The 57,671-nt window shown below is 46.4% G+C and carries 44 protein-coding genes (1 of these 44 running past the window's edge); 13 read left to right on the forward strand and 31 right to left on the reverse strand.

Features of this window, described 5'->3' with window-relative positions:
- From AC1DP6_RS29210 to AC1DP6_RS29230, 5 genes are all read right to left on the reverse strand, one after another.
- Positions 1–635, reverse strand: a 635-nt coding sequence (locus tag AC1DP6_RS29210; protein WP_477058045.1) for a glycoside hydrolase N-terminal domain-containing protein, incomplete at its 3' end; no start/stop codon positions are given.
- A 10-nt stretch (positions 636–645) separates the two neighbouring features.
- Positions 646–2,280 (reverse strand): sodium:solute symporter, encoded by a 1,635-nt coding sequence (locus AC1DP6_RS29215; RefSeq protein ID WP_477058046.1) that lies wholly within the window; start codon positions 2,278–2,280, stop codon positions 646–648.
- Complete coding sequence (locus AC1DP6_RS29220) at positions 2,277–3,518, reverse strand: enolase C-terminal domain-like protein (protein ID WP_477058047.1); 1,242 nt, start codon at positions 3,516–3,518, stop codon at positions 2,277–2,279. The genes AC1DP6_RS29215 and AC1DP6_RS29220 overlap by 4 nt, the downstream gene beginning before the upstream one ends.
- Positions 3,515–4,849: an alpha-L-fucosidase gene (locus tag AC1DP6_RS29225; protein WP_477058048.1), complete on the reverse strand. Its 1,335-nt coding sequence runs from the start codon at positions 4,847–4,849 to the stop codon at positions 3,515–3,517. The genes AC1DP6_RS29220 and AC1DP6_RS29225 overlap by 4 nt, the downstream gene beginning before the upstream one ends.
- 12 nt (positions 4,850–4,861) lie before the next feature.
- Positions 4,862–5,629 (reverse strand): SDR family NAD(P)-dependent oxidoreductase, encoded by a 768-nt coding sequence (locus AC1DP6_RS29230; RefSeq protein ID WP_477058049.1) that lies wholly within the window; start codon positions 5,627–5,629, stop codon positions 4,862–4,864.
- 158 nt (positions 5,630–5,787) lie between these two features.
- On the opposite strand from AC1DP6_RS29230, the gene AC1DP6_RS29235 reads away from it, so the two are divergent.
- Positions 5,788–6,666 (forward strand): AraC family transcriptional regulator, encoded by an 879-nt coding sequence (locus AC1DP6_RS29235; RefSeq protein ID WP_477058050.1) that lies wholly within the window; start codon positions 5,788–5,790, stop codon positions 6,664–6,666.
- A 53-nt stretch (positions 6,667–6,719) separates the two neighbouring features.
- On the opposite strand, the gene AC1DP6_RS29240 is transcribed toward AC1DP6_RS29235, so the two are convergent.
- Complete coding sequence (locus tag AC1DP6_RS29240) at positions 6,720–7,877, reverse strand: SGNH/GDSL hydrolase family protein (protein WP_477058051.1); 1,158 nt, start codon at positions 7,875–7,877, stop codon at positions 6,720–6,722.
- A gap of 41 nt (positions 7,878–7,918) precedes the next feature.
- On the reverse strand, positions 7,919–8,977 hold the full coding sequence (locus AC1DP6_RS29245; protein WP_477058052.1) for a serine hydrolase domain-containing protein: 1,059 nt from the start codon (positions 8,975–8,977) through the stop codon (positions 7,919–7,921).
- 66 nt (positions 8,978–9,043) lie between these two features.
- Here AC1DP6_RS29245 and AC1DP6_RS29250 point away from each other — a divergent pair, with 66 nt between their 5' ends.
- From AC1DP6_RS29250 to AC1DP6_RS29260, 3 genes are all read left to right on the forward strand, one after another.
- Entirely contained in the window at positions 9,044–9,688 is a 645-nt protein-coding gene (locus AC1DP6_RS29250) for an HAD family hydrolase (RefSeq protein WP_477058053.1), read from the forward strand.
- Between the two features lie 245 nt (positions 9,689–9,933).
- A complete protein-coding gene (locus AC1DP6_RS29255; protein ID WP_477058054.1) occupies positions 9,934–11,595 on the forward strand; it encodes a lectin in 1,662 nt (553 codons plus the stop codon).
- 172 nt (positions 11,596–11,767) lie between these two features.
- Positions 11,768–12,829 carry a glycosyltransferase family 2 protein gene (locus tag AC1DP6_RS29260; protein WP_477058055.1) on the forward strand — a complete coding sequence of 354 codons (1,062 nt, stop codon included), beginning with the start codon at positions 11,768–11,770 and terminating at the stop codon, positions 12,827–12,829.
- On the opposite strand, the gene AC1DP6_RS29265 is transcribed toward AC1DP6_RS29260, so the two are convergent.
- The 3 genes from AC1DP6_RS29265 to AC1DP6_RS29275 all read right to left on the reverse strand — a co-directional run bounded on the left by AC1DP6_RS29265 (position 12,795) and on the right by AC1DP6_RS29275 (position 16,276).
- Positions 12,795–13,889 carry a glycosyltransferase family 4 protein gene (locus tag AC1DP6_RS29265; RefSeq protein ID WP_477058056.1) on the reverse strand — a complete coding sequence of 365 codons (1,095 nt, stop codon included), beginning with the start codon at positions 13,887–13,889 and terminating at the stop codon, positions 12,795–12,797. The two genes, AC1DP6_RS29260 and AC1DP6_RS29265, sit on opposite strands and share 35 nt — an antisense overlap.
- Before the next feature lie 13 nt (positions 13,890–13,902).
- Positions 13,903–15,078, reverse strand: a complete 1,176-nt coding sequence (locus AC1DP6_RS29270; protein ID WP_477058057.1) for a glycosyltransferase — start codon at positions 15,076–15,078, stop codon at positions 13,903–13,905.
- Between the two features lie 67 nt (positions 15,079–15,145).
- The gene (locus tag AC1DP6_RS29275) at positions 15,146–16,276 is read right to left on the reverse strand and encodes a lactonase family protein (RefSeq protein WP_477058058.1); all 1,131 of its coding nucleotides are present in this window, start codon (positions 16,274–16,276) and stop codon (positions 15,146–15,148) included.
- A 108-nt stretch (positions 16,277–16,384) separates the two neighbouring features.
- Between AC1DP6_RS29275 and AC1DP6_RS29280 the strand changes: the two genes are divergently transcribed.
- The 3 genes from AC1DP6_RS29280 (at position 16,385) to AC1DP6_RS29290 (ending at position 17,950) form a co-directional block, all read left to right on the forward strand.
- Positions 16,385–16,954, forward strand: a complete 570-nt coding sequence (locus AC1DP6_RS29280) for a TetR/AcrR family transcriptional regulator (protein ID WP_477058059.1) — start codon at positions 16,385–16,387, stop codon at positions 16,952–16,954.
- Positions 16,955–17,019: 65 nt separating this feature from the next.
- Complete coding sequence (locus AC1DP6_RS29285) at positions 17,020–17,580, forward strand: carboxymuconolactone decarboxylase family protein (protein ID WP_477058060.1); 561 nt, start codon at positions 17,020–17,022, stop codon at positions 17,578–17,580.
- Positions 17,567–17,950, forward strand: a complete 384-nt coding sequence (locus tag AC1DP6_RS29290; protein WP_477058061.1) for a DUF302 domain-containing protein — start codon at positions 17,567–17,569, stop codon at positions 17,948–17,950. Before AC1DP6_RS29285 ends, AC1DP6_RS29290 begins: the two co-directional genes overlap by 14 nt.
- A gap of 3 nt (positions 17,951–17,953) precedes the next feature.
- Here the strand turns inward: AC1DP6_RS29290 and AC1DP6_RS29295 are convergent, their stop codons facing one another.
- Positions 17,954–18,817 carry an AraC family transcriptional regulator gene (locus AC1DP6_RS29295; protein ID WP_477058062.1) on the reverse strand — a complete coding sequence of 288 codons (864 nt, stop codon included), beginning with the start codon at positions 18,815–18,817 and terminating at the stop codon, positions 17,954–17,956.
- A gap of 54 nt (positions 18,818–18,871) precedes the next feature.
- Complete coding sequence (locus tag AC1DP6_RS29300; protein WP_477058063.1) at positions 18,872–20,170, reverse strand: spondin domain-containing protein; 1,299 nt, start codon at positions 20,168–20,170, stop codon at positions 18,872–18,874.
- Between the two features lie 423 nt (positions 20,171–20,593).
- Here AC1DP6_RS29300 and msrB point away from each other — a divergent pair, with 423 nt between their 5' ends.
- Positions 20,594–21,109, forward strand: a complete 516-nt coding sequence (msrB, locus tag AC1DP6_RS29305) for a peptide-methionine (R)-S-oxide reductase MsrB (protein WP_441576711.1) — start codon at positions 20,594–20,596, stop codon at positions 21,107–21,109.
- Here msrB and AC1DP6_RS29310 read toward each other — a convergent pair.
- The 4 genes from AC1DP6_RS29310 to AC1DP6_RS29325 all read right to left on the reverse strand — a co-directional run bounded on the left by AC1DP6_RS29310 (position 21,101) and on the right by AC1DP6_RS29325 (position 24,575).
- Complete coding sequence (locus tag AC1DP6_RS29310; RefSeq protein WP_477058064.1) at positions 21,101–21,397, reverse strand: antibiotic biosynthesis monooxygenase family protein; 297 nt, start codon at positions 21,395–21,397, stop codon at positions 21,101–21,103. The two genes, msrB and AC1DP6_RS29310, sit on opposite strands and share 9 nt — an antisense overlap.
- 34 nt (positions 21,398–21,431) lie before the next feature.
- Positions 21,432–22,613 carry a serine hydrolase domain-containing protein gene (locus AC1DP6_RS29315; RefSeq protein WP_477058065.1) on the reverse strand — a complete coding sequence of 394 codons (1,182 nt, stop codon included), beginning with the start codon at positions 22,611–22,613 and terminating at the stop codon, positions 21,432–21,434.
- Positions 22,614–22,700: 87 nt separating this feature from the next.
- Entirely contained in the window at positions 22,701–23,822 is a 1,122-nt protein-coding gene (locus AC1DP6_RS29320; protein ID WP_477058066.1) for a helix-turn-helix domain-containing protein, read from the reverse strand.
- Between the two features lie 21 nt (positions 23,823–23,843).
- On the reverse strand, positions 23,844–24,575 hold the full coding sequence (locus AC1DP6_RS29325; RefSeq protein WP_477058067.1) for a DUF481 domain-containing protein: 732 nt from the start codon (positions 24,573–24,575) through the stop codon (positions 23,844–23,846).
- A 91-nt stretch (positions 24,576–24,666) separates the two neighbouring features.
- Between AC1DP6_RS29325 and AC1DP6_RS29330 the strand changes: the two genes are divergently transcribed.
- Positions 24,667–25,164, forward strand: a complete 498-nt coding sequence (locus tag AC1DP6_RS29330; RefSeq protein ID WP_477058068.1) for a hypothetical protein — start codon at positions 24,667–24,669, stop codon at positions 25,162–25,164.
- A gap of 91 nt (positions 25,165–25,255) precedes the next feature.
- Complete coding sequence (locus AC1DP6_RS29335; RefSeq protein WP_477058069.1) at positions 25,256–26,110, forward strand: sugar phosphate isomerase/epimerase family protein; 855 nt, start codon at positions 25,256–25,258, stop codon at positions 26,108–26,110.
- A gap of 46 nt (positions 26,111–26,156) precedes the next feature.
- Here the strand turns inward: AC1DP6_RS29335 and AC1DP6_RS29340 are convergent, their stop codons facing one another.
- Positions 26,157–27,146 carry a helix-turn-helix transcriptional regulator gene (locus AC1DP6_RS29340; protein WP_477058070.1) on the reverse strand — a complete coding sequence of 330 codons (990 nt, stop codon included), beginning with the start codon at positions 27,144–27,146 and terminating at the stop codon, positions 26,157–26,159.
- A gap of 111 nt (positions 27,147–27,257) precedes the next feature.
- On the opposite strand from AC1DP6_RS29340, the gene AC1DP6_RS29345 reads away from it, so the two are divergent.
- The 3 genes from AC1DP6_RS29345 (at position 27,258) to AC1DP6_RS29355 (ending at position 31,704) form a co-directional block, all read left to right on the forward strand.
- A complete protein-coding gene (locus tag AC1DP6_RS29345; protein WP_477058071.1) occupies positions 27,258–29,054 on the forward strand; it encodes an ABC transporter ATP-binding protein in 1,797 nt (598 codons plus the stop codon).
- Positions 29,051–30,775, forward strand: a complete 1,725-nt coding sequence (locus AC1DP6_RS29350; protein WP_477058072.1) for an ABC transporter ATP-binding protein — start codon at positions 29,051–29,053, stop codon at positions 30,773–30,775. The genes AC1DP6_RS29345 and AC1DP6_RS29350 overlap by 4 nt, the downstream gene beginning before the upstream one ends.
- Positions 30,776–30,960: 185 nt before the next feature.
- Entirely contained in the window at positions 30,961–31,704 is a 744-nt protein-coding gene (locus AC1DP6_RS29355) for a hypothetical protein (protein ID WP_477058073.1), read from the forward strand.
- A gap of 60 nt (positions 31,705–31,764) precedes the next feature.
- On the opposite strand, the gene AC1DP6_RS29360 is transcribed toward AC1DP6_RS29355, so the two are convergent.
- The 14 genes from AC1DP6_RS29360 to AC1DP6_RS29425 form a co-directional block, all read right to left on the reverse strand.
- Positions 31,765–32,886: an efflux RND transporter periplasmic adaptor subunit gene (locus tag AC1DP6_RS29360; RefSeq protein ID WP_477058074.1), complete on the reverse strand. Its 1,122-nt coding sequence runs from the start codon at positions 32,884–32,886 to the stop codon at positions 31,765–31,767.
- 40 nt (positions 32,887–32,926) lie between these two features.
- Positions 32,927–36,205, reverse strand: coding sequence for an efflux RND transporter permease subunit (locus AC1DP6_RS29365; RefSeq protein ID WP_477058075.1), 3,279 nt, complete (start codon positions 36,203–36,205; stop codon positions 32,927–32,929).
- 53 nt (positions 36,206–36,258) lie between these two features.
- Positions 36,259–37,641, reverse strand: coding sequence for a TolC family protein (locus AC1DP6_RS29370; protein ID WP_477058076.1), 1,383 nt, complete (start codon positions 37,639–37,641; stop codon positions 36,259–36,261).
- A 120-nt stretch (positions 37,642–37,761) separates the two neighbouring features.
- Entirely contained in the window at positions 37,762–39,081 is a 1,320-nt protein-coding gene (locus tag AC1DP6_RS29375) for a sensor histidine kinase (protein WP_477058077.1), read from the reverse strand.
- Positions 39,078–39,767 (reverse strand): response regulator transcription factor, encoded by a 690-nt coding sequence (locus AC1DP6_RS29380; RefSeq protein WP_477058078.1) that lies wholly within the window; start codon positions 39,765–39,767, stop codon positions 39,078–39,080. Before AC1DP6_RS29380 ends, AC1DP6_RS29375 begins: the two co-directional genes overlap by 4 nt.
- A 95-nt stretch (positions 39,768–39,862) precedes the next feature.
- Complete coding sequence (locus AC1DP6_RS29385) at positions 39,863–40,711, reverse strand: hypothetical protein (protein ID WP_477058079.1); 849 nt, start codon at positions 40,709–40,711, stop codon at positions 39,863–39,865.
- 174 nt (positions 40,712–40,885) lie between these two features.
- Entirely contained in the window at positions 40,886–47,392 is a 6,507-nt protein-coding gene (locus AC1DP6_RS29390) for an FG-GAP-like repeat-containing protein (protein WP_477058080.1), read from the reverse strand.
- A 224-nt stretch (positions 47,393–47,616) separates the two neighbouring features.
- Positions 47,617–48,825, reverse strand: coding sequence for a redoxin domain-containing protein (locus tag AC1DP6_RS29395; protein WP_477058081.1), 1,209 nt, complete (start codon positions 48,823–48,825; stop codon positions 47,617–47,619).
- A gap of 25 nt (positions 48,826–48,850) precedes the next feature.
- Complete coding sequence (locus tag AC1DP6_RS29400; RefSeq protein ID WP_477058082.1) at positions 48,851–49,960, reverse strand: redoxin domain-containing protein; 1,110 nt, start codon at positions 49,958–49,960, stop codon at positions 48,851–48,853.
- A gap of 17 nt (positions 49,961–49,977) precedes the next feature.
- The gene (locus AC1DP6_RS29405) at positions 49,978–51,063 is read right to left on the reverse strand and encodes a redoxin domain-containing protein (protein WP_477058083.1); all 1,086 of its coding nucleotides are present in this window, start codon (positions 51,061–51,063) and stop codon (positions 49,978–49,980) included.
- Between the two features lie 21 nt (positions 51,064–51,084).
- Positions 51,085–52,506 (reverse strand): RagB/SusD family nutrient uptake outer membrane protein, encoded by a 1,422-nt coding sequence (locus AC1DP6_RS29410; RefSeq protein WP_477058084.1) that lies wholly within the window; start codon positions 52,504–52,506, stop codon positions 51,085–51,087.
- Between the two features lie 18 nt (positions 52,507–52,524).
- The gene (locus AC1DP6_RS29415) at positions 52,525–55,956 is read right to left on the reverse strand and encodes a TonB-dependent receptor (RefSeq protein ID WP_477058085.1); all 3,432 of its coding nucleotides are present in this window, start codon (positions 55,954–55,956) and stop codon (positions 52,525–52,527) included.
- A 402-nt stretch (positions 55,957–56,358) separates the two neighbouring features.
- A complete protein-coding gene (locus AC1DP6_RS29420) occupies positions 56,359–57,510 on the reverse strand; it encodes a FecR family protein (RefSeq protein ID WP_477058086.1) in 1,152 nt (383 codons plus the stop codon).
- Between the two features lie 99 nt (positions 57,511–57,609).
- Positions 57,610–57,671, reverse strand: partial view of a sigma-70 family RNA polymerase sigma factor gene (locus AC1DP6_RS29425; protein ID WP_477027490.1) — the 3' end only. The gene runs 493 nt beyond the window's last position; only the last 62 of its 555 coding nucleotides appear in the window; the start codon falls outside the window, past its right edge; it ends in the stop codon at positions 57,610–57,612.

Below are 57,671 nucleotides of genomic sequence, written 5' to 3' on the forward strand. Positions count from 1 at the left end.
GGTGTGGAAGGATCTGCCATCATCTTCACCCGGTTAAAAATATTGGGCACAGGTTTACCCGTTGCATCTACCAGCTGCATTTGCAGCTGATCGCTTTTCATGTTGGTAAAGAGTTCCAGGTAAACAGTTTTCTTATCTGCCAATAACAGTTGTACGCGGCATACGCCCGTGGAAATATCCAGGGTATGTCCTATCAACTCCGCCATTCTGCGATCAAATCCCAGTACCAGCGATCCACATGGAAATGGCCTGGGATATGGCTGTCTGTAATTTTCTGCTGCCAGCGTTTTGTATTGCTGGTACCAGGTATCGCCGTCAAGATCCGGGATGTCTTTTACCTTGTTAAACACATAGTTGAAGTCATGCAGTGCTTCGCGGTTGTTTTCCGCAATGCGGATATCCCATACATTATTATGTCCGAAATAAAGCACTACCGCATCAGGACGGGTAGTCACCACTACGCCCATGCCACCATTGCCCAGTAAGGCGCCCTCAAAAAAATCAGGGGCCGGCTTATTGTAAACAATCGCATGTTTTGCGGCTATCGCGACAGGCCGCAAGGGCGCCCCCGTTGTTTGTGCGTAACCGGCCTGGAAAAGCACCAATAAAAACAGTGTGCAAAATGATCTATACATAACGTGGATATTATCTGAAGACCCAATATAATACTGCCATCACCGCCAGTAACACCCCTGACAATACTTTATAGTTTGCCAGACCCGGCCAGCCTTTTGCGCGTAGCGGCGCCAGCGGGCTTTCCCAGTACAAACGGCTGCTTTCAGCAGTATGCTGCATCGGAAAAGCAAAAGATAAAACAACCTGCAGCAATACGCAAACTACAAACAGGTAAAAGGCCACCATCAACGGTGGGATGTGGCTCAAAGGCCCTTCGGGATACACTTTGCCGGTCACGTATACAATTGCTCCCAACGCGGAACCCAGCCACAAGGTATATTGTGCAGCTTTGGAAGATGCTTTCCTCCAGAACACGCCCAGCAAAAACACGCAGGTGATAGGCGGCGCAATATGTGATATTACGTCATTAATACCGTTAAAGAGACTCTCATACCGGTTCAACAAGGGTAGCAGGCCAATAGACAACAGCAGCGCTAAAACGGCCGCAATACGGCCTGTTTTTACCAGTTGCTTATCGCTGGCCGCCGGCTGATATCTTTTGTATAAATCGTAACTCACCAATGTGGCAATGGAATTCAGCGCACCGGAAATCTGGCTCATTAAGCCCGACAATAAGGCCGCCACCAAAACGCCCACCAGTCCGGGAGGCACCAGTTTGGTAATCATCAGAGAGTAAATACCTTTTGTATGCATCTTCCCATCGGCCTGCTGCAATGCACTCAGATCCAGTGCGCCCTGCTTGTATAGCACATAAGCCAGCAGCCCCGGCAGAATGAATATAAAAACCGGGAGCACTTTTATAAAACCACAGAACAATGCGCCGGTACGGGCATGATTCTCATCTTTTGCGCCCAGCACCCTTTGTACAATTGTTTGATCAGCACACCAATACCAGATGCCAATAACCGGGTATCCCAGGAATACTGCATACCAGGGCAGTCCGTTCGGATCACCTGCAGGATGCAGCATCGACAACTTATCCAATTGCTGATGCTCCTGTAACACGGCCATCACCGGTTGCCAGCCACCTACCTTCCACCAGGAAAGCAGGGTAATGATCACCGCACCGGCTAACAGTACCACCGTTTGCACGGACTCTGTCACTACCACTGCACGTAAACCACCCACAATCGTATACGCGCCTGTTACCACGGCAATCAGGATAATGCTGCTGAACATATTGATGCCGAACAACGTTTCCAGTACAATGCCTCCCGCCAGAAATGAAAACGCGATATGGATCACAATGGCTGATACAACGGATACGATTGCCAGCCAGTCCCGGCAAGCGCGGTTATAGCGTCGCTCCAGGAAATCCGGGAGCGTAGCCACTCCTGACCGGATGTAAAATGGTATAAAAAAAAGTGCTAACAGGATCAGTGTAAAAGCGGCCATCCATTCAAAGTTACCTGCCAGCAAACCGGTGTCAAATCCGCTTTGTGCAAGGCTCACCAGGTGGAGACAGGAAATATTGGTAGCAAATAATGCCATGCCTATCATGGGCCAGCGCAGGGATTTGCCTGCAAGGAAATATTCTCCCGCGGCATTGCTGCTCTTCTTTCCGGACCATCCAGCCCAGAATCCCAGTAGCACAATAAAGGCTACATAACAAATGCTGATGACGGTATCTGTGGTAGAAATCATTCGGGGAAAGTATTAAGGGCCAGCAGATCACAACTGCTGCCCGGGGTTTCAGGAGTACGGTAAAATCCGCCTGTTATCTGCGCAGGATGGGTAAAGTGCGCACGCAGGTGAGGAATGTGCTCCAGGAATAATGCTTCATGTCCCATTCCGATATGATTGAATAATACGAGGTGCTGATGCAGCTGACCCATATCTCCCACATGTGGCACCACCGGTACCCCATACTTTTTACACAACAAACTCACCGTAATAAATTCACTGACACCTCCTACCCTTACAGCATCTACCTGTATGAAACCAGCGCAGCGGGTTTCCAGGTAATTTTTAAAGATCACTTTATTGGGCACATGTTCTCCCAATGCCAGCTTCACCGGGTTCAGTGCTTCCGCCAGCGTTTTATGTGCCAGCACATCATCCGGATGGGTAGGTTCTTCTATCCAGTATGGATTGATGTCTGCCAGTCTTTTGCCAATAGCCAGTGCCTGCGGCAGATTCCATTGTTGATTGGCATCTACCATTACTTTGATCTGATCCCCTACCGTATTTCTTACAATATGCGCTCTTCGTATATCCGTTTCCGGATCTTTAGCGCCCACCTTTAACTTCAATGCGCTGAAACCATTATCAAGTGCACGTTTACAGTTAGCTTCCAGCTGATCATCGGAATAATTAAACCAGCCGGCAGATGTATCATAGGCCGGGTAACCCTTTTGCAGAATACCTTCCCGCGATACGCGGGAAGATTGCATATCTGTGAGCATACGCACCGCTTCTTCGCGGGGCAGCACTTCTTCCAGGTAAGAAAGGTCCAGTGTATTCACCAGTTGCTCCGGACTCAGGTCCAGCAACAGTTTCCACAAAGGCACCTGCTGCTGTTTCGCCCAAAGATCGTAGCAGGCATTGGTAACCGCCGCCAGCGCCAGATGCACTACTCCTTTATGAGGCCCGAGCCAGCGGAACTGTTGTTCATCAGAACGCTGCTTAAACCAGTCACCGAAAGTAGCCATCACTTCACTGATATCTTTGCCTATCAGTTTTTCTCCATAAAACCTGGCGGCAGCGCATACCAGTTCATTGCCTGCACCCAATGTGAAAGCCAGTCCCGTACCGCAATTACCCTTATCGTCATACAAACACGCTACCGTGTACGAGTATACGGGATTCTGATGTATGGCATCACTACCGGCTCCTCCGGATAATGGAAACCGGGCATCTTTCACTATTATTTTCTTAATCATTTTTTATCATCATTTTTAATAGGAGCAATGTCTATGGCAGGCTTATCTGTTTCCAGTACAACCACGGTATCATTCGGATCCGGTAAAGCCGGCAATGTAAGTGTGATATGTCCGTCGGCTTGCAGCAATGCTACAGACGCGCCTTTCATGATATAAGCTTTATTTATTTTTACTCCGGGCAGTTCAGGCAATATCAACTGGTTCACCGGTTTAAAAATATGCAGGTAAATCTTTTTGCCACTGCGGGTAGCAGCATAGGTGTCATTCGGCTCATACGGACCACCGTGTGTATTATAAATGGCTGCTCCATACTGTTTCAGCCAGGTGCCCATTTCCTTTAAACGTGCTACCTGCTCAGGTTCTATTTTACCATCAGCGCGGGGCCCCACATTAAACAACAGGTTACCATTGCCACCGGCAACTTTAGCCAACGTTTGTATACATGTTTGCAACGATTTCATTTTATCGTTTGGCTTCCAGGACCACTGTTGACAGATCGTCATACAGGTTTCCCAGGGCGTTAGCATGTTCAGGCTGCCGATGCGTTGTTCCGGTGTGTCAAAATCACCCAGGAAATTAGCGGTACCATCTGCGTTGGTGCCCGAAAATGACTTACCAAGGCGGTTATTGATGATCAAATCTTTTTTCAGCGTTTTAAGATAGGTGTACATATCCAATGCAATCGCTGGCGTCCATGGACTTTCCCAGGGACCATCAAACCAGAGCATGTAAGGATCGTAGTTATTAACCAGTTCTTTCAACTGATTTTTCATGTATACTACATACTTTTCCATATCCGGTTTTTTTCGTTTATCCGCCAACGTTGGGTCGGTGGAATTATCGAGCGGATAATTCTCCTGGTACCAGTCCAGTACGGAATAGTAGATACAGAATTTAATATGATATTTTTTGCACGCTTTGGCCAGCAGTCCTACCACATCCTTTTTAAAAGGGGTAGCCATAATATTATAATCTGTATAGGCAGATGGCCATAAACAAAATCCATCATGGTGCTTCGCTGTGATGGTCAGGTATTTCATCCCTGCTTCGCTGGCGGTTTTCACCCATTCATCTGCGTTAAAACCGATCGGGTTAAATGCTTTGTAGAGTGTGTCGTAATCAGTAGCGGCCACTTCGTGGTGCCTGGACCATCCTATTTCAGTGCCCCGCAGCGTAACGGGTCCCCAGTGAATGAACATACCAAAACGCAGGTCCATAAACTGGTTCATAACTGCTTTGCTGGTCAGTATTTTCGGATCCAGCTGGGCATTGGTCTGGCTGTAGCTGTTGAGTGCTAACAGCATTAAACATAATGTGGCAATACGTTTCATTGTGCTTGAAATTTATAGTGTATGCTTATAACCTAGTTCGGCGCCTCCACTTACCGGCATGATACAGCCGGTAACAAAGCGGGCATTATCAGATAACAGGAACGCACATACGCTGGCAATTTCTGTCGCTTCCGGGCAGTAACCCAGTGCGTGAATATTATCCAGGTATTGCTCCATGCGGGCGGGATCTGCCTGCTCTTTGTTCCACTGTCGCAACATGGGCGTCCATACTCCGGCAGGTGCTACCGCGTTTACTCTTATACCATCGGGTGCATAGTCCAGTGCCATGGCTTTGGTGAGCGCATTTACCGCTCCTTTACTACCTGCATAGGCCGCGTGATTTTCCTGTCCTATTTCACCTACCATACTACTGGTGTTGAGGATGCAACCACGGGAAGCCTTCAGTGCTGCTATGCCGTGGCGGGTGGTATAGTAAATGCCCCGGATGTTTACATTCATCAGCAGCTCCCACTCCTCTTCCGTGGTTTCGTGTAATGGTTTGGCAGGACTGGCGATCCCTGCATTATTATGGATGGCATCCAGTCTTCCATAGGTTTGTAATACTGTGTTAATTGCTGCACCTATAGCCGCACTATCCAGCAGATTGGCCGTCAGCAATAAATGTGATCCACCCAGTTGTATTTTTAACGCCTGCAGGGCTGTGGCATCTTTATCTATCACCACTACGATAGCTCCTTCCGCAGCGTAATTCAATGCGCAAGCAGCACCTATGCCGGAAGCGCCTCCTGTGATCAGCACTATTTTATTCTTCAGTATCATTATTCATATTGTTTCCGTGGAAAATGTACATGAAATACAGGGCTTTGGTACCTGATTTCAAAAGTAACAATGGAAAAGGTAGATCATCCCGGTGAAATTGACTTAAATCAACACTATTTTGACTTTATTAATGATTTTACCTATTTTACGCTGATAATATGAAGCCAGTTTTTGCCATACCGGGCGACAAAGCCCTCGAACAGCGTGTATACCTGGTAAAGGAGATTACACAGTCGCACTTTTCTACAGAATTTCATTTCCACGATGAATGCCAGCTGGTGTATGTGGTAGAAAGTGCCGGACGCCGTATCATAGGCGACAATATCGAATATTTTGAAAGCGGGGAGCTGATTTTTGTAGGATCCGGTACGCCACATGTATGGCATAACGAGCAAAAATATTTTGAAGGAAAGGATAAGCTACAAGCCAAATCCCTTGCCATGTATGTTTCACCGGAATTACTGCTGGAGCACCTGGCACCTTTCGGTAATATCAGCAATGTAAAAGCATGGCTGAAAAAATCGCAACGCGGCATACAGTTTTATGGTAAAACCAAAGCCGACATACTGGCCCTGATGCAACAAATGCTACAGGAGCAGGACCTGCAGCAAACCATCACGTTTATCACGCTGCTGCAAAAAATGATGGCCACCAAAGAATACCGGTTACTGGCCGGCACCAATTATGTAAACCTGTACAACGATAAAGATCAGTCCAGGATGGACGATATTTTCAAGTTTATTTTCCGGCATTTCAAAAGAGATATCCCGCTGTCAGAAATAGCTGCCATAGCCGGTATCAACGTACATTCCTTTTGCCGCTTCTTCAAAAGCAGAACACAAAAATCGTTTACCCATTTTGTCAATGAATTAAGAATAGGTTATGCCTGCAGACTGCTGCAGGAAAAGGAAATGTCGATGATGGAGCTGTCGGCTAAATGCGGGTATAACAACACCACCCACTTTAATCGTTTCTTCAAAAAAATAAAAGGGAAAACACCGAGAGAGTATAAAAAGGATGTTTTACAAATGGATTAATGCACGATTTGGGGTCTGACTCAGGATAATCCTGAGCCAGACAACATCCGCTGCTATCCATTCACCAGGAAATACACGATCCGCGTTACTTCCGCAGCCTCACCGGTTTCTATTTTCAATATATGTTTACCGGGTGTTAAATCATCGCCCAGGATCAGATACCAGGGCAGGTAAAGACCTTTACTCCACTGTGTCCGTAAATCCTTCATTTGCACGGCGCCACCATCAATACTATAGCTGATGATGCCTGCATCCGGACCGGATACAATACTGATTCCTATGGTACGACCGGTGAAGGGAAATTCCACGGTAGCATGCGCCTTACCGGATACCAGCATTGGCACTTTCACAAAACCTTCCCTGGTAGACACTTTATCGGATGGCTCCCAGGATTCGGCTATAGAAAAACCATTTTGGGTGGTAGCCCCGTGTATATCTCCATAGGCACCGTTTTCATAATTCAACGGATCTGCAGGAGCCGGTAATTTCGCGGATACCAGCCGCTTGGAAACAGATCTGCTGAAGGCGCTATCCAGTAATTTTTTGATAGCATTGAAATATATATTTTGTCCAAAGGGAGATGGATGCAGATCCTTGAAATCATCTTTCCAGTTAAACTCGTGTGCATCTATGCGGGTAGTCACTTCTTTGGCCAGGTTGATAAAAGGAAGATGATATTTCTTTGCAAGATCTTCATGTACCTGCACTTCTACCGGCACTTTTCCGGCATGGTAATCAGCCATTTTATCTTCGTCTACAAATGCCATCAGGACAATATTCACCTGCGGATTGGCATGGAGCGCGTGACGTATAATGCCTTCCATAGCTCTGCGCTGTGTAACTTCGTTGGTACCATTTGCCCGGTCATTCACCGCGGCTTCTACAAACAGCAGGTCTGTTTTACCTTTGCCCAATACATCCTGTTTAAACCGGAAAGCGTGTGGCAGACTGCCTAACGATGGAATACCGGCATTGATATAACGGAATGCAGTGCCCGGGTAAGTAGCAGAAAGATAATCGCATACTTTACCACGCCAGCCTTCCATGTTGGTAATAGAGCCTCCCAGAAAGGTCACAGTGGCCTTTTTATCGGATTGGATATGATACCAGGCATTATCCAGATATCCGTATTGTGTAATAAATTGTTCCTGTCCCTGTGTAGTAACGGTAATGGCTACACTCAGCAGCAGCCATACAAAAATTTTCATCATACGATTGTTGATTGTAGCAGTGTGGTTTTTATTTTGTTTGATTATTTATTTCTCACGAGGTTCCTGATTTTGATGCAGGCGGGCAAGGTGGTCAGATAGCCGTTATCAACAATAAACGTAAATATAAAACCGGTCACTTTTTTATCGCGGTTGATCCAGGGGTGACTGCCAAATAAGCCGGGGCTGCTGTTTTCTATCAGCACGTCACCAGGGCCTGTTACGTCGCGCCAGTTGCCTATACCGTAAATGCCTTTGGTTGTGAGCAACGACAACGGGTAAGGAGAATAGGCAATAGTGGTGGCGCTGCTGGTTTGTGGTTGTTCCATGGCTGTTACTGCTGCCTCACTCAGTACTCTTGTACCGTTGGCGGCGACTCCCTTATTCATGACCATATACAGGAAGCGCATATAATCATCCGGTGTGCTGGTTGCGCCACCTCCAATCTGTGGGTTGGCGGTTAAACCAAAGCTGGTGCTGGTCATGCCACAGGGTGTAAATAACTTTTCAGCCGCCAGTGTTTTCCAGTCTTTCCCTGATGCCACTTCACAGACACGACCGGCTACCTGCATACTAACTCCGCCATAATAAAAAGTGGAACCTGGCGTATATTGTAAGGCAACATTTTTTGCGATGCCATCGGCTGCTGCGCTGAGGGTGCTCAGCACATTGGTCTCATACCCCTGGGTAGAACTACCGGGGAAACCGGAAGTATGTGAAAACAGCTGGGCGATGGTGATCCCTCCTTTATGGTAGGTGGTGAATATGGGCAGAAATTTACCCACGCTGTCTGTTAACTTAATTTTCCCTTCATCCACGAGGCTCATGAGTATAGCGGCCGACAACCATTTGGAGCAGGAGGCGATCAGCTGGCGGGTGCTGCCATCATATCCGCCAAATCCTTTGGCGTAGACCGTTTTTCCATCCACCTGGATAATTCCGTAACATTTACCTCCGAATTTACTGGTGGCCGCTTCCGTCAATACCTGATCCACGTCATTGTATTCGGGCGCAATGATTGTTTTAGACTCGGTTTTACTGCAGCCAGCCAACAGCATAGCCGTGAAGCAGCATAACAAATAACAGTGCAGGTGTAATTTCATTGGTGTAAGCTAATAAATTAACGAAACTTATTCAACATCCTCCTTTTCTATTAAATTGCGCCCATTATGAAATATAATAACGTTCTTTTTGACCTGGATGGTACATTGACGGACCCAAAAACAGGGATTACCAAATCTGTGCAGTATGCCTTGGCGAAAGCGGGTATTGTAGAAACGGACCTGTCCCGGCTGCTCCCTTTTATTGGACCGCCGCTGCAGCAGTCATTTATGGAGTATTATTCGTTTACCGAAGCACAGGCCTGGGAAGCGGTCAATGCTTACCGGGAATATTTCAAGGTAACAGGTATTTATGAAAACGAACGTTATGAGGGCATCCCGGAACTGCTGAGCGCCCTCCTCTCCCAGGGCCGCCGCCTGTTTGTGGCCACCTCCAAGCCCCAGATCTTTGCAGATGTGGTGATCCGTCATTTTAACCTGGATCCCTATTTTACAGCTGTTTACGGCAGTGAACTGGATGGTACCCGTGCCGACAAAGGGGAACTGATCAAATACCTGCTTACAAAAGAAAATCTGCCGGCGGAGCATACCATGATGATAGGCGACCGTAAACACGATATTATTGGTGCGCAGAAAAATAATATCACCGCTATCGGTGTAGGCTACGGTTACGGCACTACGGAGGAACTCAATGCCGCCGCACCCGACTTTATATTTAATACAGTAGCCGAATTAGCCGCGAGTTTTTCCTGATCTTCGAAAAAAACCTGCGTTTTCCCCAAAATTATCTTGCCCTAATTAATTTATTAGCCCTTTATTAGGGCATTCATTAGTGCCTGTATGCTTACTTGCAGGAAGTTTCCACGTTGTACCCATAGCCCGGCATTGTTCAAAAGAAAGCCCTTACTGAAAATCCGATTATCATTCCACGAGTATTCATTCATTGATATCTGACATGAAAATCCAATAGTAATTCCTAAACATCAATTCTTCCACACATGAAAAACAAGTTGCATCTTCTGTTCGCAACCCTTGTTGCATTGTCTGTTGGCTGCTCTAAAAAAGAGGCCGGCACACCATTACAATCGCTTGATGGAAAAAAGGCCTCCATTAGCGCATTCGGCTCTCCTGTCGGCGATGTAGTCGGCAAAGTCACTGTAGGCTACCAGGGCTGGTTTGCCGCCAATGGTGATGGCTCACCCATCAATGCCTGGTGGCACTGGACCCAAAACTGGGGAGCATCCCCCTCTTCCACTAACAATGGTATTAAATCCTGGCCCGATGTGCGGGATTACAGCAGTACCTACCAAACCGCCTGGGCAAATCTTAACAATGGATCGCCGGCGAAATTATTTTCTTCCTTCACTGACCAGACAGTGAACACCCATTTCCTCTGGATGCAACAGAATGGCATTGATGCGGCCGCGCTGCAACGCTTCAACCCCAACGGTACCGAAGGCCCTGTCCGGGATGCCATCACGGCCAAAGTAAAAACAGCAGCAGAAACGTATGGCCGCAAGTTTTACATCATGTACGATGTGAGCGGCTGGACCAACATGCAATCAGAAGTAAAAAGTGACTGGACCAACAAGATGTCGGCCTACACTTCTTCTTCCGCCTACGCCAAACAGAATGGCAAGCCAGTGGTATGTATCTGGGGCTTCGGATTTAATGATAACAACCATACCTGGTCGGCAGCCGTATGCCTGGATGTGATCAACTGGTTTAAAAACCAGGGATGTTATGTGATTGGCGGTGTACCTACCCATTGGCGTACCGAAAGCGATGATTCAAGACCCGGCTTCCTGGCCACCTACAGCGCACTCAATATGATTTCGCCCTGGATGGTAGGTCGCATTGGTAATGTAAATGACGTAGATAATTTCTACACAAATGTAAACACCCCGGATCAGGCGTATTGTAACAACCACGGCATCGACTATCAACCCTGTGTGTTGCCAGGCGATTTGCAGGAGCATCAGCGCGCACATGGCGACTTTATGTGGCGGCAGTTTTATAATATGGTGAGAGTGGGTGCACAGGGCATTTACATTTCCATGTTTGACGAGTACAATGAAGGCAACCAGATTGCCAAAACCGCAGAAAGCTCCGGTTTCATCCCCGCAGGTTCCAACTTTGTGACGCTGGATGAAGACGGTGTGGCCTGCTCGGCAGATTACTACCTGCGCCTCACCGGCGATGGCGGTAAAATGCTGAAAGGACAGATTGGCCTGACAGCTACCCGCCCCACACAGCCCATCGTAGGTGGTGGTACCGGCGCGCCCATCGGACAAACTATTACCCTGAAAAGCTCCAATAACCTCTACGTGTGCAGCGAAAACGCCACGCAGGCAATGAACGCCAACCGCACCGCAGTAGGCCCCTGGGAACAGTTTGTAGTGGTAAATGCCGGCAACGGGAAGATTGCCCTCCAAAACGGCGGCAAATACGTATCCTCCGAAAATGGTACACAGGCCATTACCTGCAACCGCGCCGCGATTGGCGGTTGGGAACAGTTCGACTGGATCAACAACGGAGATGGTACCATTTCCCTCAAAGGCAATAACGGCAAGTTCGTTTCCAGTGAAAGCGGTACACAGTCTATGACCTGCACCCATACCACTGCCGGTGCTACGGAAAAGTTCAGGGTTAACCAATAAAAAACAGGCTTCTTCTTTTATCTGATTATCCAGGTATAAATGCTGGCTCTGCCCGCAACGTGGTAAATTACCTGGATACTCCAAATAAAAGAAGAAGCCAATATTGCCGTATGGAGGCCCAGCATAAATTTCTCTATCTTTGCCGCTGTTTTAAAAGAGATAATAGCGATATATGCAAAGCCCTTTAGTGACGATTATTGTTCCGGTGTATAACCTGGCTCCTTTCCTGCCGGCTTGTATTGATTCCCTGTTACAGCAAACCTATACCCATACAGAAATCATCTTTGTAAATGATGATTCATCCGACTCATCGCTGGAGGTATTAACCAGCTATCAGCAAACACATAAAAACATACAGGTCTTTTCTCAAGCCAACGCAGGCCCCGGCCCCGCAAGAAATACAGGACTGGATCATGCCACCGGTGAATACATTTTGTTTGTAGATGGTGACGACACCATCGCACCGCAAACAGTGGAACTTTGTATGCAGGAAGCGTTAAACACCAGCGCAGATATCGTTTGCTTCGGCTACAGAAAAGTAAGCGGTACGGGCAAGGATTTAAAGGTGCTGGAATCATTTGAATATATCCCTGAAAATTTTGAACATACCGACTACATCAGCAGCTTTTTGAGTGAAACAGCTCATAAAACAGATAAAATAAATACTGCCTGCTGGGGTAAGCTTTACAAGCGATCATTGATTGAAGATCATCGGGTATGGTTCCGGCTTTCTATTTTCGAAGACTCTCCTTTTGTACTTGAAACCATCTGCCTTTCCCGAAAAACGAGATGCATTGCCGGAAATTTTTACAACTATTTTATTCGCGAAAAAGCCCATGCGGAAAAATCAATTACGTCGGCACAGGTGTCTGACTACAAGCTCTCCTACTTTTACGCGTCCGATGACTTAATGAAAGATTTTCTGCTGTCTAAAAATCTATTTGATAAATACAGCCATCTGTATTATGCCTACCATAACTCCAGGGTATTGCTATATGGGGGCTACTTTGAAGTGTATTTGGATAAAGGGATAGAGAACAAAGCCAATTGGACTGCTGTGATTGACCAGTTAAAAAAGAACCGCCACAGTCTTACCATGCGCAGAAAAGGATTGTACAGGGCTTTCAGAAAAAGGATTCCGTTCCTTTACGTCGGTGCATTCATCAGCATCATCAGCCCATGGGCGGCACATCATTTTTTCAGGATGTACGAGAAAACGCTGGCCCCAAGATAGCATCCATCTTTTTAAAATACTGCTCAATTCCAAACTCCCTGGTTACCTGCTGATGCAGGGCTTCCGGATCAATGGACCGGCTATTATCTGCCAGTACCTCATCAAGATGCTGTAATATAGCTTCCGGAGAATTGATATCCGGCAACAGGTATACACCGGGAAACTGCATATCCAGCAACTCGCTGATGGCGCCTACATTGGTACCAATTACCGGCATCCCTACGGACAATGCCTCCAGCGTTACCAGCTCAAAGCCTTCAAACCAGGAAGGAACAATCAGCAGATCCCCCTGCGCATAAGCGGCGGTCGCAATATTGTCAATATTCAACCCCATTTTCACCGTGATGTTTGCAAATGGTTCAAAAAACGCGGTATCCGGTGTTTCGTTACACGCAATTAACAGTTTCCAGTTAGTGGATTGATCGATAGCTGCTGCCAGTTGTTTTAAAAATATCAACCCTTTGGGATTTGTTAGTCGGCCTACAAAAAGCAAGGTGTGTTGTTGCTGCGGCGTTTTTTCAAACGGATGAAATCTGCTGGTGTCAACACAATTATGTTGGACAATAATTTTGCTTTCCGGTATCTGATAGTAGGTGATCAGGTCACGTTTTACTTTTGCAGATACCGCAATCACCTGTTTAGCCCGCTGGCAGCTTAACTTCTGCAGGTTAGCCATGCGGCTCAGCCGATCATCTGTTCTGCCGTAAGCCACTTCCATGCAGTGATAGCAGCCATGTATCAGGATAAAGTCGGCTGGAAACAGAGGAGTAGCTTCTCCCTGCGACATCACTACATGATGGGAACGTTTATTCAGCCACAGGAAAGCAGAGGTATACCGGGCCAGGTAGATCGCCTTTCTCTTTTTAAAATGGCGGAACCGGAACAGTTGCTGAAAGATCCTGCCAAAAAGGGTATGATGAATGAGATAGTCTTCGTCGATGATCTTTGTTTCAATATTCCTGGAATGAAAATATTCATCAAGGTAATAGGTCACCCTTTCTACACCACCCACAATAGACTTGCCGTTGAACGATATAAGAAATACTTTCTTTGCTTTCATGTGTGTACTTCTTTTAACTACCTATACCTAAAGCGCTATCCAGTTTTTTAAATCCTTCTTCTTTTGAAAAATGTTTATGAAAAGATGATAAACTCTGTTGGCTCATGGATTCATAAAAGGCTTTATTTTCCAGCAGGTGCAGTATGTGCACCGCAAATTCTTTTGGATTGTTGGCAGACAGGCAACCGTTGTTGGTTTTATCCGGCACTCCATCCAGTCCACGCTCTGTGCATACTACGGGTAGACCATGCGACATGGCTTCCACCACTTTCACTTTTACGCCGGTGCCGGTAAGCATAGGACAAAGTGATACCCTGGCCTTCAGATAATACGTATCCAGGTCCTCCACAAAAGGAATGCGGACTACATTTTTATGCTCCGCTGAAACGTGCGGGGTAATGGAACCGATTACACAGATCTTTATATGTGCCGGCAACAGCGGATATACATCTTTGAAAAACCAGGCAGCAGAGATCAGGTTATGTGGATTGTCCGTAGCAACGTATATCAGGTCAAACTCCTTCTCTCCTAATGGCTGCACCACAGGTGGCGCATCCATCATCATTGGTATATACTTTATTTTTCCTTTCAGGAACTGACCAAAAAAGTAGGTTTCTTCCATAGAAATGGCCCATACCTGATCAAACTGGGATAATCTTCTTAACTCATCTCCCAGCGCAGCCCCCATATCAAATCCATTTTCGTTCTGGTGTTGGGAAGCTAGCAGGTCATGTGTATCTATAATCGTCACTGCCTTGCCCAGGTAGGGGTTATCTTTTATGAGATCCGCCCAGTAAGCATAGCTGATGATAATATAATCGTATGACTGTTTTTGCAGAATGGCATCAAATTGTTTGCGCAGATTCCAGGTAGTATGATTAGGAATAGATCCTTTTACCAGTTTCAGTTTACGCTCAAATAATACATGCCACAATTTATAGGAGAAGAAATACTTCACTGGATTTTTCTTCACAGGCTTCCTTTCCAGGATCCATAAATTTTCCGCCAGCCCGCTGTTTTCAAAGGCCTGGATACTTTCAGGTGTATATCGTCCCCAAATCGATTTGGTGATGAAATCTACCTTGATATCACGCGCTTTAAAATATTTCAACAGGTTTAAGGAGCGGGTCTGACTTCCACTATTTTTATCAACAGGATTCAATGGGAAAAAATAGAGTATTCTTTTCAAGCGTTGTTTTGTTTTGTTAACTACGGCTGCAAAACTACTTCATTTTAGTGTAAAACCATGAAGGCGGCTAGTGATATGCCCTCATTTGCAGCGAGGATGGATTCAGCAATTTTACTTCTATACCGGTAGCTGTTAACAGCCCTGTTTGTTGATTGCGTTTAAACACCACAATGTTACCGCTGTTCTGATTGGCAACCAAGAGAAATTTACCCGTAGGGTCAATCATAAAATTCCTTGGGTGCCGGCCACGGGAAGACTCCTGCCCTATTTGTTTCAGGGTACCCTTTTGTTGATTTATGGCATAAATAAAAATCATATTAGCACTTTCCCGCGTAGAGGCATATAAAAATTTGCCATCGGGAGAGATGTGAATGTCGGCACTGTTATAATCATTCGCAGGCCCCTCCAGGTGGGCGCTGATGCGCTGTATGCTGTCGAGTTTACCGGCTTTGTATTTATAGCAGCTCACCATACCGCCCATTTCTTCTATGCAGTACGCATAGGGCAGCTTCGGATGAAAAATGATATGTCTGGGACCAGCACCGGGCACTGTGGATGTATAAGGCGGCGTAGCCGGTTGTAAGGGTTCCTTGGCAGCAGGTACCAGCTGGTATCCCCTGATTTTATCAGCACCGAGATCCGGGAAAAAAGCATAATGGCCGTCCGGAGAAAATACCGCGGAGTGGATATGTGAGCTTCGCTGTCTGGGCAGGACGCTGCTGTCCTGGAAAGCAATCACCTGTTTGGCGGGTGCTATTTGACCCTCTCCCGGCAATGGAAAAACAGATAAGCTGCCTCCGGAATAATTGGCACAAAGCAACCATTTTCCATCTTTATCGGTTCCCACATAAGCCGGATTATCTCCCCCGCTGTTTTGGCGGCTGAGCAGTGTCAGGGTTTCTTTGGTGCTGTCAAATGCCAGGCTGCTCACGCCACCGATGTTGGGTGTTTGTGCTTCCGAACAGGCATAAATATATTTACCATCGGGCGACAGGGTAAGAAAAGAAGGATTGAGTATCCCTTTCAGTGCAGACACCGGCTGCAGTGCCCCAGTGTTGTAGTTGAAGCGGTACAGGTAAACACCATCTTTGTCTTTATCGCGGTTATAGCTTCCCACAAACAGGTAATACTGCTGGGCGTTTGCCAGCAAACCAGAGAACAGTGCTATGATAGAAAAGCAGCAGAATTTACGAAACAATTGTGAATGTTTTAAGCGTGAAATGAGACTACAAGATAATCATCTCCGGAAAAAATAATAATAGACAAAATTGTCTATTATTATTTTTTAATGTAGCTTTGTGAGATCATGGCAAGACCAGGAAATCCAAAAGAAAAAATATTGGCAACTGCGGGCCGGTTGTTTTATGAGCAGGGATATAATTCCACTGGCATCAACCAGGTATTGGAAGAAGCCGGGGTGGCCAAAGCGAGTCTTTACAGCCACTTTGGCTCCAAGGAAGAACTGGGGCTGGCTTACCTGAAAGAGGCCAGAACGGAATGGTTTGCTGGCATTACAGCAATGGTGGATAAAAAAGCTGATCCGGCAGACCGGTTGCTGGCCATCTTTGATTTCCTGGAACGTCAGTTGCCGCTGCAACATTTTAAGGGGTGCCGGTTCATTAATATGCTGGCAGAAATCGGGGATAGTCAGCCGGAGATGCAGCAACAGGTACTGGAACATAAACGGAAGCTCAGGCGCTACGTACAGCAGTTGCTGTCTGCGGTTCCTGATTCGGGGGAGGCCAGCTTAGCTGACACCATTTACCTGCTGTTTGAAGGCGCCATTGTGGAGAGTAAAGTGTACAAAGAAATCTGGCCGGTGAAGACCGCGAAGAAAATGGTGAAACGGCTGATAGGTGCGGCACCGGGTGATTGATGAAGGATGGATTATTTTTTTACCCTATTATAGACAATTTTGTCTACTATTTAAAACGATCAATAATGAGTACAATCAAAGCGCTTTCTGCACAGGAAGCCCCTACCGCCGCCCAACCGGTATTGGAACAGGTAAAACGTATGCTGGGCCGTGTTCCCAACATGTACGGCGTAATGGCCCATTCGCCGGCCGTACTGGAAGCTTATGCACAATTCAACAATGCACTCCGTAAAGGTAGCCTGGGTGCTCCCATGGCCGAAAGAATTGCCCTGGCAGCAGCGGAATATAATGGCTGTAATTATTGCCTCTCCGCACACAGCTTCCTGGGCGCCAAAGCCGGGCTGTCTGAAGCCGACCTCCTGGACGCAAGAAACATGAAGGCTGCCGATGAAAAAACAGCTACAGGCATGGATTTCACCCGCAAATTGTTAGCTGCTCCACAAAGCCTGTCTGCAGACGATGTGCAGGTGCTTCGTCAGGCCGGGTATACCGATGGAGAAACATTGGAGATCATTGCCAACGTAGTCAGAAATATTTTCACCAACTACCTGAATGTAGTGGCCGGCACTGAAGTGGATTGGCCGGAAGTTCAACCTTTAAATACAACAGCAGATGAGAACAGATAACATCACCCTCCTCATTGAACAGCCATTCGATACCGTATTATCCAATGCCCGGGAAGCCATTGCCAACAACGGATTCCTCCTGCTTCATGAAATTAACCCACAGGCTATTCTGGCTACCCAGCAGATAGTTATTGGCAAAGTCAGGCAATTGCTTTTCTTTCATCCGGTATATATGAAACAGCTGCTGGATCTGGATCCGTCGGCCGTGATAGAAGTACCGCTGAAGCTGGTCCTGCGGGCTACGGATACCGGCGCCACCATGCTCAGTTATCATCTTCCGGAACAACATTTCCAGGGATACTCCGGGTTGGAAGCATTAGGGAAGGAATTGCAGGTTAAAATCAAAGAAATAGTGGCACAGTTAAGTTAGGATTCATGCGGTCTGATGGGCCGCATGTGTACTCCGGCTAAAGGCAGAACTGTTCACACCGGTATTCAGCTTAAAGAACCGGCTGAAGTGCGCGGCACTGGTAAAGCCCAGATCATCTGCGATTTCTTTGGCTGATTTGCCGGTGTAATATAAACAGCGCTTGGCCTCCAGGATAATCCTTTGCTGTATGAGTTTGGAGGGAGATGGAAAATGACACATTCCAAAAATATTACTCAATGTTTTAGGGGATTTATTCAGGGCAGCAGCATAGAACTGCACTTCATGCTGAACGCGAAAATGACATTCCAGCAACAGGCTGAACTTACGAATAAGGTCCATCCTGCTGTCAGAAAGATCTCTGCAATGACCGGATTGCTTTTTAGCGATCCGGGTAATTTTAATGATCAGGCGTTTGAGCAGCGTGCGTAACATTTCTCCCTGCATGTTATCTTTCACGTTCATGTCTTCTATGAAGAGTTGTTCGATGGTGGCAACACCGGCTGTTTGCTCCGGTGATAGTTGTATAAAGAGCGGGTGTACGATGCCGTAAAAAAGAAAGCCCACACATCCTACTTCAGCATCATGATCGGCGATACAATAAAACTCCCGGTTAAACTGCCAGGCCACCAGCTTTTCGGGCGCCTGAAACCGGAAGTGCTGATTGGCTACCAGGGGAAGTATGGCATTGGTCGGAAAAGTATATTCAATCTCATCGATCATCACGGATTGATCCTCACCCGTGTTATAGACGATGGTATTGGTTGTTTCCGGCTTGCTGTTCAGCAGCCCGCTCCCACCCAGCACGTTTTCGTGAATAGTCACCGTAAACCGGCCTCTTGTTACCTGATCTTCAAATTGCCATTTCATATATAATCTTTGAATCCTGTCTGCAGCCACTACTGCTGCAGACAGGTAAAATGTTTACTGAAGTGTTACCCGGATGATATCCGATATAGCGGGCAATGTAGTATAGCCGTTAGGGTTAGGTACCACTGCAATGGGTTTGCTTTCCGACAGTGGCGTTCCCGCCAGGTTAAACTGGGTGATGCCCGCACCAGGGAATTGATTAATGGCGGTACCATCGTCATACAGTGCGATGCTGCCGGAAATGTCCCCTTTGGTCAATGCATCTGTTCCATTACCCGCAGTTGCGAAAAACCAATCGTTCGAAAACCCATACATCGTAGCAATGGCAATACGGTCACCGCTTTGCACGGTGATGTCCTGGCTCACCATGCCGCCTTTCATGTCGTTGATGACCGGTAATAGCACTTTGGTAGATGGCGCTGCCAATACGTATACCGCTTTTACACCGGGCCTGTTTTTCAGGAATGCGGCCAGGGTATCTGCATTCCCTTGCTGCGCCAGTAGTTTCAAGCCTTCGCCACGGTCGGTTTCCCCGGTTTTGTATATCGGATTATCAATACCGTTATAGATCACAACTAATATGGGAGATAATGGTGTGAAGATGCCGGTGAGCCCTGTTATATAATTCCTGAGCATGGTGTTATCTCCCGCTTCCGCAATAGCAGTGAGTCCATTGGCAGTTGGTTGTCCGGCAGTAAAGAGGGAATTCGGTAACAGCAGTTGTCCGCCGGCAATATAAGATACCGCCCAAACACCTGGACTGACAGGGGTTTCATTAGCAGTACCACCCGAAATATTTTTTAGTGTAAGTGTAAAAGTAGAGTTGCCATTATACTTTAACATGGCACTCAGCAGCTTCGATGCCGGCAGATAGCTATTCCCCTGCGCATCGGTACCTTTCACTTCCGTAATGTTCTTAGCATCTGCTACACCGGGATGATTGACCAGTCTACCGGGCGCCTGGTTAATCCGGGTGCCGTTGTCCCATAATTTCACAGCGGCAGATACATCGCCTTCAATTGGCATTCCTTTTCCATCATATACCGCTATACCAGGATTATCCGGTGCAAAGAAAAGGTCATTAGACCAGCCATACATGGAAGCAAAAGTGATCGCCTCTCCTTTCGCAGCCGAAAACTGTATGATCACAGATTCTCCCGGCATGATCACCGGCGTGTTGGTGCCTTTATAGGTGCCTGATTCCACCAACGGTTTTGAGTGCAATACATTCTCTACGGTGATGGTGCTTTTCTGGTCTGCAGGCATAGGATGGTCATCTTTATGACAGGCTGCAAATGCCAGGGGCAATATTGCCAGGATGGGTAAATGAATCGCTTTTTTCAAATGGAGCATATCAAATGTTTTTGTGTACGGTGATCGATTTTTTATGCAACAAAGGTATCTGGCGAATCCCCCTGCATCAATGACCGTCCTTCCCGATTAGTTGTCTATACTTCCCGGATCCTTGTTTTTCCGGTATGTCCTGTTTTCTGTGCAGACAATAAGCTCCCTGTCTTCGGAAAGCGTGGTCATGGGCTGCTTTTCGAAGAATTGGTCTTATTGTCACGAGTGGGTAATATGGAAGCCGATCCCTATTAAAAGTTTCCCGGTACTGCCATCACTGGCTCCCGGAATAGTAGACGTATTTCTGTGCGTATCCTTACAGCATCTTATTCTTTTTTGTAAGGATCTCCTGTTTACCACGTCTAATAGGATGAACAACGGTCATACCGATTTAAAGCCGTAATTTTAGATAGCTTATTAATTACAAAAAAGATGAGACAAATATTTCTTTTAACACTGATCCTGGCTTCGCAGATTGCCTGCCATAGCCAGACGGGCAACAAAGAACCAATGGCAAAAAACCCTTATTACTCCAGAACAGACACGAAGAAGCTGCACATTACAAATGCGGAATGGAAGAAAGTATTGCCCCCTGATTTATATGCAGTGGCCAGGGAAGCTGCCACGGAAAGGCCGTTTACCGGTAAATACTGGGATGCAGATGTGAAAGGCAGCTACTATTGCGCGGTATGCGGCAATCCGCTGTTCCGGTCAGATGCGAAATTCGCCAGTTCCTGTGGCTGGCCCAGTTTTTTTGAGCCATTGAAAGCGAACAGCGTGATTTACAAGGAAGACAACACCCTTGGTATGCAGCGGACAGAAGTGATCTGCGAACGTTGTGGATCGCACCTGGGACATATTTTCGATGATGGTCCCCCTCCTACACATAAACGTTTTTGTATGAACTCCGTATCGCTGGACTTTGAACCAGATCCGGGCTCACACTAAAGATAGTTGTTCATAATGCTGCACCACCGGGAATGGATCATAAAATTCATGTAGTAATTTTTTCCATTCCTGGTAGTCAGCAGATTGCCGGAAACCAATAGTATGATCTTCCAGTGACTCCCAGTTGACCAGCAATATATACCGGTTGGGTTGCTCTATACATCGTTGCAACTGATGCCCGGCATATCCCTTCCTGCTACTGATAATATGGCTGGCAAGGCGGAAATTCTCCTCAAACTGAGGCTCTCTACCCGGTATTACATCCAATACAGCTACTTCTAAAATCATACGCTTTATTTATAGCCTGGTAAGATACAAAAAATCATTCCTGCAGGAAGTGGTCCAGGAAGGCCTTCCCGAAATCAGAAGCTGTTAACTGCTTATTCAGATTATGTTTCAGTGGGTTAAAGAAACCAAAAATGCCCGCTTTCACCAAGTGATAAAAAGGGCGGCTCAGGTCCTGCGAATTAGCGAGGATAATAAAGCAGAGGTCTTTCTCCGGGACTTTCACAAAAAGAGCCGAGTAGCCAGTCCACCAGCCGGTATGCCATACCACCTTTACTCCTTTATAGTAGCCAATAAACCAACCCAAACCATATTGTATGGTTTTCCCTTTTGGGGTAACGTAAGGAGTAAAAATTTTCTTCCAGGTAGTATCATTCAAAAAACGCGCTTCATCAATGGCATTGGAGTATAGGGCGAGGTCCGCCACGGTGCTCATGATCCCCGCTGCGGGCCCGAAGCCGTAGTTAAAAGTGATGGGGCTAAGCTGTTTGTTTTTCCAGTCGTAGGGTTTGGCTACCCGCTGCATAAAAATGGCTTTATCGTAACCGGTGAGCGCAAAGTTCACGCTGTCATCTGTGCTGGGGGCCGTATTTTTGAGTGATAGCGGCACAATGATTTGCTGCATGAGCAGTTCTCCGAAGGAATGTCCGGAAGATTGTGCGATCACTTTTCCCAGTTCATTATACCATCCACCGTTGTAGCGGAATTTATAGCCCGGTTTAAAACCATTCAAGTCATTGCCCATGGCCGTATGCGTTAGCAGGTGCCGGACCTTGATGCGTGGATCACTGCCCCAGCGGGCGCCCAGGTTAATGCCGTATTTGCTGATCGGATCGTCCAGGCTTACCTTTCCGGCTTCCACCTGCTGCAAAAGAATAATGGACCCAAAAGTTTTGGTCACGGAAGCGATCTGGTACACGGTATTTTCATCAGGTAGCAACGGTCGCTCTCTGTCTGCATAACCGAAGCCTTTTTTCCAGACCAGCTTTTGCCCATTCACGATGCCTGCAGAGAGACCGGGAATATGGTAACGTACGCGCAGGCGTTCCAGTTGCTGCTCAAAACCGGCGACGTTGGCCGTGTTCCATACACTATCGCTGCCGGTTACCTTGGTCACCGTTTTGTGGACGTTGGCCGTGCGGCAGGAAAATAATAATACGCTTACAATGAAAAGGAGTCCGGGTACTTCCCGATAAAAGGATTTTGAACTGTTGATCATCCGGGTTATATGTTTGGTTGTAAAGATCCCTGTTTACAGGGGTCTCACCTACTCAGATCCGGATTTGAGCAAAGAAAAAGCACGTGATTATTGTATTCCGGGTGCATTTTTTCTGAATTCAGAAGGAGACATGCCCGTTATCTGTTTAAAGACGCGCTGGAAAGTAGCGGGTGAATTAAAGCCACAATCATAGGCGATACCAGCAAATGTTAGCTGATCTGCATCTGCCTGTAACAACTTCTCTTTAAACAGGTTTACCCGGTAACCATTTACATACTCATTGAAATTTTTATGGAGATGCTGATTCAGCACTGCAGAAATTGTTTTAGGGGCTAAACCGATATGCTGGGCCACTATTTGGAGGGTCAGCGCAGCGTTCAGGTAAAGATGATCTTCTTCCATGGCTTTTTTCAGCAACACAACGGCCGCATCAACGGTGGCAGCAGGCAACACCGTCTCTGTTCTTTTGTCTGTGACCAGTTGCCGCCAGGTAATTAAATATCCTTTTATTCCCAGCCAATAGATCAGTACTGTAATGGGTACGTAAATAGGATACCAGTCGAAAATATCCAGCATTTTATCTGTGTAACGCGGAATAACGTAAGGTACCAGGTACAAGAACCATATTACACTGAAACCAGCCATCAGCCAGGTGAACTGCTGCAGCCAGCCAAAGCCGGGCACGGGTTTGCCAGCCGCCTTATAAGTAGCCAGGTATTTAAATGACAGTCCCACATAAATCGCCAGGGAAATCCATCGTGGAATATCGGAATACACATTATAGGTATCAATAAAAATACCCCAGGGGGCAGGATTATTTTTCACGGTATTGGTCAATACCCCTAGCACAAAGATGGTGGCGATAAGCGGAGCACCCAGGTCAATCACCACCGGCAGGAACTGTAGTCGCTGCTTCCGGCCAAGTGTAAAATCAGGTTCCAGGAATGCCCTGATATAAAAATACATCAGTGGCCCGAATAACATGCCTGTGATGAAGGGTACAAAGTTGGACAAAAACGATAGCCAGGGCGAACCAAACCAGTTGCTGAAAGAAGCGTATAGGCCAAAACTGGCCAGAGCCAGCAGAAAAATGAAAGCCGCCAATAACCCGTTGGTTAACCGTTTCCCCGGAGAATAAAAAAGCAGGCCGCTAACGATAAAGCCCTGTATCGTACCCAGTAAAATAATGGTTTGCAATAATCCCTTCATACAATCCTGAAAATAATGTTGCTAAAAGAATTTTTCTATCGTAATCCCATAGTTGACCAGCAGGTTTTCGCGGTTGGTGCGGTTCAGTTTATTATAGGTCATAGCTGCGGTAAGACTAAGCCAGGAACGGAGTTTTACAGAAAGACTGTTATCGCATTTTATGATATAGTCGTCACCGTGGGTAAGCGAGTTCTGGATATAATTGGAGCCTTCCAGCACAATCATGTTAATAATTACCCATCTGTAATTTATCCGCAGTGAATTACGGATGGTCTGATAAATATCGGGAATCGTATCATGCAGGTAAAGGTTACTGGCCTCAAAGAGGAGCCCATCACTGATGTTAAGTCTGGCGTTTGCATGGTGTATAACATAATAGGCTGCACCACCGCCACCCTGAAAACGGTTATTAATCTTTAGCGAAAAGCTTTTATCGAAAGTGGCCAATCCCCAGTAGTAGATTTTCTTTTCGCTCCTGAGCACACTTATATCCATAAAAGCGGAGAAATCATTATTGGTAATACTCCGGTCCTGCTTCCCGTATACATAACTGGCGGCTGTATTCAGCATCAGCTTTTTCTTACTCATTTTAAAGCCCAGGTTATTATTCAGTAAGAAGGAATTACCATCGTTGGTATTATTAACAGAGCCAGTAGACGCGTACTTAAGATAATAATGCACAGAGTCGCTGAACTGAGCAGCCGTAGTGAAACCGTAAAATAATGTCAGTAATAGTAAAACTATTCTCTTCATATCTGGGTACTTAGTTTAAATCTGATGCGATTCCCCCGGGCAGCACAATTAACGTGCCTGAACATTCCTTTGAATGAACTATATTTAGACTATGCTTAAAAACGCCATCAGCAACATTTTACAACGCCCGTCCCGGTTATTCCTGTTGGCAGCGGTACTGACATTTGCGATTTCCCTGCTGTTTTGGAATAAGGAGGTGGATATTCATATCTCTGATACCATATATATCCTGCCGGTATCCTATTTGCTTTGGCCAATTGTGGGTTGCTTTATGATATTCTTCCTGTTGTACCAGTGGCTGAATAAATTTCTGCCTCTGAAAATATTTGCCTGGATACATGTGATACTGACCTTAGGCACATTGCTGGGAGCATTCATTTTCTTTTACCGGCAGCATCAAATTATGCCACTCATCAACATACCAATACGGGGTATAACTGCCAACGACATATTGGAGCCCTATAGGGATCAAATGTTCCCCTATAGGGTCATTGCTTTTCTGCTGACCAATGCACAGGTCGTATTTATATTCCACCTTATTTATGGATTGATTACCTATTTCCGAAAAAAACCCTTCACTTTATCATAAAAAAATAAAGAATTTTAGAGATCTTAGTCTGCTTGTTGTGCGCATACATGCGCAGGGCATCATTGCTAAAACCACCTAAATTACAAACCAAATGTCATCAAGAAGAAATTTCCTGTTACAAACAGCCCTTGGTGTGGCTGCCACCACGATGGCGCCTTTTGCCGCTACCAGCGCATTTGCGGGGAATAAAGCTACCAACAACAAAGTAAAAGGACAACTCCCGGTAGGCATGGCAGGATATACTTTTGCCAAATTTGACCTGGACCAGGCCATTGCCATCATGAACCGGGTGAATATTAAATATATTTCTGTAAAAGATATTCATCTCCCCTTAAACAGCAGCCCGGAAAAAATACAGGAAGTGCTGGGTAAATTTGCGGCTGCCGGCATCAAAGTATATGCGGTAGGTGTTATCTACATGAAAACAAAAAAAGCGGTAGATGACGCTTTTGAATATGCCAAACGCGTAGGCGTACCACTGATTGTAGGCGTGCCTACCCCTGAACTGCTGGACTATACAGAAGAAAAAATCAAGTCTTATAACATCCGCCTGGCGGTACATAACCACGGACCGGAAGATGCGTTGTATCCCGGACCAAAGAATGCTTATGACCTGATCAAAAACAGGGATGAACGCCTGGGGCTCTGCCTGGATATCGGCCACGCTACAAGAGCAGGTGAAGAGCCTTCCCAAGCTATACTGGCGTACAAAAACAGGATCTTTGATCTCCATATCAAAGATGTGAGTGTTGCCGCCAAAGATGGTAAAGCTATTGAAATTGGCAGAGGTGTGATTGATTTTAAAAAGCTGGTAAGTGCGCTGGATAAAATTAATTATCAGGGTGTATGCGCCATTGAATTTGAAAAAGACATGAGTGATCCATTACCCGGCATTGCTGAATCAGCGGGCTATTTCAGGGGAGTGATCAATACTGTAAATAGTTGATTGGAAAGGTGGTGTTACGTTGATGAACGTAACGCCGCTTTTGTTACTACTGATTAAATTTTCCGGGTGGGATGCTGAACTTTTTACGGAAGGAAGTGCTGAAATGCTGCACAGACGAATATCCTGTCCGATCCGCCACTTCTTTGATCGGCATGCCTTCCTGCAGTAATGTTCTGGCCTGATCCAGCCGAATTTCATTCAGATAACCAAAAACGGTATTGTTAAACAGTTCTTTAAAGCCGTTCTTCAGCTTAAAGGTATTGGTGCCGGCAATGGCCGCCAGCTCCTGCAGTGTGGGTGGGTCGGTGATATGCTGCAGCAGGTATTCCCTGGCATAAGTAATACAATCTTTATCATGCGAAGAGGTGAGCGCAGTTTTTCCCGGGACACTCTGCTCAAATGCTGCTGCCTGTAAGGTGAGCAACTCCACACATTTGGCCTGCAGGAACAACAATTTTAAGCCACCGGAAAAACGGCAATCCATGATCTCGCGGATACAACGATGCATGGCAAAAGACATTTGCTGCCCTTCCGGATGGACATTGGCTTCCACTTTACTATCTATTTTTTCCGCAAAGCCGCTCAATAACCTGCCGGTATCTTTTACCAGGTCCATGAAATAAGTACGGGTAAAATGTACTTCAAAAAATTTATAGGGGTCCAGTGCATGGTACGATGCATCGCCGTCGAAGGTGGGGATGTACATGATATTATGCAAATTGGGACTGAAATTATATTGCATACCGCTGGCGCGGTTATTCACGGTACCATTACCTGCCAATGCAAAGTTCAGTTCCACCACATCTTCTCCTTCCATGGAGCGGATGCGGAAATGCCGTTGTTGTAGCAGCATGTCACCGTAAACGATAAAAATATCCGGCAGGCAGATCTGCACCAGCTCCATATCACCAAAGTCAAAGCTGACTTTCTCCCTACGTTCCTGCACCAGTGGCCGGCCGCCGTCTGCCATCTTCGGGGGGAAAGGCAATGTTAAATCCTGCCATACCCCGTCCTGGTCCTGCACCATCATGCCCATAGCACTTCATTTATGGTAAATAAACTATCCCGTTGGTATAAAAAACTATCCCGCTGGTGTAAAAGTAGTCATTGTGATATGATTCACCTTTGAATAAAGTTAAATATTTCAATGGAAGAAAATACTAAAAAGAAGTCGGGCGTGTCCCGGTTACTGGAAATAGCCGGCGGGCGCAGGCGTCTGTTGCTGCTATCTGCTGTACTGGCTGTGCTACACGTACTATTGGCCATTGTACCTTACATCCTGATGTATGCTATTTTGAAGGCCATGATATCGCCGCCCGTTGATGCCGGGCTGATAAAAACATATATCCGTGATGGCGTTTACGCTGTTATAGCCGCCTATGCTTTGCTATATGCCTCAGGTATGGCGTCTCACGTGGCGGCGTTCAACATCTTGTATGAGTTGCGGAAAAAAATGGCTGATAAATTAGGGCGGCTACCACTGGGATTTATTAACCAGTATAATTCCGGTGCGCTGAAGAAAATTATGGCAGATGATATTGAGCGTATTGAAAATTTCATTGCGCACAGTATCCCGGATTTTGTAAAAGGGATGACGCTGCCCCTCGTTACGCTGACGTACCTGTTTACCGTAGACTGGCGGCTGGCGCTGGCCAGCTGTATGCCTATTGTATTGTTGGTGATATTGATGCCGATCATGTTCAGCAAAAAGAGAGTAGCAGAAATGACCAATTTCCACCGCTCACTGGAAGACATGAATGCCGGCATAGTGGAATTTGTAAGGGCCATGCCGGTGATCAAAATATTCGGGCATACAGCAGTCAGCTTTGATAAATACAGCGGCACCGTATACCGCTTCCGGGAAATGGTCATCGCCTGGGTACGCACCTCCGCTCCTGCTTTCGGCATATTTATCAGCTTTGCGAGCAATGCCTCCCTGCCGGTACTGGCCGTAGGATTTTACCTGTATTTCCAGCAGGGGCTCAGCTTATCTGTGTTGCTGTTGTTCCTGATACTGGGCGTAGGTTACATCCGTCCGTTGTTTGCTTTAAGTAACCTGGGTTCACAGATTTCCGTGATTAACCACGGCGTAAAACGCCTAGATGAAATTCTCTTCAGCAAGGAAGCCGAAACTGTGGGCAATGAAACATTAGGAACAGATTACCGCATTGAATTTGACCATGTTTGTTTTAGTTATGACGGTCATGCCGATGCGCTGAGGAATGTAAGTTTTAAAGTAGCGCCGGGAAGTATTACCGCCCTGGTGGGGCCTTCCGGGTCTGGAAAATCTACTGCAGCGCAATTGGTAGCGCGCTTCTGGGATATACGGCGGGGCTATATTCTTATCGGCAACCAGGATATACGCAAGATTAAACCAGAAGAACTGATGCGGCATATTTCCTTTGTTTTCCAGGACAGTTTCATGTTTCAGCAAAGCATCTATGAAAATATCCGCATGGGTATGGACAAAAGCTCCGCTGAAATTATGGCTGCAGCAAAGGCTGCACAGTGCCACGACTTCATCACCCGGTTGCCTGATGGCTACCAGACAATCTGGGGCAAGGATGGTGTACATCTCAGCGGTGGCGAGCAACAGCGGATACAACTTGCCAGGGCCATTTTAAAAGATGCGCCTATCCTTATCCTGGATGAGGCGACCGCCTTCAGTGATCCGGAAAATGAATACCTGATACAACAGGCATTCAATCAATTAATTTCCAATAAAACGGTGATCATTATTGCGCACAGGCTGAGTACCATTACACGCTGTAACCAGATTGTAGTCATGGACAAAGGCGCTGTAGCCGGCATTGGCCGGCATGAGGTGCTGTTGAAAAACTGCTCCCTGTATAGCACCATGTGGGATGCACATACCAGGGCTAAATCTTTTGCGCTGACAGAGGAACAAATATCTATTGCTACTTTAAATACCACTACCGGATGATCGCGAATCTTTTCTTTACTTTTAAAACTGCTCCGGCCATTGTTCGCCGCAGTGTACTGCTGGAACTGCTGCACAGCGTTTTCATTGCTGTACCTACCGGATTCCTGCTCCTGATTATACAAGATCTGTTCTCAGGCCATCCTTCCCAATCGCGTTTATACACGTACGTTATGATCATGGTGGCGTTTCTCATCGGGCAACTGTGGGTATCTGTAAAAACGATCGTCACCAGTAATACGATGACGTATACCTTATCGACCAAACTACGCATATTGCTGGGAACACATCTGCAACGATTGTCTATGGGTACTTTCAAGCAACGTGACCCGGGCGATCTGGCAGCGGTGGTATTACAGGATGTGGCCAACTTTGAAATGATCTTTGGTCATACCATCGGTAATATGGCCGGTGCTGTCTGTGCCACGTTGATTATTTCCATCTTCCTGTTTATCAGCGACTGGCGGCTGGCACTCCTGCTGCTGGCCGCATTACCGGTGTGCTGGGCCATGGTTAAAATATCCAATCTGCTGATTGTACAACAGGGAAAAAAACATGTACAGGCCAGGAACGAAACAGGTGCACGTTTCCTGGAGTATGTGCAGGGTATCCGCCATATTAAATCCTTTGGTATGACCGGTAGTCGCTTTAGCACACTGGAATCTGCGCTCGATGATTTCCGGAAGACCAGCATCCGCACAGAAGCCATCCCCGGCCCATTTGTGATTACTGCCGGCGTTGTACTGGAATTGTTTTTTCTGTTGATGCTCAGTGTGGCTGTTACCTTTTTAACCAAAGGCAGCCTGACGGTGGCCACGCTGATTACTTTCGTCATTATTGGCTACCGGTTGTATGAACCGATAAAAATTCTGTTGGTAGACTATGTCATTTTGCGCTACATGAATATTAGTCTGGGCCGCGTCATTGAGTTGTTGAAAGCACCGGTACAAAGCGCCGGCAAACAGTTGGTACCGGAGCAGTATGACATCTCCTTTGAAAATGTAACTTTTGCTTATCATGGAAATAAAAAGGTATTGGAAGCCGTATCCTTCCGGGTGCCGGAACGCAGTATGCTGGCGCTGGTGGGGCCTTCCGGTTCCGGCAAAACCACCATTACCTCGCTGATTGCCCGCTTCTGGGATGTAACGGAAGGTACTATAAAAATAGGCGGCACCGATATAAGGGATATGTCGCCGGATGAAGTGTATGCGTGCATCAGCGAAGTATTCCAGGATGTATACCTGTTTGACGACAGCATCTATAACAATATCCGTTTCGGTCGGATGGATGCCAGTGAAGCGGACATTCTCGAAGCCGCAGCAGCGGCACAGGTGCTGGATTTTGCGATGGAGCTACCCGAAGGTGTACATAGCCGTACCGGAGAAGGAGGCAACAAATTATCCGGCGGGCAAAAGCAACGTATCAGCATCGCCAGGGCCTTATTAAAAAATGCGCCGGTGGTATTACTGGATGAAGCCACTGCTTCTCTTGATCCGGAAAATGAAATTTATATACAACAGGCCATACAACAACTGGTAAAGGGAAAAACCGTGGTGGTAGTAGCGCATAAGCTGGCTACCATTAAAAATGCAGACAACATCCTGGTGCTGAATGAGGGGAAAGTAACAGAGACAGGAACGCATGAATCCCTGCTGGGAAAAGGTGGATTATACCACCGCTTATGGGAGATTCAGCAAACCGCGAATGGATGGAAGATTGGGTAGCTAAAAGGAATTAAGAATTAAGAATTACGAATTACGAATTACGGATTTGTGGGAAGATTTCGGTCTATATCCCCACAAATCCGTAATTCGTAATTCTTAATTCGTAATTCTTGTTGGCCTGTAGCCGGAATATGGTTAATATTACGTACTCAAACACCCTATTATTTTATACTCAAAATAATGCTATGAGTCCATTAAACATTACCGTGTATCTCCAGGCGCTGGGAGGCAAATTACTTGGTCCCAATGCTTACAATCCCAACTATGATTCCATTACCGTGCTGATTAACGTAGATGGTACTCCTATCGACTTAAATTATGACGCCAGTAGCAGTATTGATGATGGAAACTTTACACCGCTGGTGAGTGGTAGCACACCTTATCTTCTTCCTATTCTTACTCCCAACAACACCAATGGTGGGCAGGCAGACTACCTGGCTGCAGACAGCAACACGGTAACCGCTACTCCTTATTCCACCGCGCCAATAGTAATTGGGAACATTACACCAGCGACTATTATTGCTACTGTGCCCTCGCCTAACGGTACGTCACAGACTATTACACAAAACGTATTGCTTATTCCCACGCAGTCATCTTATACTTTTACCTTGATTGTTCCCGGTTTGCTGCTGGAACAAAATACCGTCACACCGCCGGATGGCGACATTTCGGTACTGGTGAAAATGATGTGTGGATGCCAGGTCTCCGTCAATACTTACAAGAGTTATTGGTCACCGGAGGATTTCGATGTTACTGCCTATGTCACTTATAGTGATGGCAATATCGTTACCTATGCCATGAGCTTTGATACCAACAGCAATGATTCTTCTTTTATTGCTACAATAGATGATCTGTCTTACACGCAGATCTTTTATACCGCACAACAGCGTAGCACCGGCAACTACGGTTACTTAACCGTACAGCCGTAGAAAAATAAAAAGGGACTGCCTCCAGTGAGAGACAGCCCCTTTGATTCATCATCTATCTACCTACTTAACTTTTACATTGGTGGCGGGTGCATCGTCCCTTACTTCTTCGCTGGCGATGGTGATTAAGGTATCACCGGCAGTCAGATCTCCGAAGACTTCTGTCTTACCATTTTCACTGCGGCCTATTGTAACGGGCACCCACTTTGTTTTCTTGTCCTGTACTTTCACTACAAATACCCCTTTGGTAGAATTCAATACTGCTGTAGAAGGCACCACGAAGTTGCTGGTACTGCTATTCAGCGGAATAGCCACTTCTGCTACCATACCGGGTAATAAAGTTTTATCATTGTTGGCCACATCAATTTCGATGTGCTGGGAACGGAGTTTGCGATCCAGTGCTCCTGCCAGGCGTATTACTTTTCCTTTGAAAGGTTTATTGGCCAGTGATCTTACAGTAAAATTCACTTCGCTCTGGTTGCTCAGATAGCTGGTATATGCTTCCGGTACGCTCACTACCAACCTCAGTTTCTTTTGTTCCTGCAGGGTGAAGATGGGCATTTCAGAACCTTTACCGGAAGGACCCACATAGGCGCCGGCGCTCACATTACGTGCGGTGATAACACCGTTAAAAGGCGCACGGATTTCCAGATAATTACGGTTGTCTCCTACTTCGCGGTGGGCCGCTTTGGCAGCGTCCAGTTGTGCCAGGTCYGATTTCTGGCGGGCAAACGCCACGTCCAGATCGTTTTGTGAAATAGTACCGGGCGTTTTACTGGTTTCCAGCAAACGGTCGTAAGTGGCTTTGCTGGAAAGATAGATAGCCTCCTGTGACTTCAGCCTGGATTCGGCACCAGATAACTGAGAGTTGATTTCAGGCGCTTCCATGGTCGCTAATATTTGTCCGGTGGTGACTTCACTGCCTACGTCTACATTCATCTTTTTAATAAAGCTGCTGACTTTGGCGTAAAGGTCTACCTGCTGGAAAGCAATCAGCTCACCGGGTATTTGTATCGAAGAAGAAAGACTTCCTTTTTCCAGGGAGAAAACGTCCAGTGGGGGCACTGTTACAGATGCGGATGTGTCTTTTCCTTCTTTGGCGCCGGAGGAGCTGCAACTGTACAGTCCTGCGGTGATAATCATTGCTGACAATAAAGGAAATGTTATACGGAAACCGCTGTTCATAAAATATATTTTAATAGAAATTAGATGATTAAAATGATGGTTATGCTTTTTCGTCTGAAGGAATATAGTGTGTACTTTCTTCATCTCTCGGATGCAGCGATACGCTTTGTGTACCCGCTTTACCCTGTCCCCAGGCGAACGCTAAAGGTAATATAAACAATGCCGCGAAGGTAGATGCTACCAGGCCTCCAATCACCGCTCTTCCCAAAGGAGAAGACTGATCACCGGCTTCACCCAGTCCGCTGGCCATTGGAATCATACCCACCACCATTGCCAGGGCTGTCATTACGATAGGACGCAAACGGAGCGCCGCCGCCTCTGTAGCAGATACCAATGAATTGCCATTATGCTTCCTTAGCTGCTCTGCATTCGTAATCAGCAATACCGCATTGGAGATCGACACCCCTACCGACATGATCATACCCATGTAGGATTGCAGGTTAAGTGTAGACCGGCAAAGCATCAGCAGCGCCAGAGAGCCAAGTAATACCGCCGGTACTGTAGCCAGTACAATCGCAGATACTTTGAACGACTGGAAGTTGGCGGCCAGCATCAGGAAGATCACCACAATTGCTACAATCAGCCCACTCTGTAAACTGTCGAGCGTATCGGTGAGTGTGTTGCTCAAACCAATCATTTCTACATTCAATCCACGAGGTAACGGACCCAGTGCTGCTATCGCCTTTTTCACACCTGCAGAAGCAGTACCCAGATCTATATTATTCAGATTGGCAGTCACCGTCATCGTAGGCATCGCACCGAGGTTATCTACTTCACCATAAGTAGTATCTGTTGATAAAGTAGCCACGTCACTCAGTAAAGGCCGGGATGCATTTTTCAGCAAGGGGATTTCTCCAATCTGGTCTTTACTGTTCATCTTACTTTCCGGTACCTGCACCTGTACGTTATAGCTCAGACCAGCTTTTTCATCTACCCATATATTTTTTTCCGTTAACCGGGAAGACGAAGTGGAAGCAGTGAGTGAACGCGAAACATCGCTCACATCCACGCCCAGCTGTGCGGCCCGGATACGGTCTATATTTATATTGATGGCCGGATACTTAATAGATTGTCCTATTTGTACATCCCGCAGGTAAGGCACTTTTTTCAACTGGTCCACCAGTTCCTGTGCATATTTTTCACTCAGCTTTCTATCACGGCCGGCAAACCTTACCTCTACAGGTGTTGGTGAACCCTGGCTCAGGATCTTATCTGTCAGCTCTATCGGTTCAAAGGACAGCTTCATCTGTGGATCAATAGACTTTGCTTTCTCCCTGATCTTATCTTTCAGTTCCTCGAGATTGGTTTTATAGTGCTCTGCCAGAGAAACCTGCAATACGGATTCGTGCGGACCTGCCATCCAAAGGAAGATAGGCGCGGTAGAAAACAGCTGTGGGTGCATCCCGATGTAGGCAGAAGTAATAGATACATTCTCTTTTCCCACAATCTGGTTGATGCCATCCAGCAGTTTAATTGTTTGTTGTTCTGTGCGTTCAATACGTGTACCATCCGGTACCCTCATCCTTACCTGGAACTGGCTGCCATTTACTTTCGGCAGTACATCGCGACCAATGCCGGAAAGCAGCAATGCCACGATGCCGCAAACAATCACCAGGTAAGCAATAACGATCGGTTTGCGATAAGGCATCATCCTATTGATAAATCGCAGGTAGCGGTTACGCAATTTCTCGAAGCGACTGATCTTACCATCCCGGTTACTGTCCGCGCGCTCTACCAGCATTTTTTTCTGCTCCCAGGTATCATGTTCTCCCGTGCCGGCAAGACCAGATGCAGCGAATTCTTCTGCATCAGACATATTGCTGCCATCTGCTTTTTTATGATGTTTTCCTTTCATCACCCAGTTGGCCATGATAGGCACAAAAGTTTGTGCAAGGAAATAGGAAATGATCATACTGAAACCAATTGCCAGCGCCAGTGGCAGGAACAGGGAGCCGGGGATACCACCCATTGTAAACGCCGGTGCAAACACGGCGAGGATACAGAAAAGGATGAGCAGTTTCGGGAAAGCAATTTCCTGACAGGCATCCCAGATGGCCAGGGCCTTGGGTTTGCCCATGTCCAGGTGCTGGTGAATATTTTCTATGGTTACCGTACTCTCATCTACCAGGATACCAATGGCCAGCGCCAGCCCGCTCAGCGTCATGATATTGATGGTTTGCCCGAACAGGCTGAGGAAAAGTACAGCTGAAATAATGGAAGTAGGGATGGTGAGGATAACGATCATCGCCCCCCTGGGATCACCCAGGAAAAGCAATACCATCAATCCTGTCAGAATAGCGCCAATCGTACCTTCCGTCAACAGGCTTTTTACGGAGTTGATAACGTAGGTAGACTGATCAAATTCATACGTCAGATTCACATCCTCCGGTAACTGCGCCTTCATTTTAGGTAATGCCTTTTTCAGGTTCTGTACCACTTCCCAGGTAGAGGCATCGGCACTCTTGGCGATACTCAGGTATACCGAGCGACGGCCATTGACCAGGGCGTAGCCCGCAGTAACATCAGCACCATCTTCTACGGTCGCCACGTCGCGCAGATAGAGATTTTGTACATCTCCCTTAAATAACGGGATATTTTCAAAATCCTTTACCGTTTTGATGGTGGTATTGGAAGGCGTGATATAGTTGTTATCGCCAATACGCACATTACCTGAAGGGGCTGTCTGGTTATTTAACCGCATCGCTTCCACCAGTTGATCTGCCGTCATATTATGCTGACGGAGCAGCTCAGGATCAGCCTTGATCACCACGGTACGCATGTTACCACCAAAGGGTGTGGAACCTATCAACCCGGGAATGGAGGTAAAGGAGGAACGCACATACACATTGGCCATATCCAGCAATTCATTATTACTCCGCTTATTGCTGCTCAGTACCAACTGTCCTACCGGTAAGGTAGAGGCATCGAAACGGATTACAAATGGCGGATTGGAACCAGGTGGAAAGATGGCCTGAATCCTGTTGGAAAAAGCGCTCACTTCCGCTGCCGCCTGGGCCATGTTTGTGCCCGGATAGAAGTTGATCTTCATCAGGGTAAGCCCCTGGATATTTTTTGTTTCTATGCTTTTAACACCATTTACAAACAGGAATATGTTGATATATTGTTTTGCGAAGAAAGACTCCATCTGCTTAGGGGTATATCCTCCAAAAGGATGGGATACGTAGATCACAGGCATGTCCAGCTTCGGGAAGATGTCTATCTTAATCGTACTCACCGCTTTTACCCCGAAGAAGAACAGGCCGGCAACCAGCACCAGGATAGTAATAGGTTTTTTTAATGCGAAACTGATTAAGTTCATGGTAATGAAGTGTTGATAAATAAAGCCATCAATGGCGTCCGTTTAACGAAAAGCTAGTTCTCAAATATGCTAAAATCTCCTACTGCTGCAGCTTTCAGCAATAAAGCCTGCCATACATTGCTATAAGCAATATCTCTGTCTGTTTCTGCTCTGATCAGTGCATACAGCGCCTGGGTTACATCTACCAGGTTTGTCAATCCGTTTTTATAGAGTACTGACTTCTGTACATACGCGTCTGAAGCGGCTTTCACCTGTACCGGCACTTCGAGGTAATTATCCAGTGCATTCTTTATTTTGGTATCGGAAAGACTCAGTTGCGCCCTGATCTGCTGACCGGCGAGGTCGTATTCATATTGTAATCCCTGGCTGATCAGCTTTTGTGACCTTACCTGCCGGGAGATACGGAAAGGCTGTGTGATATTCCAGGTAACGCCCACACCCAGGAGGTAGTTGGTGCGGGTAGGCTTCACCCCATCCCAGTAGTTATGGGTGAAATCACTCTGGTCTGCCGCATAGCCGTAACCAAAACCGGAGCCCCTTGTCTGCAATACGCCTACCAGCGTAAATGCCGGGTAATAAAGGGTTTTGGCGTATTTTGTCTGCTCATCACTTAGTGCGATACGGCTTTTATACCATTGCAGCAGCGGATGATTTTCCGGGTTAAAGGTTTGGTTGGGAAGTGTTGGGATGCGGGTCATATAAGACGTATCCACCACAAAGGATTGCGGTGCCACGCCCATGAGTTGCGCCAGCTGATTACTTTGTTCCTGCTCAAAATCTATCGCTTTTGTCAGCGCGATTTTAGCGCTGGAGTATTCTGCGTTTGCCTGTGAGGAGTCCACGCCGGCAATGAGTCCATTCTTTACGCGGGTCACTACTACTCTGCGGATGGTGTCTGCACGCTGCAGGTTTTCCTGGTAGGAGCGGGTGAGCTGTTGCGCAGCTACGAGGTTTAAATAAGTGGCCGCTACTTTAATTTTGTGCTTAAAAATCTCTTGTTGCCAGTCTTTATCGTTCTGTGTAGCGGCCGCTAATGCTGTTTTCACCTTTTCCTTTGCTCTTCCGAAGGCAAAGAAATCCCAGTTGATATTAGTAAGGTATAATGAGCCAAAGGAGGCGTTCCAGTTCTGATGATCGAGCGGTAATCCGGAGGAGGCCACGCTTAAGCCTCCGAAGCCGTATAACGGCCCGTTTTGCCCGTTGACGGTACCATAGTCCTGTTGAGCTGCCACGTTAAAATTGGGCAGATAATCGCGGCGTGCCTGGGATACCTGCTCCCGGGAAGCAGCCGTATAGCTGGCCTTGGCTTTGATAGTTCCATAGTTGGCTATGGCTGTATCAATGGCCTGTTTAAGGGTAAAGATCTGTTGGGCCTTTACATGATAGCCGGCAAACACCGCTACAACAGCCAACAGCAAATATTTCTTACTCCACATGAATAAATAGATTTTACGGTTGAAATACCCTGAAGGATATTCATACGCAAAATGACTCCATCATTTTGAAGTAACTTTGAAGGAAATTCAAAATTGTGATTTTTTTTGGGAGAGATGTGGCTAATCTGTCAGCATATCCGCTGTAGTCAAGGCTTCGCCGTTCATCACAATTGGCTGATCCTCTTTAAAAAAGTATACATGGATGTTGTGCCACCCCTCTGCATAGGTATAATCTATGGCATAACCATTTACTTCACAGATCTGTTTTACGATAGCCAAACCCAGGCCAATACTATCATTGCTCTGATTACTTTTCTTAAACCGTTGAAACAGTTCACAGGTAGGACTCTGTGGAGGTAGTCCCGTATTGCTGATACAGAATTCGCGGTGTGTGAGTGTTATATCGATCTGGCCACCATCGCGGTTATGCCGGATTGCATTGCTCAACAGGTTGTTGATCAGCATTTCTGCCAGGGCCGGGTGAATGTTGAGCGGTACATTCTTATCCAGGTTAGTGGTGAGCCTGATTTCCCGCATAATGATCCAGTCTTCATAAGTGGCCATCACATCTTTGGTTACGCGGCAAAACTTCAGACTTTCGGTTGCTTTGAACTCCTGATTTTCCAGTTTGGTCAGCAGGATCAATGAGCGGTTAATATGAGAGAGCTTTTCAATAGCATTCTGCATATCCCCTATCAGCGCGGCTTGTATGCTATCAATATTTGTTTCCGACAACAGTTCTATTTTACTGCGGATGACAGCCAGCGGTGTTTGCAGTTCATGCGACGCATTTTCACTGAACTCTTTCACTGCTGCATAATCTTCCATGGCCTTGTCTGTCATTTTGGTGAGGAATGCGTTGAGTTCTTTGAATTCAGTGGTGCTGGTTTGTGGCAACTGCAATTTATTTTTCTGCTTCAGATCGAAGCTGTGAATGGCTTTCATGGTACGGCGCAAAGAAGAAAAGATCTTCCTGGAAAGAAACCTGGCGGTGATAGATACTGCCGCAATCATCAACAGCATTTTCCATACTACCGTGCCCAGCATGCCTCTGAAGATTTCTTCTGACTTGATTACATAGTTGAAAGAAGATATTTTATAGTGCTGTGCCCCTATTTCGTAATAGGAGTTCACCGTAATGCGACATTCTTTGTGCCCCAGGTCTTCCGCCACATAGTTATCCTTTGTTACGATCACCTTTTCTTCGGGCAGGGCGCCTGGCAGCAGGCTGATTTCAATGGGTCTGCCATGGGTGTAGTGGTCGGGCTTCTCTCCCGCCCGGAGTTGCTGTGCCACCCGGTCGTTGACTTCTTTCATGCGCTCTACTTCCGCCTGATCCAGGTGTTTTTTGATATTGTTCCGGGAGATGACCATGGTAATGGGCGTTACCAGGAACACGATACCGATGAACCAGAGCGTTATTTTGTTGAGTAGCTTCATGTTTTGGATGTATTAAACTTATAGCCTAAGCCATATACCGTTTCAATGTAATCTGTCCCTTCTACCGCACTGATCTTCTTCCTCAGGTTTTTTACATGCTGGTAAACGAAGTCAAAATTAGCCAGATTATCGGTATAATCCCCCCAGAGGTGGGCGGCAATTGACTGCTTCGAAAGTACGCGGTTTTTATTTACCACAAAATACAACAACAAGTCAAATTCCTTGCGGGTAACGTCCAGCAGGATATCATTGACGGTGGCTTCCACCGTATCAGTATTGAGTACTATTTCATTGAAAGTGACGAGGTTATTGTTGATGCCTTCCAGCTTTTTACGGCGGTAAATAGCCCTGAGCCGGGCATGCAGCTCCGGCAGGTGGAAAGGTTTGGTCACATAATCGTCCGCCCCGCCCTCCAGCCCGTTGACCTTGTCGTCCAGCGCATCTTTGGCCGAAATGATCAGGATGCCACAGTTAATGTTCTCCTGGCGGATATATTTAAGCAGTTCCAGGCCGTTGCCGTCCGGGAGCATAATATCCAACAGGATACAGTCGTACGTGAATAACGTCAGCTTTTCCCTCGCTGTTTCAAAGGTATAAGCCAGCTCACAGATGTACTTTTCACCGTTGAGGTAATCCGAGATACCGCTGGCTAGTTCCTTGTTATCTTCTACAATCAATACTTTCATAAAAACATACCTGGGTGTAAGGTGGCATGTAAATTTATAGCAATTTTGAAGTTTGGGGAAGGGGGAGCTACAAATGAGTTAACAATCCCGGGCTGTTAAGGTTCCGGTAGTGGATCATCGAATGGATTCGCCGGTGGATCCAATAATAATATGTTCATGCGAAAGTTCCTTATTTCTTCTTCCTCCGAAAGATTGGATGATATCACGTGCCAACCACGTGGATCTCCGAAGTACTGTTTGGCAAGTTCCTTAAAAAAAAGCTTACTTTCTTCCATACTCCGTTTAATAAATTCATGCATACGCTCCTGTTGGTAGACTTCTTTTTTATAAAAAAAATCTCCCATACTTTTCGTTGGTACATCTGCTTTACGATAAAACCTATGATAATCGGGCCATATAGCTGCATTACTATGTGCCAGCAGTGACTGTTTTAATTCATTTGGCCGCAGTGTCCTATTATGCCGGAAGCAACTCACAAGAATTCCTTTCCGGGTAGCTCCCAGATATTTCTGGTATTGCGCTTTAAGATAAGTAATCTTATCATTGTCCTTGAACATAAAAGTCTGAAAAGTCCTGACATGCTCATTTTTCCATAGTGAGGGAACAAATACCTCTTTGTAGTATTTTGAAACTTCGCTTACATATTCCAGATTTTTCAACTGCCACTCGCCATTATCGGCTTCTCTCATCTGCTTTTCTATTTCCTGTACCTGCCCCTGATGTTGACTCAGGAAAAGTGCCAGCGCCTCACCTTGCAGTAATTCTTTAAACGTTGCCAGTTCAAAATCCAGTTCTTCCCAGGCAGAAAAAAAGTGTTCCTCCGAGTGAGCACTTTTATCCTCTTCATAACGATACACTTGTTCTGCCTGCTCATAAGACAGGTTATAAGCAGCATATCGCTGCTTTACCAGGTTTACATGCCATTGATAATCTTCGGGGGTCATAATCTGAGGTTATATGTACCAAAGTAATTTAAGCATAAAACAGGTAACAGCAGATTTCATTAGTGTTAAAAAATACGGAAACGGCATCCATGAAACAATTAATAAAGCAGCCATTTCAACAAACTGTGAAATGGCTGCTTTTAAATAATGACCCGTTATTTATTTGTTGTGCTGCTACATTTTGATAAACCTCAAAGTATAAGGCTGCCTGGTATTACTTTTCAGCACCGCCATGTAATAACCGGATTGCAACGATTGAATATTAACCGTTACCTTATTTTTTCCGCTTACATCGATCGTCTGCTTTCCTGCGCTACCACTGATACTCAGAATATCCAGTGTTTCCCAGTTGTCTTCGGCTTTAAGATTAGTGAGTACCAGTTCTGTCGTCACCGGATTGGGGAAGATAGCAGGCATGTTACCAACGTTGGTTACAGGTAGATGGTAATCGACCGGATCTGAAATAGCCGTGCAATTTCCGGCAGTAACGACTACACGATATTTGCCATCAATTACAGGAGTGTAGCTGGTTCCACTGGCACCTGCTGTTACCCAGGACCCATCGGGCAACAGGATTTCCCAGCTGTAAGACAAGCCTGTCTGCCCGGAAACAAGCAGGAAGGTCGTTTTGTTTTCCACCACCGGCTTATCAGGCTGCTGATAGGATACGGTAATAGTATCAGAATTACCGGATAACATACAACTGAGACTCGGAGGCGTTACAGTGCAATAAAAATACACGGAGCCACTCCCGCCTGCTGTTGCAGGAATTGAGAAATCAAGGGCGTCTCCCATCCAGGTTCCGGCCCCCACCTGCGTTACCCTGTTATTACTATTTTGCATCCATACTTTCACCATGCTTCCATTCTCCGCACTGGTACTGTTAAACTTCAACGGAACGATGCTGCCTTCGCAGGCGGTAGCAGGACCTTTTAATGTGCCATCCGCTTTTATGGTGCCCGCGGCCTTCATCGTAATGATATTACTGGTATCTGAATGATAAGGCTGGCAGCGCTTCCCTAAGGTGTGCATTATCACACTCACCTGGTCTCCTACGGCGAGTTTGTCTATAGAATAATCATCATTGATAAAAATGGTTTGCCCGTTCAATCGCCATTCTAAAAAATGTTCCAATGGAATGCCGGATGATTTTATTGCAAAAATCACCTTCCCTTTATTGCAGATCATTTCAGTAGATGCCTGGAGGCTGATGAAGGACTTTACTACCTCTGATACTTTCACGGTAACTGCTATTGCCGTATCGCTGACAGGGAAAGCGCAGGTCATGTTGCTCGTCATCAACACATTTACCTGGTGAGATACGGTAAAGGTATCAGACGCAAACGTAGGTCCGGTAACGTTAGTAATTTTGTTATCCACTTTCCATACATAGGCAGGGTGATCACCGCCGTTAAACGGGCTCGCCGTGAGCGTAAAAGCGGTTCCCGGACAAATATCGTCCTGCAAGGCGGCAACATACACGCTTGGCTTGTGGTTAGCATTTACGGTAAGTACTATTTCATTTTCTGCATGGCCATCCACCAAACAACGATAAATGTAGCCATTGAAACTTACCGGTACTGTTTTAAGTGACAGTGTCGCAGTTGACTTCCCGCTATAGACCGCCGTATTTGGTACATCGGTAAAACCATTGCCGGTATTTACCTGCCAGGCATATGTTGATCCTGCAACCTTAGCATGAAGTGTTGTATCTGTATTTTCGCAAATGACAACGGTAGTTGCCGAACCGATCTGATTTCTGAATATAGCGATCCCCTGATCGCCTCCCGGGAATGTTACCAGATCAGGTTGATGATCTCCATCAAGATCATTGATGATGACAACAAAGGCTGGCGAGCTACCGGTTTCAAGCTTAAAAGGAGCGTCCATAGCAAACTTTCCTCCGGTAGTGCTATTCCTGTTCAGGGGAATGATACCGGTGGAGCTTTCCATTCCGGCGATGTCTGTGAGTCCATCGCCATCGATATCCCCCATGGAAGTATAATACATACTGGAACCGGATGCCACTTCCTGCACAGGCAAAAATCCTGGCTTGCCGGCGGTGCTGTTATTGATATAAATACTTAACCGGGAATTATCATAACTACTGACTACAAAATCTTTCAGGCCATCTGCATTGAGATCTCCGGCTGTAAAGCCTGCTGCCATCTGATGATCTGCTACCGGCACAGTTTCGAAAACAAAGTGTCCAGGTACGCTGTTATTAAGTAACAGGTGGTTAGCCATAATATCCGGCTTTCCATCGTTGTTAAAATCACCTGTGGCTATATTCATCAGGTATCCGTAGCGGGATAACGAGACCTTCTCTCCAAAGCGGATATGAGCGCCATCGCTGACATTGGGTAGCACCATCACACCGTTATCGTAAATAGCCAACGCAATATCTGCTTTGCCATCACCGTCATAATCATTCACCACCATTTTGGGGTTTTCAGGTGTGGGGAAGCTATCTGCCAGTTCAAAGCTAATGTTACCCCTGCTGCTGGTGTTCCGGTATACATAAGCCATCTGGCTACCTATATATGCGATCATATCCGGCTTACCATCTCCGTTAAAATCGCCAACAACCTGTTTGTTGCCCCAGCGTTTTTCTCCCTGGACGAAACTGATGCTTCCGGGGCTGCTGGTGTTCCGGTATATATACCCTGACACCAGGTCCGGTTTTCCATCACCATCGATGTCTGCAATATCTCCTTCTCCTGCTCCTCCCTTCAGTATCTGTTTTTTACCAAAAGAAGCCTCATCAAAGTCACCTTTCTTACCGGGAAAAGTAATTGTAAATATTTCGGCAGAATAGGCAATGCGGCCGCCGGTAGTTACTGACAGTGGCTTATAAATGGCGCCTGCCGGTACTTTTGCGGTAATGGTGTTACCAGAGGCCGATATTATTTCTGCCGCTATTCCACCAAAACTCACGGTATTTTCGGTTACACTATTACCGAAGTTTTTGCCTGTAATAGTCACGGTGCTGCCCACGGCGCCGGTTACCGGGGAAATGCCTGTGATGACAGGTGGATATCCAAAATTAAAGCCCCCAAGTGTATCTGCCCCCCGTGGCGTAGTAACTGTTACTTCACCGGAGGCGGTTTTCCCTAATACTACGGTGATCAGCGTATCAGTAACGCTTTTAATAGCTGCTACCGGCTTACCGCCTACAGTTACACTGGAAGCACCAGTAAAGAGATTCCCCTTTATCGCCATCTCCGTTCCTTCCACACCAATAGTGGGGGTAAAGGACGCAATGTAGGGACCTGCCGTTACCTGATTTCTGTAAATAAACATTTCCCCCGCAAACGGATCAGAAACCACCATGTCATTTTTGCCGTCACCATCTACATCAATCAGGGTAATTCCCTCCTGTTGCATTCTTTTACCATAGAAAGTAATAGACCGCCCGAAAGAGATATTTCCCGGCGTACTTATATTCTTAAACACTTCTGTTTTGCCGGCAGTCAGGTTTTCAATGGAATGATTCACTACCAGGTCTGGCCGGCCATCACCATCCAGATCGTTGAGTGCAACAGCGCTCGGGCCTTCCAACAATTTATACAATGCCTTGGTAAAAGTCATTTTTCCACCGCTGGAGGTATTCCGATAAATCTGGTAGGAGTTGACGACCACATTCGGGTTTATCACATCAGGTTTTCCATCACCATCTACATCTCCTATCGCCACATCGTATGGAGAAATAGCAGGTATCTCTATCGTCTCTCCAAGTGCAATATTTTCAATAGTGCTGGTATTTTCTATTACCCGGACAGACTGATCGCCACTACTAAATTGTATCAGATCTGGTTTTCCATCACTATTCATGTCCAACGTATGATCAAAATTGCTGGATCCGACGTTGACATCTGTGCCATTTCCGTTAACACCTGTATTTACAGGTTCTTCCATTAAAATATTACCTGCTGTACTGTAATTTTTATAGATAAATATTTTATCACCAATGGTGCAAACAATATCTGGTCTTCCATCTCCATTCATATCAGTCACCCCCGTCAGGAAACCAGGATATATTTTTCTCTCTCCATAACTGATTTGTCCTGGTACGGAAGTATTGAGGATAACGTTGATTTCCCCCTCACGCTGGTTACCGAGTATGATCAGGTCAAGCCTTCCATCTCCATCCATATCCTGTGTATATATTTTATGCAGAAACGAATAATAGGTGGTATCGGTTTTCTGATCGGCGAATTGTATATTTCCAGGGGTACTGATATTTCTTCTGGTGGCAAAGATCATACTTTGCGCGGGAGTCATCAAATCAGGTTTACCATCACCATCTATATCTGCGAGTGTTGCCTTGATGGCACCTTCCATTTGGTATTTTATAGCCGGGGCAAAAGATCTGTTGTTGATACTGCCTCCATCCGGAAAAGTAAGCATGAATTTGTCTACCGACCAGGCCGACAGATAATTACGGGTGACAGAAATGGGGGCATATGCTGCGCCAGCCGGCACACGCACGGTTAACTTAACCGCAGTGGCTGTAATTACCTGCGCACGCACTGTACCAAAGTATACAATATTGTCTGCAGCCACCGTACTAAAATTAGCACCCTCAATGGTAATGGTCTCACCCACCGCTGCCGTCAGCGGCTTAAAACCGGTAACTGCCGGCGGCTGATAATAGATAAAACTGCCTACTGTCAGTTGCCCGGCTACCGTTTTAACGGTAACAGGACCGCTGGCATTCAAGGGAACGATAGCGGTTACACTCACGGGTGAATGAATGATAAAAGATTTCACGGGTATGTTGCCAATAAAAATACTGGTAACATCTGCCAGACAGGTACCTGTTATCTCAATATGGGTTCCTACCGTTCCGGATAAAGGCGCCGCTGTTTTAACAGATGGCATTGCCTTAAAACCGCCGGCTTTCACTGTGCCTCCACGCGTTTTCAATGTGATGTCACCGGTAGAACCAACGCCCAGCACAGCACGCACCTGCCTATCCGATATGACCTTAAAGGATGCTGCAGAGAGTCCGCCGAATATAATTGACTGGGTATTGCCCAGGTTCATGCCATTGATGGTAATAGTGTCTCCTGATAAAGCGCTGACAGGAACAAAATTATTGATTACCGGTGGGGGTAAATACGTAAACCCATTTTTATACCCATATCCCATCGGGGTAAGTACTTCCACTTTACCGCTTGCTCCGCCGCCGACCTGCGCCAGTATGGTATCAGCAGATTGCACGGTGAATGCCGTTAGCCTTCCGCCCAGCACAACGTTTATCACATTGTAAAAATTCTTGCCGGCAATTTTGATCGTCTCACCAGCGGCGGCTGAATCCGGAGCAAACCAATTCACAATAACCGGCGGATAGTATTCCTGGTAAAGGGTAAAGGTATCTGATAACGATTGGTTGGTAACAACCAGACTGATGGTATCTGTTAACCTGGAAGGATCATGGTTATAGGTCGTGTGATAATTGTTGCTCAGCAGGGTGCCATTAAGTAGCCAGCGGTACTGATAACCGGGTTTGCTTGCATTTACAAGTTTAACAACATTAGTCATTAATGCGCCAGTAGTATCTATCGAAAAACTGGCATCCGGTATCACAGGACCTCCTGCATTGTTGCTAAATTCCAGGTGACCGTGTCCTCCCCCGACCCATAGCAGCTCCTGCCCCATACACTGGATATCATTGAAAGTGTATCCCTGCCAGGTAAATGCCGGTATACGCTGCAGCCGTTCCCAGCTACTGCCGCCATCCGTAGTTTTATAGACAACAAAAGATTCTGATAAACCGTAGCCTACTTTCTCACTGATAAATTTCACTTTACTGAAGCCGTTCTTTTTCGCCCTCAGATTTGCCTTTTCCAACCAGGTGCTACCGCCGTTAGCGGTGTAGTAAAGGTGTTCAGCCCCCTCGTTGGCAACCACTATCCAGCCCACATTTTCACTGATAAACGAAGTAGCCCGGATCTGCCCGACAGGTGTATTTACAACGGTAAAATCTTTTCCGTTGACTGTCTTTAGCAACGGCGTGTTCTTATTGTTAGTGCTATTAATCCATACATGTGAATTATCAGTCATTTCGATATTACTCATATATGTATTAGCTGCCGTATGCGTAACTGTCCATGACTGCCCATAATCAGCGGTGGTCAGTATCCTGTCTGCATCCACAGCGAAACCGGTTCCACTATTTCCTGAAAACCTGACATCCTTGATTCCGGTATGTATTTCGAAAGGGTTAAACTGGGAATGATAAACCAGTTTGAAATGATTACCGCCATCTGCCGAATACAATATGGCCGGAACAAATCCATAATCCCCATATACAATCAACCGATCTTTATCAAATGCTTTTACTCCCGCTACACCAAATCCAAACGTAATATTTACCTCATATCCGGAAAAATCCACATTTTGAGTAGTGATACTTTTCGAGATGAAAGTATGGCCGGTATCTGTCGTATATCCAATACTGTTAGTAAATGCTACATAACCTTCTGCAGGGGTATAAAAACAAATCCGGACAATTTCCTGACCGGCATTATTATCCTGATATACCTGCCGTAGCTGACCTGAAACACCAGGAGCCAATAACAGCAATAAAATAAAAGTTAAGATAGCAGAAAAAAGTCCCGGTATAAGGGAATGGGTAAAGCGGCTTAGGGAGCGCGCTGGTAAGGCTACAGACATTGTACTAATTTAGGTATAGGCAGCACCGGCATTCTATAGGAATGCCGATGTTTACCGGGTAATTCTTTGCGTAAAGATAGTAAAGAGTTAGCAATCATTTGAAAATCACTATCATGATAAATATAATACAGGCAACGTTTTACGGGTATTCTCCTGGTGATCTGATGGCAAAAAAAATCCCCGCAGCAAAAGCCGCGGGGACACCGATCCATTATTTCCAGTCCTTACGAACCGAAAATCTCTTTCAACTTCTTATTCATCGCTTCATCATCCTCACCACCACCGCCATAGCGGCCAATGATCATGCCTTGCGGATCGATCAGTATTTTGGTAGGCAGTGAATGAATGCCATAATAATCACTTACATCTTCCGGATTGGGCAGATTCTTTTCCCGCTTGCTCCAGTCGAGGCCACGGAGTACATGCCGCCAGATACCAATACCATCCTGGTTCACGGCCTTTTTCCAGGCTTCGTTATTGGAATCATCATCAGATACGCCGATGATTTCAAAGCCTTTGGCGCTGTATTTACCATACAGCTCTTTGAGGTGGGGATTGCCTTTGCGGCAGGGACCACACCAGCTGGCCCAGAAATCCAGCATCACGTATTTGCCTTTAAAGTCCGCCAGGTTAAGGGTTTTACCCTCGATATCAGTTTTGGTAAATTCGTGCGCGGGACTACCAGGAGAGCCTGCACGTAATCCGTCCAGTTCCTTTTTAATTTCGAGACCGTCACGGCTTTGCTGCATGGCCGGTGACATCTTCGCATAGAAAGCTTCTCCTTCCTGTAAAGGCATGTTACTTACACGGTAACGGAGCAACTGAGCTGATACATAAGAATCAGGATACTGCTCTATGAAGGCCTTATCTACTTTTTCCATTTCATCGTAGTAGGGCTCCATCTGACCTTTTATCTTATCGAGCTTTGTTTTATAGGATTCCAGTGTAGCTTCGGGCTTCTTTCCCTTCATCGCGGCAATGTATTCCTTGTTCAGCTTATTAAATGCATCGGACAGAGGCTGTAGCTTTTTCTGTATCGGTGCCCTGGCAGCGGTGAGTTTATCCTGGTCCACCTGTGATTTGGAGCCGGTAAGTTTTGCTTCTTTTAAATGACCGGTGGCAGATTTCAATTGCATGGTAGCTGCCTCCATAAAAAACGCAGCCATATCTCCTTCTCCATACATCGCTGCTTTAGGATCCAGGTACATCCTGCCTTCTACGGGTTGCACCAGTTGCCCATGGAAGGAAAATTTTCCGTTCTTAGACAATGTACTATCTGTCCGGTATTTATCTGCGCCCTCCGCATAGCTGAGATAAACGTAGCGGTTGGGCAAACCTTTAATATCTCCCGTAAGCGTAAATGGCGCTTTTGTTTGTGCCTGGGCTCCCAACTGTAAAGCAATGAAGGGAAGGGCGATGAGCATATATTTCATACAATTATTTTTTTTAGTAAGATGATTATAAAACTTCTGCCAGCTTTTTTTCGAGCTCATCGCCATGCAGATCTTTTGCGATGATCTTTCCGGATGGATCAATCAGCAGATTGCTGGGGATGCTTTGGATATCATACTGTTTGGCAATGGCATTGTTCCAGAATTTCAAGTCTGACACGTGTGTCCAGGTGAGGCCATCCTGGTGGATAGCGTTGAGCCACTTTTCTTTGCCGTTGGGCTGATCGAGCGATACGCTGAGCACCGTGAAATTCTTACTGTTGTATTTATTAAACGCTGCCACTACATTCGGGTTTTCGTCCCTGCATGGATGACACCAGCTGGCCCAGAAATCAACCAGTACATATTTTCCGCGGAAATCCTTCAGGGAAACGGGTTTCCCGAGGGTATCATTCTGGGTAAAATCGAGCGCCATACTACCGATGCCCGTGAGCTTATTTACGCGGATACTGTGGGCCAGTCGTTTCGCCGGGCCGTTTTCTTTTGCGGTGGCCGACAGTTTATTGAAGATGCGTTCTTTTTCATCGAGTGGCAGGTCGTTCAGTTGCGATAACAAGGATGCGCTGATCCCGGATTGAGGATGTTGAAGCACCCATTGTTTGGTGAGGTTTTCGTTTTCCTCGCGCATTCGTTTCATTTCCGGCTCCAACGCAGCAAGACCTGCAGAATCTTTTTCCGCGTATAATTTATTGGCCTGTTTGTAGAGGTCTGCCTGTCCTTTTAAACCGGGCGCCTGTTTCAGCATGGCGATGTATTCGTTGTTGTCTTTTATGAATTGCGGCCCGGCAAGCACGGCGTCTTTTAACATGGGGCCATCGCCTTTAATGGTGATGTTACCTTTATCCAGGTAATAGAGGATCACGTTATAGTCGTCATAAGATTTCCCGATCCGGATCATATAGAAATCGGCTTCCCCCTTATTGATATTTGTTTTGATGGTGAAGCCGCCGGCGGTGGTTTGCACGGAGTCGCGGCGGTCATCATCGCCCTGTGAGCGCCAGTACACCCATTCACCTGCCGGCAGGTTTTTGATAGTGGCGGTAATGGTGGTATTCTGTTGTGCCTGTGCTGCGGCGGTAGTGAGTACCCCGGCCAGCAGTGCGATTGTTTTTTTCATACCTGTTTGTGGGTTTTCTATTTTAATATTTCAGCGAGTTGTGTATGCAGTTTGGCGCCTCTTAGTTCTTTCGCGATAATAATTCCCTGCGGATCTATGAGGAAAGAACAGGGAATTGCCTGGATCCCGTATTGTTGCGCCACCTCATTACGGAAGCCTTTCAGATCGGATACCTGCATCCATGGCATGCCGTCTTTAGCGATGGCTTCTTTCCATTTGTCTGCTTTGTCATCGAGTGATACGCCGAGGACGGTGAAATTTTTGTCTTTGAATTTATTGTATGCTTTCAGCACATTCGGATTTTCTGCGCGACAAGGGCCGCACCAGCTAGCCCAGAAATCGAGCAGCACATATTTGCCTTTAAAATCGGATAAACGCACAGGCTTACCATCTACATCTCCCTGGGTAAAATCTATCATAGGCTGGCCAATAGCGCTCTTTTTCAGGATGGCTAAGCGGGCAGCCAGCCTTTTGCCAACGGCTGTTTGTTGGGCAGCAGGCGACAGCAATTGGAAGACACTGTCTACCGGTGCGTATTCACCCATGATCGCCATATCTGACACCAGATCTACACTCACCACGCTTTCGGGATGTGCTTTGATATATGCTTTGGATCTTGCTCTTCTTTGCAAGCGCAGGGCTTCGATCTTTGCTTCCAGTGCGGCTTCCGCGGTATCATTCCCTTTTACTTCATCATATTTTGAATAGAGGGTATCTTCCTGTGCAGAAATATCTGCGATGGAATTTTCGTATGCTTTATAAGCATCCTGGGAAGCGGAACCGGTGATCTGTAAATGGCTGATGGAATCTATATTTCCACTTATCTGTACGGCGGTATTTTCCATGAACAGTTCCAGGTAGCGGGAGGCTGTGCCGATATAAATCTTTTGCGGTTCCGCTATGGCACCGCTCCAGGCGAACTTCCCATCTTTCACCGGAACGGTATCTGTTTTAGCAGAATCACCGACCGGTATGGAAATGTACACAACGGAGTCTTTCAGACCCGTTATCGCAGCCGTAATGCTGGCGGTGGGCGCCTTGGGCTGACTGCAGCCAGCCGTGAGCAGCAGTGCGGCAAACATGGTTTTTGTGTGGATCTTCATACTGAATTTTTAAGGTGTTAATTATTTTTGGTAACCTGGATTTTGTGGTCCGATAGCCGGGTTGTTCAGGAATTCCTGGTGCGGAATCGGCAGAATATATTTGACCTTATCGTTAGCCGTAGGCCGCAGTTCCTGGATCAGTGCAGACGGAAGTCGTAGTAAGGCCATCCATTCCTGTCCGTCTTCTCCTACCAGGTTCCTGGAAGTTTCGAGATACAATTGCTTTAATACATCGTTTACGCTAACGGCATTGTCTACTGCCGCAAAGTTGGTTACGCCGGCATGACCCATAATATTTTTGAGGATATCGCGGGCAGCGGCTAAGCTACCGCCGGCACGTACGATGGCTTCCGCTTTCAGCAGGTATACCTCTGATAAACGAATGGCATAGGCGGTTTCTGTCAGTGCCGTAGGTTTATTTCCCTCCTGAATATACTTCAGGAAGTAGTAGGTACCATCCGCATAGCGGTTGGCGGAGCCTATCATCCAGGCGCCGCGTGGGTCATTTGCCAGCAGGTCTTTCAATGCTTTTTTAGCTACATACAGAGAAGATGCACCTGGCCAGTATTGCTTGCTGAGTACATAGTAATAGCTCTCCTGATTTTGCTGTGACTTTATACCCAATATTACTTCCGGGCTGGTTAATCCTTTCACATAAAAGAGATCCTTCATTTGTGGCTCCAGGGTATATTTACTGTTCAGCATGATACTGTCGGCCAATGCTGTAATCACCGGATAATCTGCCGGCTGACCATGGCTCATCAGCACCCGCATTTTCAGTGCCATTGCGGCCCAGCGGGTAGCGTAAATCGCCTGACTTTGTGCCGGTGCATTAGCAATGGCATCATCGAGATCCGAGAGAATGGAAACATAACTGTCTTTCACGGAACTACGTGCTTTGGCTATCTCTCCCACTGTTACAAATTCATCCCGGAGCAAAGCGCCGAAGGGACTATTCAGATCAAACCATTGTCCGAAGTAGCTCAATAATTTAAAATGCCCATAAGCACGCAGGAATCGTGCTTCTGCGAGGATTTGTTTTTTACGGTCGCCGGTAAATCCCTTATCATCCAATGCCGTAACGCCTTTGATCACCCCATTGGCGGCATTGATTAACTGATAAGAAGTTGTCCAGTATACGTCAGAAAAAAAGGAATTATTGTAGTTGTTAATTTCAGCACCGTCTGCTCCATATCCGTATCCCATATACCCGGCAAATACTGCGGGTGGGACTTCATGCTCCATCCAGCTGGTCACATTATTTTCCGCCTGCACATTTGCAAAGCGATAGTAAACACCATTCAATGCTATTTCAGACGTGCGTTGGTCCAGGATGGTATTACCATCCACTTTGGCATTTTCAGGCAGTTTTCCCAACTCCTTTTTGCAGGCCACACCTGCTATCAATACCGCACCAAGCATTACATATATGATCCTTTTCATAAAATCTTTTTTGTTGTTTTAAAATCCGAAACGAAGACCGATATTATATTGCTTCGTTGTGGGGAAAGTGCTTACATCGCTGCTGCCGTTGATCAGACTGTAAGGGTTGTTACTTACCTCCGGATCGGGACCCGGATATTTGCTGATCGTAAACAGGTTGGTGGCAGAGGCATACATGGATGCCTCCCTGATATGCAGTGAGGAAGCTACTTTCGCCGGAAGCTGATAAGTAAGTGTAATGGATTTTAATTTGATATAGGAACCATCGTAGATATCCTTGCTGGAAGGACCTGTAGCATTTTCTCCCAATATCAGTCGTGGGCGGTCATTGCTCGGATGCTCCGGCGTCCAGCGTTCTTTGATCTTTACACCTCTGTTAGCATAGCTATCGAAATATTTATTCTGAATATCTGTCAGGTATAGCAATTGTCCTCCCTGGGAGAAAGTCAGCAACGTGATCAGACTGAAATTTTTAAAAGTAAATGTGTTGGTAAATCCACCAAAAAATGTAGGCTGGGAGTTGCCGATAACATCACTTTTGAAGAAGCCGTCATCCTCTATTTCATACATCGGATCGCCGATACCCAGGTAGGGAGCGACGTACTGCGCTAACCTAAATTCTTTTTTATATGCTTCCAGTTCTTTTTCGTTCTGGATGATTCCTTTCATTTTATGCCCGTAGAAAAGACCCAGTGGCTCTCCCTTTCTTACGATGGTATTACCCTGGATATAGGAGTCAACCGTCCCTGCATTGGTAAAGTCATCGTTGATATCTGTTACCTTGCTCCTGTTACCGGAAACATTGATTGCACCTGTCCATTGGAATTTTTTATGTTTAATAAAATCCATCCGCAGATCCAGTTCCAATCCTTTATTGTTGATGGTGGCAAAATTGGAGATCACGTTATTGTACGAGGAGCTGGGAGCCAGCTGTGTAGCCATTAATAAACCCGTGGTATTTTTCTCATAATATCCGAACACGCCACGCAAACGGGAACCAAACATTTCAAAGTCCAGCCCCAGATCTTTCTGCAGGGTAGATTCCCACTTGATTTTATCATTACCCAACTGAGTAGGTATCAATGCATTTACACCACCATAGGAGCCGGGCGTATATAAAGTGTAGTAAAGATTATCACCAAAGTTTTGCGTACCGGTGTAACCCGCGCTGACCCTCAGTTTCAGTTCATTTACCCAGGTTACCTTTTTCATAAACGGCTCTTCAGAAATACGCCATGCCGCACCACCGGAAGGGAAATAACCTACCCGGTTACTGGATGGGAATTTAGAAGATGCATCCGAACGGCCGGTAAAAGTGAGCAGGTATCTTTCCTTCAGTGCGTAATTGGCACGCATATAAAAGCTCAACAGGGAGTTCTGACCAGAAGTACCTGATCCCGGTAAAGTAATAGCGGCGGAGGAGAGGTTGTTGAGATATTTATCATCAGGAAAGCCCTGCCCACTGGCGGAAAAGGAATTGTAGCGGTATTTCTGCCAGGAAGTACCACCCAGTAAATTCAGCCGGTTGTTTTCATTAAACTGTTTATCCCAGGTGAGGGTATTTTCAAAAAACAGGTTCACGTCCTCGGTTTGCGCCTGTGCAGCGGTACCACCATTGGAATCGTCTACCCCACTTGGAGAAGCGATAACAGCGCTACTGGGAACATAATTCAACTGATGATAATTGTTATAGTTTACAGAGATGGTGGACCTGAATTTGAGGTCTTTCAGCACATCATAATCACCAGACAGGGATCCCAGGAGGGAAGATGTTTTTCCTTCGTTGATCCCATCCAGCAGGATCATGGGATTTTGATTACCCTGGTAATCATAGCCACCTATCTGCGAGCCCAGGAAGCGGTAGTAAGAACCGTCCGGATTGCGTGCCGGCAAAGTAGGCGGGGCAAAAAATGCGGCGGGATAAACACCGTTGGTGATATTATTTTTAGTGAATCCGTAATCGAGGTTGGTGATAACACGGAAGCGGCTCGTGATTTCATTATCCAGACTGATCTTACCAGAGATACGGGAGAAATCAGTTCCCAGCACCACCCCATTCTGTTTGTTATAGGCCAGAGAAGTATAGTAACGGGAGCCTGAGCCACCACCGCGAACAGAGATATCTGCATTTTGTGAGCTGGCATTGCGTAACACCAGGCCTAACCAGTCGGTGTTGGCCGAACCCAGACTGGCCGGATTATTCAGGATATTGTTGGCTTTGGTGCTGGCAGGATCGCCTGCAGCGGCTCTTGCATCGTTCAGATTTTTAGCGGCTTCCTTTAACAGCGAGATATAGTCAGTAGCATTGAGCAGCTTTTCTTTAATCGGCGTACTCACCCCTGCATAATAATTGGCTTCCAGCACTGGTTTCTGATTCAGTTTTCCTTTTTTGGTGGTGATGATGATAACGCCGTTGGCCGCTTTGGATCCGTAGATCGCAGTAGCGGAGGCATCTTTCAGGATATCGATACTTTCAATATCGTTGATATTCAAACCTGCCAGGCTATTCAGTCCCCTGGAGAAAGAGCCACTTACCCCATTGTTGGGATCATCGCTACCGGCCCTTTCTATCGGATTCACCACTTCTGCCTGGTTCTGTATATACCTGTTCTGTATGGTTACCTGTACGCCATCGATGATGTAGAGTGGGTCGTTGCCGCCCAGCAGAGAGGTACCGCCCCGGATACGGATCTTAGCTACACCGCCCGGAGAGCCATCCGACTGGGTTACCTGTACGCCTGCCGCTTTACCGGAGAGTGCCTGGTCGATGCTGGTAAAAGGTACATTCTTTACCTCGTCTACGTTCACGGAGGCTACCGAGCCGGTAAGGTCCTTTCTTTTGGTGCTGCCGTAACCTACTACCACGTATTGGTTCAGGTCATCGACTTTCGCCGTGAGCTCCACTTCTATGGAGAGCTTACCGCCGGTGCTGACGTTCTGGGATTCAAAGCCTACACAGGTGATGATTAATACAGGACGGGCGCCCGCATTGCGGAGTAAAAAGAAGCCTGCCTGATCGGTGATAGTAGCAATATTGCTCCCTTTTACCCGCACCGTTACACCCGGCAGCGGATGCCCTTTTGTATCCACTATTTTACCGCGGATCTCCTCCGGCGGCGCCGCTTCATCATTGCTGTTACGTTCCGGTGTAGTGGTTGTTTTCCTGGAAATAACAATCGTATTTCCTTCCACATCGAAACTCAGTGGTTTGCCCTGTAACAGTTTTCCTAATGCTACCTTCAGTGGTACTTCCCTGATCTCTGCCGAGACCGGGCTCACATCTGACAAATCTTTGCTCCGGTAAAAAAAGACGTAACCGGTTTGCTGTTTAATCACACTGAATACCTGCTGTAGCGGCATATCCTTGCAGGAAACAGTGACCGTTTGTGAAACTCCGCTGGCACAAACGTGTAAAGCCAGCACCGTTAATAAAACTGCGGTCATTCTCATTACTCGCCAGATTTTGGTTACATAATTAGTCCCTGGTTGAGGGGACCTTCCTTGAACAAGTGAACCAACCAATGACATGGCATACCCATGCCGGTTGCGAACAACATTAATTTTCATACCTTAGATTGGTTTTTGGTTGACAAATGTTTCTCATCTGCCTTTGCAGGCAATGAAAAGCTTTCCTAAAAAAGGTTAACCATTGATCAAAAACCTGGTGCGGACGCCAATCTTGACACCAGGTTTTTTTTATGGATGAACATAAGACCTCCGCGTCCGGTGGACCTCATTACTTCATAACATGATATTACGGATAGCTATCTGTGCGGGCGTTGGTGAAGGCCCTGCACAATGGTTGGTTTGCTGACGTTGGTGGTATCAGCTATGGTTGGTTATTGATTTAATTTATGGATAAATGATAATTTTTCTTCCCTCTTCCACTTTAAAGTTTATTCTTGCCTGAGACAATACTTTCAACAGCTGCTCCTGGGTAAGACTTCTACCTATTTCCCCGGTAAAGGTTCCTTCCGGCACTTTATCATTATACCTGACTTCTATATTATACCATCGTGATAATTGTCGCATCACGGTAGGGATATCTGCTTCATCAAAAGAAAAATACCCGTTCTTCCAGGCGATGGCGCTGCTGGCATCTACCCTGCGCACGTCCTGTATTTTATCACCCGAGGCGTTGACCCTGGCCTGACGTCCGGGGAGCAATAGTTTCCCCTCATCCCCGCCTGACCTTACCAGTACCGCCCCTTCCAGTAACGTGGTATTGATGGTTTTTTCATCAGCGTAGGCATTGATATTAAAATGTGTGCCCAGCACCAATACTTCCATCTGATTTACTTTTACCGTAAAAGGACGTTGTGCGTCTGTAGCCACTTCAAAATATACTTCCCCGGTGATTGTCACATTTCTCTCTTTGCCGGTAAATGCGGTTGGATAGCTGATAGAAGAACTTGCGTTCAACCATACCTCCGTGCCATCCGGCAACGTAATTTTATATTGTCCACCGCGGGGCGTCCGGAGTACGTTATAAGCAACCACCGTTGATGTGGCATCGTTGTGCTTATAAACGATTTGTCCGTGTGTTGTTTTCTCTACTTTACTATTCCCCTGCACCGACAATACACCTGTGCCGGCACTGTCCAGGTTCACCACAGTGCCATCTGCCAGGGTAAGAGTCGCTTTTTCCCCGCCATGCATAATCGGCACTGCATTTTGTACCAATGGGGCTTTTTTTTCGGATTGAAACCAGTAAAAGCCACCACCCGCTGACAGCAGTAATACTACTGCGGCAGCTATTTTCCAGTTGAAGCGGCGCATTGGCACCACTTTCTGATGCGTTTCAGGGAGCGTAGCGGCTTGCAGTCGCCTGCGCATCCGCAGCTCCATCATCGCCTCCGTTTCGGCTTCCTCCGCTGTTAAATGAACCGTCAACGACTGTTCATCATATGCATTGTACCATTGCAGTAAACGGTCCTTCTCCTCATCACTGGCCGCTCCGGCAAGGTACTTTTGTGATAGTAAGGCCAGTTCTTTAATTTCCATCCGTGTTAATCATTTACAGGGTGCTACATAGATAAGTCTTCAAATAAGGTCGCTACCCTACCTCCGGAGAAAAAATATTTTTGAGGGGGGCTTTTTTTATTAAAACAGGGCGTGAAAATAGTTCCGGAATTGCAGGCGCAGTCGCTGCAGGGCTTTGGTGA

The organism is Chitinophaga sp. 01L420, from assembly GCF_056399985.1.

Bases quoted from the DNA above. Each gene is read 5' to 3' on its own strand.
- AC1DP6_RS29385 (WP_477058079.1), bottom strand. From the start codon at position 40,711: ATGACCCCCGAAGATTATCAATGGCATGTAAACCTGGTAAAGCAGCGA.
- AC1DP6_RS29255 (WP_477058054.1), top strand. From the start codon at position 9,934: ATGAAAAACAAGTTGCATCTTCTGTTCGCAACCCTTGTTGCATTGTCT.
- AC1DP6_RS29285 (WP_477058060.1), top strand. From the start codon at position 17,020: ATGAGTACAATCAAAGCGCTTTCTGCACAGGAAGCCCCTACCGCCGCC.
- AC1DP6_RS29365 (WP_477058075.1), bottom strand. From the start codon at position 36,205: ATGAACTTAATCAGTTTCGCATTAAAAAAACCTATTACTATCCTGGTG.
- AC1DP6_RS29245 (WP_477058052.1), bottom strand. From the start codon at position 8,977: ATGAAATTACACCTGCACTGTTATTTGTTATGCTGCTTCACGGCTATG.
- AC1DP6_RS29300 (WP_477058063.1), bottom strand. From the start codon at position 20,170: ATGCTCCATTTGAAAAAAGCGATTCATTTACCCATCCTGGCAATATTG.
- AC1DP6_RS29240 (WP_477058051.1), bottom strand. From the start codon at position 7,877: ATGATGAAAATTTTTGTATGGCTGCTGCTGAGTGTAGCCATTACCGTT.
- AC1DP6_RS29235 (WP_477058050.1), top strand. From the start codon at position 5,788: ATGAAGCCAGTTTTTGCCATACCGGGCGACAAAGCCCTCGAACAGCGT.
- AC1DP6_RS29400 (WP_477058082.1), bottom strand. From the start codon at position 49,960: ATGAAAAAAACAATCGCACTGCTGGCCGGGGTACTCACTACCGCCGCA.
- AC1DP6_RS29395 (WP_477058081.1), bottom strand. From the start codon at position 48,825: ATGAAATATATGCTCATCGCCCTTCCCTTCATTGCTTTACAGTTGGGA.
- AC1DP6_RS29355 (WP_477058073.1), top strand. From the start codon at position 30,961: ATGAGTCCATTAAACATTACCGTGTATCTCCAGGCGCTGGGAGGCAAA.
- AC1DP6_RS29335 (WP_477058069.1), top strand. From the start codon at position 25,256: ATGTCATCAAGAAGAAATTTCCTGTTACAAACAGCCCTTGGTGTGGCT.
- AC1DP6_RS29225 (WP_477058048.1), bottom strand. From the start codon at position 4,849: ATGAAACGTATTGCCACATTATGTTTAATGCTGTTAGCACTCAACAGC.
- AC1DP6_RS29415 (WP_477058085.1), bottom strand. From the start codon at position 55,956: ATGAGAATGACCGCAGTTTTATTAACGGTGCTGGCTTTACACGTTTGT.
- AC1DP6_RS29265 (WP_477058056.1), bottom strand. From the start codon at position 13,889: ATGAAAGCAAAGAAAGTATTTCTTATATCGTTCAACGGCAAGTCTATT.
- AC1DP6_RS29220 (WP_477058047.1), bottom strand. From the start codon at position 3,518: ATGATTAAGAAAATAATAGTGAAAGATGCCCGGTTTCCATTATCCGGA.
- AC1DP6_RS29330 (WP_477058068.1), top strand. From the start codon at position 24,667: ATGCTTAAAAACGCCATCAGCAACATTTTACAACGCCCGTCCCGGTTA.
- AC1DP6_RS29420 (WP_477058086.1), bottom strand. From the start codon at position 57,510: ATGGAAATTAAAGAACTGGCCTTACTATCACAAAAGTACCTTGCCGGA.
- AC1DP6_RS29375 (WP_477058077.1), bottom strand. From the start codon at position 39,081: ATGAAGCTACTCAACAAAATAACGCTCTGGTTCATCGGTATCGTGTTC.
- AC1DP6_RS29295 (WP_477058062.1), bottom strand. From the start codon at position 18,817: ATGAAATGGCAATTTGAAGATCAGGTAACAAGAGGCCGGTTTACGGTG.
- AC1DP6_RS29315 (WP_477058065.1), bottom strand. From the start codon at position 22,613: ATGATCAACAGTTCAAAATCCTTTTATCGGGAAGTACCCGGACTCCTT.
- AC1DP6_RS29320 (WP_477058066.1), bottom strand. From the start codon at position 23,822: ATGAAGGGATTATTGCAAACCATTATTTTACTGGGTACGATACAGGGC.
- AC1DP6_RS29350 (WP_477058072.1), top strand. From the start codon at position 29,051: ATGATCGCGAATCTTTTCTTTACTTTTAAAACTGCTCCGGCCATTGTT.
- AC1DP6_RS29390 (WP_477058080.1), bottom strand. From the start codon at position 47,392: ATGTCTGTAGCCTTACCAGCGCGCTCCCTAAGCCGCTTTACCCATTCC.
- AC1DP6_RS29290 (WP_477058061.1), top strand. From the start codon at position 17,567: ATGAGAACAGATAACATCACCCTCCTCATTGAACAGCCATTCGATACC.
- msrB (WP_441576711.1), top strand. From the start codon at position 20,594: ATGAGACAAATATTTCTTTTAACACTGATCCTGGCTTCGCAGATTGCC.
- AC1DP6_RS29280 (WP_477058059.1), top strand. From the start codon at position 16,385: ATGGCAAGACCAGGAAATCCAAAAGAAAAAATATTGGCAACTGCGGGC.
- AC1DP6_RS29370 (WP_477058076.1), bottom strand. From the start codon at position 37,641: ATGTGGAGTAAGAAATATTTGCTGTTGGCTGTTGTAGCGGTGTTTGCC.
- AC1DP6_RS29250 (WP_477058053.1), top strand. From the start codon at position 9,044: ATGAAATATAATAACGTTCTTTTTGACCTGGATGGTACATTGACGGAC.
- AC1DP6_RS29410 (WP_477058084.1), bottom strand. From the start codon at position 52,506: ATGAAAAGGATCATATATGTAATGCTTGGTGCGGTATTGATAGCAGGT.
- AC1DP6_RS29325 (WP_477058067.1), bottom strand. From the start codon at position 24,575: ATGAAGAGAATAGTTTTACTATTACTGACATTATTTTACGGTTTCACT.
- AC1DP6_RS29230 (WP_477058049.1), bottom strand. From the start codon at position 5,629: ATGATACTGAAGAATAAAATAGTGCTGATCACAGGAGGCGCTTCCGGC.
- AC1DP6_RS29260 (WP_477058055.1), top strand. From the start codon at position 11,768: ATGCAAAGCCCTTTAGTGACGATTATTGTTCCGGTGTATAACCTGGCT.
- AC1DP6_RS29310 (WP_477058064.1), bottom strand. From the start codon at position 21,397: ATGATTTTAGAAGTAGCTGTATTGGATGTAATACCGGGTAGAGAGCCT.
- AC1DP6_RS29380 (WP_477058078.1), bottom strand. From the start codon at position 39,767: ATGAAAGTATTGATTGTAGAAGATAACAAGGAACTAGCCAGCGGTATC.
- AC1DP6_RS29340 (WP_477058070.1), bottom strand. From the start codon at position 27,146: ATGGGCATGATGGTGCAGGACCAGGACGGGGTATGGCAGGATTTAACA.
- AC1DP6_RS29345 (WP_477058071.1), top strand. From the start codon at position 27,258: ATGGAAGAAAATACTAAAAAGAAGTCGGGCGTGTCCCGGTTACTGGAA.
- AC1DP6_RS29405 (WP_477058083.1), bottom strand. From the start codon at position 51,063: ATGAAGATCCACACAAAAACCATGTTTGCCGCACTGCTGCTCACGGCT.
- AC1DP6_RS29215 (WP_477058046.1), bottom strand. From the start codon at position 2,280: ATGATTTCTACCACAGATACCGTCATCAGCATTTGTTATGTAGCCTTT.